The 45931-nt window shown below is 72.5% G+C and carries 39 protein-coding genes; 15 read left to right on the top strand and 24 right to left on the bottom strand.

The genetic code is table 11. The features are described from left to right. Positions 1 to 155: 155 nt before the first annotated feature. The 3 genes from EBO15_RS29410 to EBO15_RS29400 all read right to left on the bottom strand — a co-directional run bounded on the left by EBO15_RS29410 (position 156) and on the right by EBO15_RS29400 (position 3666). The gene (locus tag EBO15_RS29410) at positions 156 to 1364 is read right to left on the bottom strand and encodes an FAD-dependent oxidoreductase (protein WP_158628384.1); all 1209 of its coding nucleotides are present in this window, start codon (positions 1362 to 1364) and stop codon (positions 156 to 158) included. A 161-nt stretch (positions 1365 to 1525) separates the two neighbouring features. Then, entirely contained in the window at positions 1526 to 1924 is a 399-nt protein-coding gene (locus EBO15_RS29405; RefSeq protein WP_199744881.1) for a spore-associated protein A, read from the bottom strand. Positions 1925 to 2187: 263 nt separating this feature from the next. Beyond that, positions 2188 to 3666 (bottom strand): carotenoid oxygenase family protein, encoded by a 1479-nt coding sequence (locus EBO15_RS29400; RefSeq protein WP_122197714.1) that lies wholly within the window; start codon positions 3664 to 3666, stop codon positions 2188 to 2190. 53 nt (positions 3667 to 3719) lie between these two features. On the opposite strand from EBO15_RS29400, the gene EBO15_RS29395 reads away from it, so the two are divergent. From EBO15_RS29395 to EBO15_RS29380, 4 genes are all read left to right on the top strand, one after another. Continuing rightward, positions 3720 to 4433 carry a TetR-like C-terminal domain-containing protein gene (locus tag EBO15_RS29395; RefSeq protein ID WP_122197713.1) on the top strand — a complete coding sequence of 238 codons (714 nt, stop codon included), beginning with the start codon at positions 3720 to 3722 and terminating at the stop codon, positions 4431 to 4433. Positions 4434 to 4689: 256 nt separating this feature from the next. Next, positions 4690 to 7344, top strand: coding sequence for a PQQ-dependent sugar dehydrogenase (locus tag EBO15_RS29390; protein WP_158628383.1), 2655 nt, complete (start codon positions 4690 to 4692; stop codon positions 7342 to 7344). A gap of 10 nt (positions 7345 to 7354) precedes the next feature. Then, a complete protein-coding gene (locus EBO15_RS29385) occupies positions 7355 to 8185 on the top strand; it encodes a phosphotransferase family protein (RefSeq protein WP_158628382.1) in 831 nt (276 codons plus the stop codon). A 51-nt stretch (positions 8186 to 8236) separates the two neighbouring features. Further along, positions 8237 to 8473 carry a TFIIB-type zinc ribbon-containing protein gene (locus EBO15_RS29380; protein ID WP_122197710.1) on the top strand — a complete coding sequence of 79 codons (237 nt, stop codon included), beginning with the start codon at positions 8237 to 8239 and terminating at the stop codon, positions 8471 to 8473. Between the two features lie 134 nt (positions 8474 to 8607). Here EBO15_RS29380 and EBO15_RS29375 read toward each other — a convergent pair whose 3' ends face one another. From EBO15_RS29375 to EBO15_RS43770, 3 genes are all read right to left on the bottom strand, one after another. Further along, the gene (locus EBO15_RS29375; RefSeq protein ID WP_122197709.1) at positions 8608 to 11139 is read right to left on the bottom strand and encodes a polynucleotide kinase-phosphatase; all 2532 of its coding nucleotides are present in this window, start codon (positions 11137 to 11139) and stop codon (positions 8608 to 8610) included. Continuing rightward, positions 11139 to 12647, bottom strand: a complete 1509-nt coding sequence (locus EBO15_RS29370; protein WP_122197708.1) for a 3' terminal RNA ribose 2'-O-methyltransferase Hen1 — start codon at positions 12645 to 12647, stop codon at positions 11139 to 11141. Before EBO15_RS29370 ends, EBO15_RS29375 begins: the two co-directional genes overlap by 1 nt. A gap of 87 nt (positions 12648 to 12734) precedes the next feature. Further along, on the bottom strand, positions 12735 to 14018 hold the full coding sequence (locus EBO15_RS43770; RefSeq protein ID WP_147481701.1) for a DUF3152 domain-containing protein: 1284 nt from the start codon (positions 14016 to 14018) through the stop codon (positions 12735 to 12737). A 117-nt stretch (positions 14019 to 14135) separates the two neighbouring features. Between EBO15_RS43770 and EBO15_RS29355 the strand changes: the two genes are divergently transcribed. Continuing rightward, positions 14136 to 14984, top strand: coding sequence for a TIGR02452 family protein (locus EBO15_RS29355; RefSeq protein ID WP_122197719.1), 849 nt, complete (start codon positions 14136 to 14138; stop codon positions 14982 to 14984). A gap of 444 nt (positions 14985 to 15428) precedes the next feature. Next, on the top strand, positions 15429 to 17168 hold the full coding sequence (locus tag EBO15_RS29350; RefSeq protein ID WP_122197705.1) for an MFS transporter: 1740 nt from the start codon (positions 15429 to 15431) through the stop codon (positions 17166 to 17168). 94 nt (positions 17169 to 17262) lie between these two features. Here EBO15_RS29350 and EBO15_RS29345 read toward each other — a convergent pair whose 3' ends face one another. From EBO15_RS29345 to EBO15_RS29325, 4 genes are all read right to left on the bottom strand, one after another. Then, a complete protein-coding gene (locus EBO15_RS29345; protein ID WP_122197704.1) occupies positions 17263 to 18189 on the bottom strand; it encodes an LLM class F420-dependent oxidoreductase in 927 nt (308 codons plus the stop codon). Positions 18190 to 18360: 171 nt separating this feature from the next. Next, positions 18361 to 20871, bottom strand: a complete 2511-nt coding sequence (locus EBO15_RS29340) for a DUF11 domain-containing protein (RefSeq protein WP_147481700.1) — start codon at positions 20869 to 20871, stop codon at positions 18361 to 18363. A gap of 119 nt (positions 20872 to 20990) precedes the next feature. Then, positions 20991 to 21269: a LapA family protein gene (locus tag EBO15_RS29330; RefSeq protein ID WP_122197701.1), complete on the bottom strand. Its 279-nt coding sequence runs from the start codon at positions 21267 to 21269 to the stop codon at positions 20991 to 20993. 166 nt (positions 21270 to 21435) lie between these two features. Continuing rightward, on the bottom strand, positions 21436 to 21837 hold the full coding sequence (locus EBO15_RS29325) for a helix-turn-helix domain-containing protein (RefSeq protein WP_158628381.1): 402 nt from the start codon (positions 21835 to 21837) through the stop codon (positions 21436 to 21438). A 186-nt stretch (positions 21838 to 22023) separates the two neighbouring features. On the opposite strand from EBO15_RS29325, the gene EBO15_RS29320 reads away from it, so the two are divergent. Next, a complete protein-coding gene (locus EBO15_RS29320; protein WP_122197699.1) occupies positions 22024 to 22335 on the top strand; it encodes a hypothetical protein in 312 nt (103 codons plus the stop codon). 454 nt (positions 22336 to 22789) lie between these two features. On the opposite strand, the gene EBO15_RS29310 is transcribed toward EBO15_RS29320, so the two are convergent. Next, positions 22790 to 23245 (bottom strand): MarR family winged helix-turn-helix transcriptional regulator, encoded by a 456-nt coding sequence (locus EBO15_RS29310; RefSeq protein WP_122197697.1) that lies wholly within the window; start codon positions 23243 to 23245, stop codon positions 22790 to 22792. A 91-nt stretch (positions 23246 to 23336) separates the two neighbouring features. Here EBO15_RS29310 and EBO15_RS29305 point away from each other — a divergent pair, with 91 nt between their 5' ends. Further along, complete coding sequence (locus EBO15_RS29305; RefSeq protein ID WP_122197696.1) at positions 23337 to 23753, top strand: organic hydroperoxide resistance protein; 417 nt, start codon at positions 23337 to 23339, stop codon at positions 23751 to 23753. A gap of 15 nt (positions 23754 to 23768) precedes the next feature. On the opposite strand, the gene EBO15_RS29300 is transcribed toward EBO15_RS29305, so the two are convergent. After that, complete coding sequence (locus EBO15_RS29300) at positions 23769 to 24209, bottom strand: MarR family winged helix-turn-helix transcriptional regulator (protein WP_122197695.1); 441 nt, start codon at positions 24207 to 24209, stop codon at positions 23769 to 23771. Between the two features lie 83 nt (positions 24210 to 24292). Between EBO15_RS29300 and EBO15_RS29295 the strand changes: the two genes are divergently transcribed. Further along, positions 24293 to 24565: a hypothetical protein gene (locus tag EBO15_RS29295; protein ID WP_122197694.1), complete on the top strand. Its 273-nt coding sequence runs from the start codon at positions 24293 to 24295 to the stop codon at positions 24563 to 24565. Then, positions 24562 to 25686: a serine hydrolase domain-containing protein gene (locus EBO15_RS29290; protein WP_122197693.1), complete on the top strand. Its 1125-nt coding sequence runs from the start codon at positions 24562 to 24564 to the stop codon at positions 25684 to 25686. Before EBO15_RS29295 ends, EBO15_RS29290 begins: the two co-directional genes overlap by 4 nt. 81 nt (positions 25687 to 25767) lie before the next feature. Here the strand turns inward: EBO15_RS29290 and EBO15_RS29285 are convergent, their stop codons facing one another. The 3 genes from EBO15_RS29285 to EBO15_RS29275 form a co-directional block, all read right to left on the bottom strand. After that, the gene (locus EBO15_RS29285) at positions 25768 to 26685 is read right to left on the bottom strand and encodes an NADP-dependent oxidoreductase (protein WP_122197692.1); all 918 of its coding nucleotides are present in this window, start codon (positions 26683 to 26685) and stop codon (positions 25768 to 25770) included. Positions 26686 to 26770: 85 nt separating this feature from the next. Then, positions 26771 to 26983, bottom strand: a complete 213-nt coding sequence (locus EBO15_RS29280; RefSeq protein WP_147481698.1) for a hypothetical protein — start codon at positions 26981 to 26983, stop codon at positions 26771 to 26773. Between the two features lie 50 nt (positions 26984 to 27033). Then, positions 27034 to 28239 (bottom strand): helix-turn-helix domain-containing protein, encoded by a 1206-nt coding sequence (locus EBO15_RS29275; protein ID WP_158628380.1) that lies wholly within the window; start codon positions 28237 to 28239, stop codon positions 27034 to 27036. 61 nt (positions 28240 to 28300) lie between these two features. Between EBO15_RS29275 and EBO15_RS29270 the strand changes: the two genes are divergently transcribed. The 3 genes from EBO15_RS29270 (at position 28301) to EBO15_RS29260 (ending at position 29599) form a co-directional block, all read left to right on the top strand. Further along, a complete protein-coding gene (locus EBO15_RS29270; protein ID WP_147481697.1) occupies positions 28301 to 28774 on the top strand; it encodes a hypothetical protein in 474 nt (157 codons plus the stop codon). A gap of 48 nt (positions 28775 to 28822) precedes the next feature. Then, positions 28823 to 29014, top strand: coding sequence for a helix-turn-helix transcriptional regulator (locus EBO15_RS29265; RefSeq protein WP_122197688.1), 192 nt, complete (start codon positions 28823 to 28825; stop codon positions 29012 to 29014). Positions 29015 to 29155: 141 nt separating this feature from the next. Then, positions 29156 to 29599, top strand: a complete 444-nt coding sequence (locus EBO15_RS29260; protein WP_122197687.1) for a hypothetical protein — start codon at positions 29156 to 29158, stop codon at positions 29597 to 29599. On the opposite strand, the gene EBO15_RS29255 is transcribed toward EBO15_RS29260, so the two are convergent. Both EBO15_RS29255 and EBO15_RS29250 read right to left on the bottom strand, forming a co-directional pair. Continuing rightward, positions 29596 to 30954, bottom strand: a complete 1359-nt coding sequence (locus EBO15_RS29255) for a class I SAM-dependent RNA methyltransferase (protein ID WP_233616511.1) — start codon at positions 30952 to 30954, stop codon at positions 29596 to 29598. The two genes, EBO15_RS29260 and EBO15_RS29255, sit on opposite strands and share 4 nt — an antisense overlap. After that, entirely contained in the window at positions 30944 to 33013 is a 2070-nt protein-coding gene (locus tag EBO15_RS29250) for an APC family permease (protein ID WP_199744880.1), read from the bottom strand. Before EBO15_RS29250 ends, EBO15_RS29255 begins: the two co-directional genes overlap by 11 nt. Positions 33014 to 33180: 167 nt before the next feature. On the opposite strand from EBO15_RS29250, the gene EBO15_RS29245 reads away from it, so the two are divergent. Continuing rightward, a complete protein-coding gene (locus EBO15_RS29245) occupies positions 33181 to 33846 on the top strand; it encodes a potassium channel family protein (protein WP_122197684.1) in 666 nt (221 codons plus the stop codon). Next, positions 33846 to 34505: a potassium channel family protein gene (locus tag EBO15_RS29240; protein ID WP_122197683.1), complete on the top strand. Its 660-nt coding sequence runs from the start codon at positions 33846 to 33848 to the stop codon at positions 34503 to 34505. Before EBO15_RS29245 ends, EBO15_RS29240 begins: the two co-directional genes overlap by 1 nt. A 61-nt stretch (positions 34506 to 34566) precedes the next feature. On the opposite strand, the gene EBO15_RS29235 is transcribed toward EBO15_RS29240, so the two are convergent. From EBO15_RS29235 to EBO15_RS29205, 7 genes are all read right to left on the bottom strand, one after another. Beyond that, on the bottom strand, positions 34567 to 36057 hold the full coding sequence (locus EBO15_RS29235) for a hypothetical protein (protein WP_122197682.1): 1491 nt from the start codon (positions 36055 to 36057) through the stop codon (positions 34567 to 34569). Further along, positions 36057 to 38552: a serine/threonine-protein kinase gene (locus EBO15_RS29230; protein ID WP_233616510.1), complete on the bottom strand. Its 2496-nt coding sequence runs from the start codon at positions 38550 to 38552 to the stop codon at positions 36057 to 36059. The genes EBO15_RS29235 and EBO15_RS29230 overlap by 1 nt, the downstream gene beginning before the upstream one ends. A 68-nt stretch (positions 38553 to 38620) precedes the next feature. Continuing rightward, positions 38621 to 39505, bottom strand: a complete 885-nt coding sequence (locus EBO15_RS29225; RefSeq protein WP_122197681.1) for a DUF3159 domain-containing protein — start codon at positions 39503 to 39505, stop codon at positions 38621 to 38623. A 1-nt stretch (position 39506) separates the two neighbouring features. Continuing rightward, positions 39507 to 39917, bottom strand: coding sequence for an OB-fold nucleic acid binding domain-containing protein (locus tag EBO15_RS29220; RefSeq protein WP_122197680.1), 411 nt, complete (start codon positions 39915 to 39917; stop codon positions 39507 to 39509). Between the two features lie 72 nt (positions 39918 to 39989). Continuing rightward, on the bottom strand, positions 39990 to 42035 hold the full coding sequence (locus EBO15_RS29215) for an APC family permease (protein ID WP_233616509.1): 2046 nt from the start codon (positions 42033 to 42035) through the stop codon (positions 39990 to 39992). A gap of 131 nt (positions 42036 to 42166) precedes the next feature. Next, positions 42167 to 42841 carry a response regulator gene (locus EBO15_RS29210; protein WP_122197679.1) on the bottom strand — a complete coding sequence of 225 codons (675 nt, stop codon included), beginning with the start codon at positions 42839 to 42841 and terminating at the stop codon, positions 42167 to 42169. Next, entirely contained in the window at positions 42838 to 45513 is a 2676-nt protein-coding gene (locus tag EBO15_RS29205) for a sensor histidine kinase (protein WP_122197678.1), read from the bottom strand. The genes EBO15_RS29210 and EBO15_RS29205 overlap by 4 nt, the downstream gene beginning before the upstream one ends. Positions 45514 to 45931: the final 418 nt, after the last annotated feature.

The following is a 45931-nucleotide window of genomic DNA, read 5'->3' as shown; positions in this document are numbered from 1 at the left end:
AATCGAGCCTTTCTGACGCCATCAGGACATGCGGGCACGACGAATCGGATCCGCATGATCAGTGATGGTCGCGCACACCGGGCCGGCCACCGCTCAGCGGCGTCCTGCATCCCTCAAGGCGCGAGGAAGTACGTTACCCACTCGTTCCGTGGGCGTCAAGTCGCGGACGCGCGGACGACATGAAGGGCCGCCGGAGGACGGGCGACGGCCAGGGCGCTCAGCTCGTCGTGACGGCGGTGGCTGAGGCTGCGGAGCAGGGCTCCGAGGACGGTACTTCCGGTGTTCGCCGGGGCCAGGGACGTCAGGTTGAGCATGGGGAGGCTGTGGCCGAGGGCGGTCGGTCCGGTGAGGTGGATGGCGTTGGAGGCCAGGGTTCCGGCAAGGACGGCTCGGCGGCGTCGGGTTCGCTCGTAGGTGCGCAGGGCTCGGCTCGGGTCGGTCCGTCCGGTCACTGTCGCCAGCTCGGTCATCAGGACGGCGACGTCCTCCAGGCCCTGGTTCAGGCCGTGGGCCATGACGGGCGGCATGCCGTGTGCGGCGTCCCCGACGAGAGTGCAGGGGCCTCTCCCCCATGCGCGCGCGACGTGGTGGCGAGTGTGGGGGAAGAGTTCCAGGTCGGCGTCCGTCAGGGCGTCGAAGAGGTCCGGGATGGGGGCGGCGAAGCCTTCGTAGTGCCGGCGGAGTTCGGCGAGCGGGTGGGCCGGGACGGTTTCGCCGGGCGTCCAGGGGACGTCGAAGAAGAAGGCGAGCTGGCCGTCGCCCGCGCTCATGTAGCCGCACTCGCGGGTGCGGTCGAGCATCATCGTCGAGCGCGTCCCGAGGGTGAAGGGGGCGGGGACGAGGCCCTGCCAGGTCGCCATGCCGGTCGGGCGCGCGGGGGTGGCGTCGACCAGGTGCGCGCGCACGCGAGAGTGGACGCCGTCGGCGCCGATGAGGAGGTCGGCGGTGTGGCGGGTGCCGTCCGTGGTGGTGGCCGTGACCCCCTGGGGTGTGTGGGAGAGGCCGGCGAAGCTCGCGTTGTATTCGATCGGGATGCCAGACGCGAGCTGGCGCAGGAGGGCTCGGCGCGGGATGACGACGGCGGGTGCGCCGGCCTCGTGGGTGATTCCGGCGAGGTCGCAGTGCAGGACCGTCCTGCCTGTGGGTGTGCGGAGGTCGACCTCGGCGATGGGCTGTCCGGCGGTTTCGGGGTGGACGCCCAGGACGGACAGGACGGCGTTGCCGAACGGCCACACGGTGACGGCGCCGCCGCGCGTGCGGAGGGCGGGGGCCTGCTCCAGGACGGTGACCTCGTGGCCCGCGGCGAGGAGTCCGCGCGCGGTCGCGAGACCGGCGAGCCCGGCCCCGATGACAAGAGCGTGCACCGTTGCACCTCCGACGTTGGGTAGTACTACCTGTTGTAGTACAAGTGCGGGCGCACGAGAAGACCCAAATCGTGAAGGTGCGGGCATGCCCGAAGGCCCCGAGGGGGTGGTTCCGCCTCGGGGCCTTGGGTTTTCCCCTGGATGGTCCGGGGTCAGCGGGATCAGCCGCAGTGCGACCAGTCGCTGTACCAGTACTGGTAGTTCGTGCCGCCTCCCCAGATGACGCACTTGCCGGCGGCGTTGGCGTAGACCGGGCCGGCGTAGGTCGTGTAGTTGTCGCTCTCGTAGATCGGGGCGCTGCCCTGGACGTTCAGGTAGGCGCCGGTGCGCGTGGAGGATCCGACGTCCCGGGTCTTGATGGTGACGACGCAGTTCTTGCCCGAGCTCGAGCTGTACGACAGGTAGACGGTCGAGCCGTTCAGGGATTGGGAATCGACCACGGAGTATCCGGATCCGCAGATGGCGGACGCGGAGGCGGCCGAGGCCGGGGCGGCGGCGAGGGCGCCGAGGCCCGTGGTGGCGGCCGCGGCGGCCAGAGAGAGGACGGCGATGCGCTTCACGATCACTCCATTCCTGACACCGGCCCGCGCCGGCGTCGAAATGATCATGGTCCGCGCCCGTCGACCTGCGGGTGAACCGCAAATGATCTTGCTATGGCGGGCGGCCCGGCGCGGGGTGTCTGACGGACCGTCCGACCTCATGGGGCCGGTGGCTGTCATGCGCCTCCCCCGGCGCGGCGTGCTGCGGCGGGCGGGCCGGGGGCTGCTCGTTCGGGCGGTGGTCGTGGCGTGGGCGGTGGTCTCGTGAGGACGGCGGCCTTCCGTCAGGGGGTGGGCATCCAGTTGCCGTGGAAGCCGCTGGGGACGCGGGACGGGAGGTGGACGGCGCCGGTCTGCTCCAGGGTCGCGGCGTCCAGGAAGACGAGGTCGCTGCGGTCGGTGGCGGTGTCGAGGACGTAGCCCATGAGGACGCCGTCGTCCTCGTCGGAGGCGTCCGAGGACGGGACGAAGGAGAACTCGCTCGCGATCCGGCCCTGGCCGAGGTGGTGGACCTCGGTCTTGCGGTTCAGGAGGTCGTGCTTGAGGACGGCGTCCGGTTCGAAGACGGCGAGGTCGATGCGGTCTCCTTCGCCGAAGTCGGATCCGGCCATGTCGAGGCCCACGCCATAGCCGTAGCGGTAGGGGCGTCCTACGAGGCGTTCGTCGTGGCGGGGGAACTCCTGGGGACGGTCGTCCAGGCGGTCGGTGCCGACGCGGCCCGTGGTCTTGTCGAGGGTCCAGCGGTCGAGGCTGGGGGCGCCTTCGCCGGGGACGGTGGTCGTGGCGAACATGCGCGGGTGGCGGACGACGTCCAGGACGATCGTGTCGCCGTCCTCGTAGGCGTTGAGCGGGTGGAAGACGTAGCACGGGTCGATGTCGAACCAGCGGACGTCGGTGGCGTTGCCTTCGCGCGGGAGCAGGCCGACGCGCGCGGGGTAGTCGGGGTTCCAGGAGTACGGAAGGCCGGGGACGCCTCCGCGGCGTGAGCGGATGGCGGCCGCGACGACCGGTTCGGGCAGGGTGCGGCGGCCGACGACGCGGGACATCAGGGACGTCATGGGGCCGGCGAGGGCGCCCGGCATCCCGGCGGTGGCCAGGCGGAGGTCGAAGGTGACCGGCAGGTCGTACAGGACGACGTGGTTCTCGGTCAGGGAGAAGTCGTGCATCATCGGGCTGCCGCCGACGGGGATGTCCACGACCTTGCGGACGCGTCCGGACGCGCCGAGGACGGTGTAGCGGACCTTGTCGCCCCAGCCGAAGAAGTACGAGACGGCGTGCAGTTCGCCGGTGGCGGGGTCGCGGTGCGGGTGGGCGGTGTAGCCGCCGGGGAGGGTTCCGTCGAAGTCGCACGGGCCGACGGTCTCGAACTCGTCGGTGAGCTCGTAGGGGCGGCAGCCGGCCTCGACCAGCGCGAAGGTTCGTCCGGCGTGGGAGAGGACGTTGGTGTTGACGGCGTAGTCCATGCCCGCGTGCGCGCGTCCGGGGCGGGGCTGCTCTCCCATGCGGCGGGCCAGGTCGGCGTGCCGGACCCAGCGGTTGCGGTACCACTCGGCGCGTCCGTCGCGGAGGCGGACGCCGTGGACCATGCCGTCGCCGGTGAACAGGTGGTAGGTGGACGGGTCGGGGTCGGTGAACGGGTTGGGGCCGATGCGCGCGTAGCGGCCGTCGAGGTGGGCGGGGATCTCACCGGTGGTCTTCAGCTCGGTGACGGTCAGCTCCTCGCGCACGGGCGCGTACTGGCCGTCCAGGATTCCGTTCGTCATCGGGCCTTCCCTCCACTGCCAAATAACGCTGTTATTTGGGATATAACGCTGTTATGAGCGAGACGTCAACGGCATCGGCGAAATCGGCATCGGCGAAGGCCGCGCGGGCGGCGCCGGGGACGGCGCCGGGGACCGGGGCGGGCGCGGCGCCCGTGGTGCGGGCGCGGCTGCTGGAGGCGGCGGCGCGGCTGCTGGCCGAGGAGGGGCCGAAGGCGCTGACGGCCCGCCGGCTGGCGGCCGAGGTCGAGGCGTCCACGATGGTCGTGTACACGCACTTCGGCGGGATGCCGGACCTGGTGCGGGCGGTCGTGGACGAGGGGTTCGAGCGGCTGGCGGCGATGCTGGCGGAGGTCCCGCCGAGCGACGACCCGCTCGCCGACCTGGCGCGGCTGGCCGTCGCGTACCGGGCGAACGCGCTGGCCAACCCGCATCTCTACTCGGTGATGTTCGGGGGCGCCGTCCTCGGCGCGCTCTGCGAGGACGACGAGGAGATCCGGAGCGGGCGGTTCACGGAGGGCGCGGGCACGTTCGGAGTCCTGGTGGAGGCGACCGGACGGGCGATGTCGGCCGGGCGGCTGCCGGGGGTGGGCGACGCCGATCCCGCCGACGTGTCCGCGCAGCTCTGGAGCGCCCTGCACGGGTACGTGATGCTCGAACTGGGCGGGCACTTCACGCCCGCGGACGAGGAGACGGTCTTCCTTCCGCTGCTCAGGACCCTGGCGGTCGGGCTCGGTGCCGCCGTCCCCGGGATGGACGCCGGCGGCTGATCCGCGGGCGGGTGGCCGGGAGCGTCGCGCGGGGGCGAGGGGGCCGTTGACGGTTTTGCCCCTCTGGCCACGTTCGGTCCCGCTCTCCCCATGAATGCCGAATTCGTCCATCGTTCCCTGCAACAGCTGCGGATCATGCGGTTCCGCGCCGGGGAACGGGAGGGATGCGGCCGTGGGCGGACGGGCTGGGTCCGGGTGGGTGCGGCGTTCGGCTGCGTCGGCCGGGCGGCGGGCGGGGGTGCCGACACGGCGTCCGGTGGCGTTGCTGGTGGCGGTGGTGCTGGGGGCGGCGCTGCTGACCGGGGCGTCGTTGCCGGGGGCGGGGACGGCGCGGGCGGCGCTGCCGAGCGGGTTCCGGCAGCAGACCGTCCTGTCGGGACTGACGAACCCGACGGCTGTGCGGTTCGCGCCGGACGGGCGGGTGTTCGTGGCGGAGAAGAGCGGCATCGTGAAGATGTTCCAGTCGCTCACCGACCCGAACCCGGTCGTGTACGCGGACCTGCGGCAACAGGTGTTCAACGGGTGGGACCGCGGGCTGCTCGGGCTGGCGCTGCACCCGGACTTCCCCACGGATCCGCGCGTGTACGTGCTGTACACGTACAACGGCGAGTTGGGCGGGGGAAATCCGAGGTGGCCGTCCGCGAACGGTAGCGACGACCAGTGTCCGGACCCTCCGGGGGCGAACAAGGACGGATGTGTGGTCTCCGGCCGGATCTCGGTGCTGACACCTCCGGTCCAGTCGGCGGGGGCGCTCGCTCCGCGCGCGGCCACAGGACCGGTGACCGAGACGGTGCTGCTTGAGGACTGGTGCCAGCAGTTCCCGAGCCACTCGGTCGGGACGCTCCAGTTCGGGTCGGACGGCATGCTCTACGCGGGCGCGGGGGATGGCGCGTCCTACACGTACGCCGACTATGGGCAGACCAAGAACCCGTGTGGTGACCCGCCTGGGAAACCGGGCGAGAACCTGACGGCGCCCACGGCGGAAGGCGGTTCCCTGCGCGCGCAGGACCTGAACACACCGAACGACCCGACGACCTTGGACGGGTCCATCATCCGCATCGATCCGGACACGGGGAAGCCTGCGCCCGGGAATCCGGCGGCGGCCGGGGACGAGAACGCACGGCGGATCGTCGCGCACGGGTTCCGTAACCCGTTCCGGTTCACGATCCGCCCGGGGACGAACGAGGTGTGGGCGGGTGACGTCGGGCTGAGCACGTGGGAGGAGATCGACCGGTTCACTGCCACGGCCACGAAGGCCGCGAACTTCGGCTGGCCCTGCTATGAGGGGACGGGCCACAACGCCGGTTACGAGGCCATCGGGCTCACCGCATGCCAGAAGCTCTATGCGGGTGGTGCGTCCGCCGTGGTCGCGCCGTACTACATGTACAAGCACTCCGAGAAGGTCGTGCCCAACGAGGCATGTGGGACGGGCAGTTCCGCCATCAGCGGGACGGCGTTCTACACAGGGAGCGTGTACCCGCAGCGGTACAAGGGGGCGTTGTTCTTCGCCGACTACGCGCGCAAGTGCGTGTGGGCCATGCGGGCGGGCGCGAACGGGCTTCCGGACCCCAAGAGCATTGAGACGTTCGACGCGTCCCCTGGCACGATCGTCGATCTCGAGGCGGGGCCGGACGGTGACCTCTTCGGTGTGGACCTGCTCGGCGGACGCGTCGTCCGGTGGGTGTACGAGGGCGGCGACAACCCGCCGGTCGCCGCGATCAAGTCGGACGTGGTGAGCGGGAAGCTGCCGCTGACGGTGCGGTTCGACGCGTCGGCCTCGTCCGACGTGGACGGTGACCTGCCGCTCACCTACGACTGGGATCTCGACGGGGACGGGACGTTCGGCGACTCGCACGATGCGAAACCGTCGTTCGTCTACACGAAGGCGGGCACGTACAACGTCGGGTTGAGGGTGACCGACGCGCGCGGGGCGTCCGACACGGCGACGCTGCGGATCACGGCCGGGTCGACGCCGCCGGTCGCGAAGATCACCACGCCCGCGTCCGGGCTGACCTGGCAGGTCGGCGACCGGATCCGGTTCGCCGGGACGGCCACCGACGCGGAGGACGGGACGCTCGGCGGGAAGGCCCTGACCTGGCAGATCATCATGCATCACTGCCCGAGCACCTGCCATGTGCACGAGATCACCGCGCAGGGCGGGACGTCCGGGTCGTTCGTCGCGCCCGACCACGAGTATCCGTCGTGGATCGAGTTGCGGCTGACGGCGACCGACGCGTCGGGGCTGTCCGATACGCGGAGCGTGGAGCTGCATCCGAAGACGGCGAAGCTGACCCTGGCGAGCAGCCCCGCGGGCATTCCGCTGACGCAGGGGCAGCGGACCGGGAACGCGCCGCTCACCGGGACGGTCATCAAGGGTTCCGTGGTGTCGGTCGCGGCGCCGACGAAGACGCAGATCGTCGGAGGGCACGCGTACGAGTTCGCGGGCTGGTCCGACAAGGGCGGGTCCGCGCACAACGTCACGGTCGGGAAGGACATGAAGCTGACCGCGACGTACCGGCTGAAGGCCAACCTGGCGTTGAGGCGTCCGGCGACGGCGTCCAGTGTCGAGAAGTCCTGGTACCCGGCGCGGAGCGCGGTGGACGGCGACCGCAGGACGCGGTGGTCGAGCAAGCGGTCCGACCCGCAGTGGCTCCGCGTGGACCTGGGATCGGTGCGGCAGGTCGGGTCCGTGATCCTGCGGTGGGAGACGGCGTACGCCACGGCGTTCCAGATCCAGGTGTCCAAGGACGGGCGCACCTGGACGACCGTCCACGCGCGCACGAACGGGAACGGCGGCGCGGACTACGTGACCTTCACGCCCGTGCAGGCGCGGTACGTCCGGATGCTCGGGACGAAGCGGGCGACCGCGTACGGGTACTCACTGTGGGAGATGGAGGTCTTCAACAGGTGATACTTGCCTGGTGTCCGCGCAAGTCATCTATGACCGGAATGGTGTGCTCGTGGTCCGGGCCGGGGACGTGGTCGCCAAGGCGCACCGTCCCGGACGGGCCCTCGGGCCCGAGTTCGCCCGCCGCGTCGAGATCGCCGCGTCCCTGCCCGAGCTGTTCAACACGCCCCTGGGGCCGCCGCTCTCCGTGGAGGGGCGGACGGTCACGCTCGAGCGTTACGGAACGCCGGTCGATCCGCACGATCCGCCATGGGAGGACGCGGGGCGTCTTTTGGCGGCCCTGCATGCCGTCCCGGTGCCTGCGGATACGCCCTCGTTCGGACGTCCCGCGCGTGTGGCCCGTGCCGTCTCCCGGCTCGAGGACGGCGAGGCCGCGGACGCGGTGCGTCGGGCGTTCGCGAGCCTGCCCGCGTGGGTGCGCGGGGATGCGCCCGTTCCTGATGTGACGGACGAGCGTCTGCTGCACGGCGACTTTCACCTGGGCCAGCTCGTACGCGCAGGGGAAGGTGACGGCGCTTGGCGGTTCATCGATGTCGAGGACGTCGGACGCGGTGACCCGGTGTGGGATCTCGCACGTCTGGCCGCCTTGTACGCCACGGGGATCCTGGCCCCGGACGCCTGGGGGCGCTTCCTGCACGCGTACCGGGACGCGGGCGGCGTGGCCGTTCCCCCTGATGAGGGCTCGGAGTGGACGGTGCTGGACATGCCGTCCCGCGCGCTCGTGGTGCAGATCGCCGCGACGTCCCTGCGCCTGGTGGCCGAGCAGGGGCGCGATCTGGCTCCGGAGGAAACCGGGCTGGTGGGCGCGTGCGTCAGAATCGCAGAGCTGTCCGCTCTGCCCTAGATTTACCTGTTGATTGTGTTAGACGGCTGGACCGGAAGGACGACATAGGCGATGCACTGCCCCAAGTGTCACGGCTTCATGCACACGTACAACCGCAATGGCATCCAGATCGAGCAGTGCGCCAACTGCCGCGGCGTCTTTCTGGACTACGGCGAGCTGGAGGCCCTCACCCGCATGGAGGCCGGCTACCACGCCGCGCCGCCGCCGCACTGGGGGGGCCACCACGACTACCACCACGGGCACCATGGCCACCACGGCGGTCTGTTCCACGCGCTCTTCACGAGCTGATCGCCCGCTCGACCCGCACGGCACCTCACCCGCGCCGACACGAAACGGCCCGCACCGGAAGGCGCGGGCCGTTCCCGTTCACCCGGCCGCCGCGCCCGTCCCCGGCCGGGGACGGGCGCGGCTGAGCGCGCTTCTCAGAGCCTGGGGTCCACCGGCTCGGACTCGAGGGCCAGGACGGCGAACACGGCCTGGTGGACGCGCCACAGCGGCTCCCCGGCGGTCAGCCGGTCGAGGGCCGCGAGGCCGAGCGCGTGCTCGCGCATCGCGAGCGAACGCTTGCGTCCCAGGAATCGGGCGCGGAGCCGGTCCAGGTGGCCGGTGTAGTCGGGGCCGTAGATGATGCGCAGGTACTCGCGCCCGCGGACCTTCAGGCCCGGCTGCACCTTGCGGTCCGCCGGGAGCGGGCCGAGCGGCTTCACGACCATGCCCTCGCCGCCGTCCGCCGTGAGCCCCTCCCACCAGGACGTCGCGTCCGCCTCGGACGCGGGGTCGGCGAGGTCCACGACCCGCGTCGCGGTGGCCCGGACGAGACCGGACCCGTCGGCCGCGGCGAGACGGTCGGCCATGGCCATGTGCCACGCGTGGTCGCGGGTCGTCGCGAGCGTCTCCCCTTCGGCGGCCAGGACCTGGAACGGCGCGATCCGCAGGTCGCCGATACCGTCCACGTCCCAGCAGTAGCGCGCGAACGCGTCGCGGAAGCGGGCGGCGTTGACGGCGCGGTGCTCGGTGCGTTCGCGCAGGTCCGCGATGTCCAGTCCGCGCGCGTGCGCCTGGGCGAGGACCGCGGACGCGGCCGGGAGCGCGGCCCGCGCGGCGGCGGCGGTCGAGGCGTACTGCGTGCGGATCAGCTCCATCGCCTTCGCCGACCAGGGCAGCAGCTCACAGTCAAGGACGAGCCAGCCGGTGTTCAGTTCGTCCCAGAGGCCGGCGTTGCCGATCGCGTCGCGCAGGCGCGCGAGAACGGCGTCGGTGCGCGCCGCGTCCTTGAAGAACGACCGTCCGGTGCGGGTGTAGATCGCGCCGGTCGTGCCGTCGTCCATGCGGAACCGCTTCTCGGCGGTCTCCTCGTCGCGCGCGACCACGGCGATCGCGCGGGAGCCCATGTGCTTCTCCTCGCAGATCGCCTTGGTCAGCCCGAGGTCGCGGTACGCGGCGAACGCCTCCGCGGGGTGCTCGAGGTGGCCGGGCAGGGACGACGCGTCCGCGGGGGCCATCGTCGGCGGCAGGTACACGAGCCAGCGCGGGTCGACCGCGAACCGGCTCATCACCTCCAGCGCGGCCAGGGCGTTCTCCTCACGGACGGACACGCGGCCCATCAGCGTGGTCTCGACGCCGTGCGCGTCCATCACGTCCTCGATCTTCAGCAGATCGTGGTCGCGGGACTCGTCCTTCAGTGGACGCGCGGGCTCGTACCAGACCTCGTGCGCGGGCGTCTGGACGAGCTCCTTCTCCGGGTAGCGCAGCGCGGTCAGCTTGCCGCCGAACACGGCGCCGGTGTCCAGGCAGATGGTGTTGTTGAGCCACTCGGCGCTCGGGACGGGCGTGTGGCCGTAGACGACCATCGCCTTGCCCCGGTAGTCGCGCGCCCACGGGTAGCGGACGGGCAGCCCGTACTCGTCGGTCTCCCCGGTGGTGTCGCCGTAGAGCGCGAACGAGCGGACGCGTCCGGACGCACGCCCGTGGTACTCCTCCTTGAGACCAGCGTGCGCGACGACGAGCTTCCCGCCGTCCAGGACGTAGTGGCTGATCAGGCCGTCCATGAACGTGCGCGCGCGTTCGCGGAACTCGTCCGGTTCGCGCGCGAGCTGCTCCAGGGACTCGGCCAGGCCGTGCGCGACCTTGACCTTGCGGCCGTTGAGCGCGCGCACGAGCTTCTGCTCGTGGTTCCCCGACACGCACAGGGCCGTCCCGGCCTCGACCATGCCCATGACCAGGCGCAGCACTCCCGGCGTGTCCGGGCCGCGGTCGACGAGGTCGCCGACGAAGACGGCCGTGCGGCCCTCGGGGTGGCGGGCGCCGACGGGGCGCCCGTGGTCGTCGCGGTCGACGGCGTAGCCGAGGCCGGCGAGCAGGTCCTCCAGCTCCGCGCGGCAGCCGTGGACGTCGCCGACGAGGTCGAACGGGCCGGTCAGCTCGCGCTTGTCGTTCCACGCCTTCTCACGGACGACCGTGGCCGCGTCGATCTCCTCGACGCCGTTCAGGACGTACGAGCGCTTGAACTCGCGCGACTGGAGCGAGCGCAGGCCGCGCCGCAGTTCGCGCCGCTGCCGCGGGATCACGTGGTCCGGCAGGTCGCGTTCGGGGCGCTCCGCGTTGCGCGCGGCGGCGACGCCCTCCGGGACGTCCAGGACGATCGCCACCGACAGCACGTCGCATTCCTTGGCGATCTGGAGGAGCTGCTGACGCGGCCCCACCTGCACGTTCGTGGCGTCCACGACGGTCAGCAGGCCGCGCCGCAGCCGCGTCCGGACGATGTGGTGCAGCAGCGCGAACGCGTCGCCGGTGGCCGACTGGTCGTTCTCGTCGTCCGACACCATCGCGCGGCACCGGTCGGACGAGACGACCTGCGTGGGCGCGAAGTGGCGGCGGGCGAAGTGCGACTTGCCCGATCCGGACACGCCGACGAGCACGACCAGCCCCATCTCGGGCAGGCGGATCTCGGTCATCAGGCACTCTCCTTTCGGACTTCCTGCGCCTTGTCGGTTTCGCGGGTGAAGACAGCCATCTGGGTCGGTGCGCCCACCTCGGGGTCGTCGTCACCGACCGGGACGTACCGGACGCCGTAGCCGTTTCCGGCCGCCACCCGGGCGGCCCACGCCGCGAACTCGGCGCGGGTCCACTCGAAGCGGTGGTCGGGGTGCCGCATCGCGCCGTCCGCGAGGCCCTCGTAGCGGACGTTGTACTCGGCGTTCGGGGTCGTGACCACGACCGACGCCGGACGCGCCGCGCCGAACACGACGCCCTCGAGGGCGGCCAGCCGCGGCGGGTCGATGTGCTCGACGACCTCCATCAGGACGGCCGCGTCGTACCCCTCGAACCGGCGGTCGGCATAGGTCAGCGCGGACTGGAACACCCGCACGCGCGCGGGACGGCGCGGGTCGGACGGGTCGTCCGGCAGGCCGCGGCGGCGCACCATCTCGATCGCCCGGTACGACACGTCCACGCCGGTGACCTGCTCGAACGTCCGGTCGCGCTTGAGTCGCGCGAGCAGCTTGCCGGTGCCGCATCCGAGGTCGAGCACCGTGCGCGCGTCCTGTTCGCGCAGCGCGGCGAGGACGGCCTCCGCGCGCTGTTCCGCCAGCGACGCCTTCGGCTCCTGCCCCGGTCCCTTCGGGGTCTCCTCGGCCTGCGTGGCCTGCGTGGCCTGCGCGGCCTGCGCGGCCTCCGTCGTCGGTTCCTCTTCGAGGGACGGCTGGTCGAGGGCGTCCTCGGGGGCGTCGTCGGAGTCGGCGAGGCGGCCCAGGGCCGCGCGCACGAGCGGACGGCGGTTGGCGAGGTAGCGGCGGGTGATGCCGGAACGGTCCGGGTGCGCCGCGAGCCATCCCTCCCCCGCGCGGATGAGCTTGTCGACCTCGTCCGGGGCGATCCAGTAGTGCTTCGACTCGTCCAGTACGGGAAGCAGGACGTACAGCTGGTTGAGGGCGTCGGCGAGCCGGAGTTCACCGGTCAGGGTCAGGCTCACGTAACGCGAGTCGCCCCAGCCTGGGAATCCGGGGTCGAGTGGCACGGGAACGGCCTCGACGTGCCAGCCGAGCGGCGCGAAGTACCGTTCCGCGCGTTCGGGTCCGCCACGGCAGGGGAGCGCGGGCAGCGAGATCTCCAGCGGCAGCGGGACGTCCGGGAGCTCGGGGCGGGCGTCGCAGCGTCCGCGCATCGCGGTACGGAACACGCTCGCCATGGCGGACGCCAGCAGGGACGACGCCGCGTACGGACGGTCGTTCACATACTGGCCGAGAGCGAAATCGGGACTGTTCTTACCGCGCGTGCGCACCAGCTTGACCGGGTCGACCTCCAGCAGCAGCGCGGCGGTGCAGCGCGCCTCGTCCGCCTCGGGATAGAAGACGTGCGCGACGCCGGACGCCTGCTCGAAACCCTGCACCTTGCCGGGATGCTTGTGCAGGAGGAAACCCAGGTCGGTCGCGGGCGCGCGGGTGGTCGTGATCGTGAGTAGCACCGGCCCAGGATGCCCGAGACGTCCGGGGCCGACCACCGGATTTGCGGGTGCCCCGACTGGTCGGCGGCCCGGGTCAGGGCGGCTGGGTCAGGGGCTCTCCGGGCCCGTCACGAACTTGCCCCGGCGGTCGAAGGGCCAGGCGTTCGGACGGCATCCGCCGAGCCCGCCGAGCTGCTGCATCATCACCGGCGCGGGCCTGCCCGCCGCCGGGCAGGACGCGCGCTTGTAGCGCAGCATGCGCCCGACCTCGAAGTTCAGCATCTGCGCGCGGTACGAGCCGGTCTGCCCCTGGTAGTAGGTCGTGGTCAGCAGCCAGCGCCTGAGGTTCATCACGACCTCCTTGTCGGAGGCGCAGTTGCCGCGTCCGGCCGTCATGATCCCGGTCGGCGCGCACAGCTTGTCGGTGGTCTCCGGGGACGCGAGCCGGACGACGAAGTCGGCCTGCTGCCCCGTGCCGACGCGCCGGAACCCGTACTTGCCGCCGGCCGTCCAGCCGCGCGGGTCGGTGAGGATCCGGTCGACGAGGTGCGTGAACGCCGTGGTGCTCTGCCGCGTTCCCCCCTCGATCTCGACCGCGTAGCGGCGCACCTTGCCGTGCCCGGTGGTCAGGGTCTCGCCCGCAGCGCGCGTGAACTTGCCGGTTCCGTGCTCGGGGATGAACGGCCGGTGCGCCATCGGAACGGTGGGCGGATCGGGCGGGACGTCGGCCGGGTGCGCGCCCATCGTCGGGACGACCTGCGGTTCGAGCTGGGGTTTGGGCGGTTTGCCGCCGGACACCATGGTCGCGCCGACCATCGCGGTGATGCCGGTCCCCGCGATGAGGACGAGCGCGCCGATGCCGAGCACGTAGGTGATCGTGCGGCCGCGGTCGGCGCCGGCGAAGTCACGGTCCAGGTCGGTGGAGAGGCGCTCGTCCAGGACGGGGCTGCCGACGCGTCCGGTCGGGTCGAACAGTCCGCCCGGTGCGAAGGCGTCCGAGGACGGCTCGTCCCCGAAGAAGCCTTCGCCGGGCGGGTCCTCGTGCGCGTGGGCGGGAACGGGAGCGGCGGCCGGGGCAGGAGCGGGAGCGTGCTGCTGCTGCGGGGGCGGAGCCGAGTGGTACTGCGGTTGTTGTTGGTGCGGCGGCTGCTGCTGCTGTGGATGCTGAGGCTGCTGCTGTTGCGGATGCTGCTGTTGCGGTGGGGGCCCCGGCCGCTGAGGCTGGGGTGGGCCCGACTGCCGCGGATGCTGCGGGGCCTGCGGATGCTGCGGCTGGTGCTGCTGCTCGTCGTGCCGCGGACCATACGGCGACTGCTCGTAGGGCTGCTGGCCGTACGGGTTCTGCTGCGGGTACGGATCGCGCCGTCCCCGGCGGGGGCGAGGGGGCTCCATGACGGAGCAAGCATGCCAGATACCCGACCGGATTCGATCCTTTTGGCCTGATCGGCGGGTCGCCGGAAGACGATAATGGCTGGCAGGCCATGGTGCATGTCCGAAATCATCCATCCGATGAGCAGAGAACCGAGGCGGGCACAGGCCCGCCAGACCCTCGAGATCCTCGAACGCGGGGGCTACCGCGCGCCGTCCGGGCACGAGGTCGACCTGAGCGGCGCGTTGCGCGCGTCCGTGGACGGGACCGTCCTGCACCGCCCCGAGGAACTGGCCGCGATGCTGTCCCTCCTGCCGCCGGTCGCCGACGACGCACCGCGCACGCGCGTCGAGGTGACGACCGAGACGACACTGCAGGCGGCCCGCCGCCTGGGCGAAGGCGACGGCACGGAGGATCCGCTGGCGTTGAACTTCGCGTCCGCGAAGAACCCCGGCGGCGGGTTCCTCAACGGCGCGCACGCGCAGGAGGAAGGGCTCGCGCGCGCGTCCGGCCTGTACGCGTCACAGCGGGCGGCGCGGGAGTACTACGAGGTCCACCGTGAGCTACGCGATCCGCTGTACACGGACCACATGATCTACTCCCCGGGCGTGCCGGTGTTCCGGACCGACACCGGGGCGCTGCTGGACGAGCCGTACAGCGTCGCGTTCATCACCTCGCCCGCGCCCAACCGCGGCGCGACGCGCGACGACGACAAGCTCGCGGCCCTGCCCGGAGTGCTGCGGCAGCGCGCACTGAAGGTGCTCGCGGCGGCCGCCGCCCACGGCCACCGGCGGATCGTGCTCGGCGCGTGGGGCTGCGGCGTGTTCCGCAACGACCCGTCCGAGGTCGCCGAGGCGTTCGCGGCCGCGCTCCGTCCGGACGGCGGGCCGTTCGCGCGCCGCTTCGAGACGGTCGTCCTCGCCGTGTACGACACCGCGCCCGGCTCGCCGCGCCTCGCTCCGTTCGTGCGCGCCTTCGAGGGCTTCTAGCGCGGGAGGGGCCGCAAGAGACGCGAGAGGCGAGGGTTCGAGAGGGCGAGGGGGCGAGCGCGCGAGGGTTCGAGAGGGCAAGGGCTTCAAGGGCCGTCGGTGGTTCAGGAGCTGTCGGTTCCTGGGGTTCTGGCAGGTCGGGGGCTTCTTGACGGTTCGGTCGCCATGACGGAGCGCCGTCCGTCCCGCGGGTTCGCGGGCGGCGGCGCTTCGGCGTTTCCGGGGTCGGCGGGGCGGCCTGGTACGGCCGGGCGGGGTCGGCGACGAATTTCGAGATACATCTTGACTTGGCTCGAACGAGATATATCGTCTCTACAAGAGAGAGGTTATCCCGGCCGGGTCCGCCACTCCACGGTACGAACATCGTACTTGACACGAACACTGTTCTCCTGGAGAACGTTGTTTGTAGCCACGAACACTGTTCCTCTTCCTTCGGGAGCCCTGATGATCGACACCACCGGCGCGGCGCCCCCGGCGACCGAGCCCGCGTTGTTCCGCTGGCGCTGGGCGGCGCTCGCGGTGATCCTGCTCGGCGAGATCATGGACATGCTGGACTCGCTGGTCACCACCATCGCCGCACCCACCATCCGCGCCGACCTGGGCGGCTCGGCCGCCACCATCCAATGGCTCGCCGCCGGGTACACCCTGGCCATGGCGATCGGCCTGCTCACCGGCGGACGCCTCGGCGACCTCTACGGACGCAAGCGGATGTTCCTCATCGGCGCGGCCGGGTTCACGATCGGCTCGCTGCTGTGCGGGACCGCCGTCTCCCCCGGCATGCTCATCGGCGCGCGGCTGCTCCAGGGACTCGCGGGCGCCATGATGATCCCGCAGGGCCTCGGCATGATGCGCCGGATGTTCCCGCCCAAGGAGCTGACCAAGGCGTTCGGCGCGTTCGGGCCGGTCATGGGCCTGTCCTCGGTCGCCGGGCCGGTGCTCGCCGGGTGGCTGATCGACGCCGACTTCTTCGGCACCGGCTGGCGGATGATCTTCCTGATCAACCTGCCCCTCGGTCTCGGCGCCGTCGTCCTCGGCGCGGTCTTCCTGCCGCCCGGACGGGAGGACGGCCACGGATCCCGCCTCGACCTGGTCGGCGCGCTGCTCGCCGCGCTCGGCGCCGCCCTGATCGTCTACCCGCTCGTCCAGGGCCGTGAGCTGGACTGGCCCGCCTGGATGTTCGTGCTGATGGCCGCGTCCGGCGTGGTGTTCCTGCTGTTCGCCCGGCACGAGCTGCGGCGGCAGCGCCGCGGCGCCGACCCCCTGATCACACCGTCGGTGTTCGCCAAGCGCGGCTTCTCCGGCGGACTCGTCGTCGGGGTCGTCTTCTTCGCCGGAATGACCGGGTTCGCCCTGACGTACTCGCTCTACCTGCAGCTCGGTCTGGGGTTCTCGCCGCTGAAGGCGGGCCTGTCGCAGATCCCGTGGTCGGCCGGGACGGTGCTCGGGTTCCCGGTCGCGATGGCGATGCAGAAGCGCGGCCGGATGGCGCTCCAGCTCGGGGCGCTGGTCATGGCGTCCGGGGTGGCCGGGCTGGTGCTCACCCTCCAGGTCGCCGGGACCGGCGTCGGCCCCTGGCAGCTCGCGCCCTCGCTGGTCGTCGTCGGATTCGGCATGGGCCTGCTGATGGCGCCGTTCTTCGAGATCGTGCTCGCGTCGGTCGAACCGCACGAGACCGGCTCGGCGGGCGGGACGCTGTCGGCGGTGCAGCAGCTCGGCTCGGCGCTCGGCGCGGCCGTCCTCGGCACCGTGTTCTTCGGGCTGCTCGGCGGGCACGTCGCGACCTCGTCCGACCAGGACGCGCCGGCGTTGCGGGCGAGCCTCGCCGCCGTCGGGGTCGCGCCGTCCGGCCAGGAGCGGATCACCGCCGGGCTGCGCGCCTGCGGGCACGACCGCTCCACCGCGAAGGACCAGGCGAAGAATCCGGAGACGTGCGTCCGGCTGGAGTCCGACGTCCGGGCGGAGGCCGCCGCGCACCCGCGGTCGGCCGGGCGGATCGCCGCGATCGTCCGGTCGTCCGCGCTGCACTCGGCGAAGACCGGCTTCGGCGCGGCCATGAAGATCACGCTGTGGATCGTGGTCGGGCTACTCGGGCTGACCTTCCTGATCGCCTTCCTGCTCCCGCCGCGCGCCCGTCCCGAGGACGAGGCCGAACCGGCCGAGGAGACCGCGCCGGCGACCGCCTGACCCTTCGGGCACTCCCCCGGTGTTCCGCACGCGCGGCGTCCGCCGTGCGCGCGGAACACCGGGGGTTTGGTCGTGCTGACCGCCCGGCAGGCGGTCAGAGCTTGTTCAGGACCTCGAAGGCGATCAGCTCAAGGTGGTTGATGTCGGACAGGTCGAGAATCTGAAGGTAGAGGCACTCCGCACCGACATCGCCGAACTTCCCGATCTTCTCGAGAATCTCGGCGGGCGTCCCGCACAGGCCGTTCTCGCGCAGCTCGTCCACCTCGCGGCCGATCGCGGCGGCGCGGCGCCCGATCTCCGCCTCGTCCCGGCCGCAGCACACGACCTGGGCGGCCGAGTAGACCATCGGACGCGTCCGGCCACGCTCCTCGACGGCCTTGCGGACCCGGCCGAACGCGGCGGCGGTGTCGTCCACCTGGGCGAACGGCACGTTGTACTCGTCGGCGTGCTCCGCGGCGATGCGTGGCGTCCGCTTGGCCCCGAAACCGCCGATCAGGATCGGCGGGCCCTCCGGGCGCGCGGGCTTCGGCAGCGCGGGCGAGTCCTTGAGGGTGTAGTGCCGTCCCTCGAAGTCGAAGGTCTCGCCGTCCGGCGTCCGCCAGAGGCCGGTGAGGATCTGGAGCTGCTCCTCGAGCCGCTCGAACCGCTCGCCGAGGCTCGGGAACGGGATGCCGTACGCGGCGTGCTCCTCCTCGAACCAGCCGGTGCCGATGCCGAGGTCGACACGTCCGCCGCTCATCTGGTCCACCTGGGCGACCGAGATCGCCAGCGGCCCCGGGTACCGGAACGTCGCGGCGGTCATCAGCGTGCCGAGCCGGATCCGGCTCGTCTCCCGGGCCAGCGCCCCGAGCGTGATCCACGCGTCGGTCGGCCCGGGCAGGCCCGACACGTCCCCCATTTTCACGTAGTGGTCGGAACGGAAGAAGGCGTCGAACCCGAGGTCCTCCGCGGCCTTGGCCACGGCCAGCAATGTGTCGTAACTCGCCCCCTGCTGGGGCTCAGTGAAGATCCGAAGACGCATACCCACCATCCTCATACGTCTCGACCTCGTGCGCACGCGCGGGGGTGACCCTGCGCGCACACACCTATCCGAATCCGTATGTCACCGGGGAGCGCGAGGCCCGGACGGTGGGGCCGTCCGGGCCTCGGGTCCTGTGGATGCCGGTTCGGGTTCGGGCGTGTCGCGTCTCGGCTACTCGCTCGAACGGACGACGCGACGGCGGCGTCCGGCGTACATGAGGATCAGGCCGCCACCGAGAAGGACGAGCGACGCGTCCACGATGAGACCGCTCTCATCACCGGTGCGCGGCAGAAGGTGCAGGCCGCGCAGCGAACGAGGCACCTGCCAGTGGCCGTGGTGACCGACCGCCGGACGCAGGGTGAGCCGCCCGTGGCCGCCTTGGGCACCCTGGGGGTGCTGGACGCCCTGGAGGTGCTGGACCAGCTGGGCGTGCTCAGGACGGCCTCCTCCTGGACGTTCCTGCCCGGAGAGCTGGTGGCCCTGCTGGCCCTGCTGGCCTTGATGACCCTGCTGGCCCTGATGGCTCTGTTGGCTCTGTGCGGAGGGCTTTCCGCTCTGCTGCCCTTGCTGCGGGTGCGCGTTCGCTTGGGCCGGGAGCTTGACGACCTGCTGGGCGTGGGCGGTGCCTTGCCGGCCCTGTGTGCCTTGCGCGGTCATGCCTTGGCCCTGGCGTCCCGTCCCCGGAGCGCCCTGAGACTGCTGCCCGGTTGTGGGAGCACCATGAACCGGCACCACGGAGGCCGCCTGGCTCGACGAGGTTGCTCCATGGGTCTGCCTACCCGTCGAGGGAACGCCATGGGCCTGCTGGCCCGTCGAGGGAACGCCATGGGCCTGCTGGCCCGTCGAGGGAACGCCATGGGCCTGCTGGCCCGTCGCGGGAACGCCATGGGCCTGGCCGCCGGGCGCGGAGACGGTCTCGCCGTGTCGTCCTCCCGCAGGAACCCCGTGAGTCTGCTGACCCGACGCGTGGGCCGCGTGCGCCGGGCGTCCCTGGCCGGACGCCCCCTGACTGGACGCCCCTTGGCCGGAACGTCCTGTCGTCGGAGCGCCGAGGAGCGGAAGGATCGACCCGGGCGTCCCCTTCGCCTGCTGGCCGGACGCCGGCGCCGCGTGGGTCTGCTGTCCCGACGAGGAGGCGACGTGGACGGGGCGTCCCGCCGCCGAAGCCTTGTGCGCCGAACCTCGCGCTCCGGTCGTCGCCTCACGCAGGACCTGGGTCTTGACGGTCGCGCTGTTGTTGCCGAGGTTCAGCTCCGGCGTGGTCGTGGTGACGCGGACCGGCGCCTGCAGCCACTGCCCGGACTTGAGACCGCTCGGCTTGACCGAGGTCCGGATCTCCTTCTTCGCGCCGGACGCGAGCGTCCCGAGGTTGCACACGTACTCACGGGCAGCGCCCGGACCCCCCGAACCGCTCGTGCCCCCCGAGCTGCTCACGGGTCGAGAATTGCCCGCGGATCCGGTAGCGCCCACAGAGCCGGTGTTGCCCGCAGATCCGGTACCGCTTGTGGATGCGACGGTGCAGGTCGAGCCCTTCAGGGTGGCTCCGGCGGGAAGTTGCCCGGTGACCACGACATTCTGCGCGGACGCGGGTCCGGCGTTGCTCACCGTCGTCACGTACGGGATCGCCTGCCCGGGCCGCGTCGTCGCCGGTCCCTTCATGGCGACCGACGTGTCCGCGGTCTCGGCGACGCTCGTGACGGGGAACTGCTTGGACGCCGTCGCCGACCCCCACGACACGGTCGCCGTGCTCGCCACGCGCTCATGCGGCTTGGCCTTCACGGAGACCTTCGCGTTGAGGACGCCCGCGATCGTCTGCCCCGGCTTCAGCCGGCCGAGCGCACAGACCTCGCTGCCCCCGCCGACCCCGCTCCCGGACGATCCGGACACGCCGTTCGCGCCCGTACCGGACGCACCGCCGGAGGCTGAGGCGTACGAGCAGGTCTCGGAGCCGGGGACGTACTCCAGCGAGTTCGGCAGTGGCGCCTTCAAGGTCGCGGGCGCGGCCTGGGTCGAGCCGTTGTTGGTCACCGCGAACGGCCAGTTGTACGTGCGGCCGGGGACGAGCTGCGCGGTCGGGCCGGACGTCTGGATCACCAGTTTGGCGACCCTCTCCTGCTTGCCCGACTTGCCCGCACCCCCAGCCTTGCCGGACTTGGCGGACCCCGCACCCTTGCCGGACGTGCCGGGCTTGCCGCCCCCTGCATGATTGGCGGACGTCCCGGGCTTGGAAGATCCCGAGGACTTGGCGGACATATCGGACTTATCCGACTTCCCGGGCTTTCCCGCCCCCGCGCCCGCGCCCGCAGGCTTGGCCGACCCTGCGGACTTGCCGGACGTCCCCGCCACCTTGGCCGACCCTCCGGGTTTACCGGACGTCCCTGCACCGCCGCCAGGTCCAGGTCCAGGTCCACCGGACGATCGCGTCCCGCCCCGCGTCACGGACCCGCCGGAATGTCCGGGCCCCGGGCCGGGCCTGCCGCCCCGGTTCTCGTTCGAGTGCGCTTCCGGGTGGTGGTGCCGCGCCTTGTGGTGGCCGTGGTGCCTGCGCGCGCCCACGTTCACCGGTCCGTCGGCCTCCGCGGCCACCTGGTAGACGAGCACAGGGACGACGCCGAGCAGCGGGACCGCCGACAGCGCGGCGAGGCCGCGGGCGCCGATCCGCCCGGTTCCCTTCTGGATCATTCTTGCTCCCCCGTGACCTGGGCGGACGGCTACTTGATCAGCTCCGTTGTAACCCGGCCGGAAGGGAAGTCCTAGCGTTGTGTCCGCGTGTCGTTACATCAGGTGACGCCAAGGATCGGTCAACGCGCCGGGGATCCGTCCGGGCGTCCGTCGCCGTCGGACGGCGGAGTCGCGGGGGCAGCGTCGGGCCGTCCACCTGGGCTTTCGCCGGACGTCGCGGCGAGGCGGGCGGCCGCCGCCAGGACGCGGGTCTGGAGTTCGACCTCGAGGGCGATGCGGCGCTGCCCGGCGCGGATCTCGCGTCCCTGCCGGACGGCCGTCAGCGCGAGCACCAGTGAGAGGGCGCCGAGCAACCCGGCGCCGGTCGCGATCGCGAGGGCGAGCATCGCTTCGACCACTCCTCATCCGACGGGAGCGGGACCCCGGGGCGTGCCGGGATCGGCGACGCCCACCGGCCGTGCTGACCCGGTCCGGCTCCCTTAGTGTGCCTCCGAGTCAAGCCCGCAACAACCGGTCAGTACGAGAAAGTCTTGAATGCCGGATTCGGCCATGGAGCCTGGTGGGTCAGCGTCCGTCGGGCTCGCCGTAGAGGGCGCGGAGGAAGGCCAGCGCCATCCGGCGCTTGTCGCCGGCGCCGGCACGGAGGTCGGCGAAGTAGGCGTCCAGTTCGGCGAGTTCGCGGACGGCCTCGTCGCCGCGCCCCTCGCGCCGTTCGGCCTCGTCGGGCTCGCCGCCGTCCCCGACCAGGACGAGGTCACCGGACCGCCACCGCAGCGCCGCCTCGATCGCGCCGCGGGTGCGCGCCTGTGGCCAGCGTCCGCCGGCCTCGAGGTTGTAGACGGTCTTGACCGTGACGCCCGCGCTCTCGGCGAGTTGCTCCTGCGTGAGCCCGAGCGCTCCCCGCCGGGCCACCACGTACTTGGCGACCCGCTCCCGGTCGGGACCGTTTCCCATGCCCTCCAGCATGGCGGAAACAGTAAGGAACATCCAGCAATCAGAAGCGGAAAATTTCCCACCACAGAGTTTCCGGTTATTACCAGACATACCCTTGTCACCTTGCCGGAACATTCCTATGGTGAAAACCACGGGTCCGCGGGACGGACCTCCCCGGTCACCGGTGCGGCACCCGAGAACGACGAGAGGCTGAAGCCGTTGACCGAGGAAGGACCGCTCACCGTCGAACTGGCCCTGGCGGAACTGCGCCGTGGCACCGACGTCCGGATCACCGGGCTGGAGGGCAGGCTCGCACTGCTCCTCCAGCGCGACGATCTGCACGACCGTCGTGCCGACGACCTGTCCCGCCAGCTCCAGGACCTGGACGACCGGCTCAACGCGGCCGAACGCGAACAGGTCACCCGTGGCTCACTCGACACCCGCTTCCGTCACACCGTCGCCCTGCTGTCGCTGATCACCGCGGCGGCGGCCGTCCTGGCCACCGTCGTCACGGCCTTCCTGGCCCGCTGACCGACCACCCTCCCCCCGACCCCTCCGGTCGGCGCGGGTCCCCCGGGCCCCGCGGCCCGGTGCACCCCACCCCCGCGCCGACCGGAGGCACCACCTCCCCCGACCATCTCCCCACGAGGGGCCGGAGGGGCGACCTCCTTCACCGCCCCTCCGCCCCCTCCCCCGCAACGCATCCCCGCTCCGGGCGTCTCGCCGATATGGCCCGCCGACTCAGCTGCAAGGACGCCGTCAGAATCCTCGGCGGCAAGAGCCCATCGTCGAAACCCTCGAACGTCTTCCGGTCGAGTGGCGGCACGCGGCGTGCCAGAGCCTTGATCCGACGCTGTGAGCGCGGTTGCGCCATGTTCTGGGGCTCGTTCGCCGAGGTGGCCGAGGTCGTCGGGCGGGCGCCGGGGATCAGGTGCATCTGGCTCCTCCACAACCCTGAGAAGCTGCGGGCCTGGACGGCTCGTCCCTAGAGGGCGGCGTGGTCGAGGTTCGTGGTGACCGTGGTGAGGAGGGTTCGGAGGGTCTGGAACTCGTCCAGGGTCAGGCCCGCGGCCCTGGCCATGTGGAGCGGGATGCCGGCGGCCCTGGCGCGGAGGGCCTCGCCTTCCGGGGTGAGGGTGACGACGACGGAGCGTTCGTCCTCCTCGCTGCGGCGGCGGTGGACGAGGCCGGCGGTCTCCAGGCGCTTGAGCAGGGGCGACAGGGTGCCGGAGTCCAGGCGGAGGCGGTCGCCGATCTCCTTGACGGGGAGCTCGCCGTGTTCCCAGAGGGTGAGCATGACGAGGTACTGGGGGTAGGTGAGGCCGAGGTCCTTCAGGACGGTGCGGTAGACGCCGGTGAACGCGCGGGACGCGGCGTGCAGGGAGAAGCAGAGCTGGCGGTCCAGGCGGAGGAGGTCGTCGGCACGCGTCTCGGTCGTCATGTGACCAGAATATCTCTCGGACAACTAGATTGTGCACAACTGAATTGTGTACATTCGAATGCGAACGGATCTTCCGAGAAGGAGTCACCTCATGGACGCGCTGTACACCGCCGTCGCCACCGCCAACGGACGGGACGGGCGGGCCGTCAGTTCGGACGGCCGGCTCGACCTGGCGCTCGCCTTCCCGCCCGCGCTGGGCGGGGACGGGAAGGGCACCAACCCCGAGCAGCTGTTCGCGGCCGGTTACGCGGCCTGTTTCGCGAGCGCGATGGGCGCCGTGGCGCGGGCGATGAAGCTGGACGTCAAGGACGTCTCGGTCACGGCCGAGGTGGGCATCGGCAAGGACGCGTCGGACGGCGGCTTCGCGATCGGCGTCGTCATGCGCGTGGAACTGCCCGAGCACCTCGAGGGCGAGGTGGGCGAGAAGCTCGTCGAGGCGACGCACGCGGCCTGCCCGTACTCGAAGGCGACGCGCGGGAACATCCCGTTCGAGATCGTCATCGAGTGACCACGGAGACGGCCGTCACCGCGCCTCGACGAGGAGGCAGAGGATGCGCTTGAAGTCGGCGTACGCGTCGGGGCCGAAGGTCTCGGCGTGGCGGGCCTCGATGGCGGCGAGGATGGCGTCCGAGTCGCGCATCTGGGCGAGGCCGCGGTCGGTCGGGACGACGAGCTTGGCGCGGCGGTCGGACGGGTCGGGGCGGCGTTCGGCGTAGCCGAGGGCCTCGAGTTCGTCGACGAGCTTGCCGATGACCTGTTTGTGCTGGCCGGAGCGTTGCGCGAGGTCGGTGGCGCGGGTGCCGTCCTCGTCCAGGTGGGCGAGGATGGCGCCGTGCTGGGGGCGCAGGTCACCGTAGCCCTGGTCCGCGAGGACGCCGAAGAGTTCGCGCTGGATCCCGAAGAGCAGGCGGGCCGTGAGGATGCCCAGGTCCGGGTCCGCGCGCTTGCGCTCACCGCGCCACATGGTCACCTCCGATTATTGTCACCTCTATTGACTATACCTGGAGGTGACTATACCTTCCCGTCTCGCAGAAGGAGGCGAGAACGGTGATCGAACTGACCCGTTTCACGGCGCACGACAGGAAGCGGCTGCTCGCGGCCCGTCCGGCGATGCTGGCGGACTTCGAGGCGGACCGCGCGGGGTACCTCGGCGCGCGGCTGGTGGAGCTGCCCGGCGGCGAGTGGCTGGACATCGTCGAGTGGCGGAGTGCCGAGGACTTCCGGATCTCGCGGGAGAAGGGTCCGAACCGTCCGGGCATCGCGGAGTTCTTCGCGGCCATCGACGGCCTGGTGAGCGACGAGCAGGGAGAGCTCCGATGAGGGACGTGCACGGGCTCGCCGCGGACGGGTTCGACGGGGTCCGCGCGGCGTTCGCGGCGGCGGTGAACGGGCCGGACGGCGATCCGGACGCCCAGCTGGCCGTGTTCCAGGATGGCCGGAAGGTGGTGGACCTCTGGGCCGCGCCGGACGGCGAGAACGCGGTCACGGCGCTGTACTCGACGGCGAAGGGCGCGGCGCACCTGGTCGTGGCGATGCTCGTCCAGGACGGGACGCTCAAGCTGGACCAGCCGGTCTCCGAGATCTGGCCCGAGTTCAGCGGCTTCGGCAAGGAGCGCCTGACCCTGCGCGGCCTGCTCGCCCACCGGTCCGGTCTGATCGGCGTGGACGGCGGGTTCACGGACGAGGAGCTGGCGGACGACCGGCGGCTCGCCGCGCGGCTGGCCGGGCAGCGTCCGTTCTGGGAGCCCGGGACGGCGTACGGCTACCACGCGTTCGTGATCGCGGCCCTGACCGGCGAGGTCGTCGTGCGCGCCACGGGACGGACGATCCGCGAGCACTACGAGGAGCGGATCCGCGGGCCGCGCGGACTGGACTTCTTCTTCGGACTTCCCGAATCGGAAGAGTCCCGGTACATCCCGGTTCTTCCGCCGGCGAAGCCCATCGGGCGCGTCCCCGCCGACACCCTGACCGGCGTCGCGTTCAACGCGGCCGCGCCGCAGGTGGACGACCACGGCGAGTTCCTCGTCCGGTTCGCCAACAGCCGGTACACGCGGGCGCTCGGCCCGGGGTCGGCGGGCGGGGTCGGCAGCGCGCGCGGCGTCGCGGCCATGTACGCGGCCGCGATCGGCGACGGCACGACGCCGGGGCTGCTCACCGCCGACACGATCGTCGAGTTCACGAGGCCCCAGGACCCGGGGACCGACCTGGTCACGGGCGAGACGAACCACTTCGCGCTCGGGTTCGAGGTGCAGTCCCACCGGTACCCGGAGCTCGGGGCGGCCTCGTTCGGGCATTCCGGGGCGACCGGAACCCAGTCGTTCGCCGACCCGGCGTCCGGGATCGCCTTCAGCTACGTCCGGCGGCGGTTCGCGGTCGGCGGCGGTGGCGGGGCGCGGGAGAACGCCGGTCTGGTCACGGCCGTCATGGACGCCGCCCGCTAGGCACGAACATGGCGGGCGTCGCGAACGGCGGGCCGTTCCACCGGCCCGCCGCCCCCGGCTCCGCCCCCGCCTTTGGTGGGGTCAGTCCATGAGCAGGACGACCTTGCCGCGGCCGTGGCCGGTCTCGACCTGCCGGTGCGCGTCGGCGGCGCGCGTCCACGAGTGGGCGCCCTTGATGTTCAGGGTCAGGCGCCCGTCCTCGTAGAGGCGGGCGACCTCGGCGACCCGCGCCATCGAGCGCTTGGAGAACGTGGTCACGCGGATGCCGAGTTCCTCGGCGCGGCCGTGCTCGACCAGCGTGAGGATCCGGTCACGGTCCTTGACCAGGTCGAGCGAGACCTCCAGCGCGTGGCCGCCCGCGCCGTCCAGGGCGGCGTCGACTCCGTCCGGTGCGGCGGCCCGGACGCGGTCGGCGAGGCCGTCGCCGTACGTCACCGGGACGGCGCCGAGCGAGCGCAGGTAGTCGTGGTTCTCCTCGCGGGCCGTCCCGATCACGCGGGCTCCCGCGATCACCGCGAGCTGGACGGCGACCGCGCCGACGCCCCCCGCGGCCGCGTGGATCAGGAGGGTGTCGCCCTCCCCCACGCGCAGGTCGTCGAGCGCGATGTGCGGGGTCATGACGGCGGCGGGGAACGCCCCGGCGACCTCCCACGGCATCCCGGCGGGCTTGCGCACGGCGTTCGCGACGGGCACGACGACGAACTCGGCGTAGGAGCCCAGGATGGAGTTGCCCATCACCTCGTCACCGGCCGCGAACTCCGTCACGCCGTCCCCCGCCTGGTCGACCACGCCGGCCCACTCGTTGCCCGGGACGCGCGGGTACGGCGGCGCGTCCAGGTAGCCGGGCGTCCAGCCCTCCCGGACGGCGAGGTCGAACGGCTGCACCCCGGCCGCCCGCACCCGGACCCGGATCTCCCCCGGCCCGGCCTCCGGCGCCGGCACGTCCAGCATGGTGAGAACGTCCGGTCCGCCCGGCTGACTGAATCCCGCGACGCGCATGATGGCCTCCTCAACTCTCAGGTGACGATCACGCTAGGACCTCAACCAAAGTCGAGGTCAAGCCGCGGGACGGGGCGCCGTCCGGTCAGCCGCCGCCGAACCCCAGCTCGCGCAGCTGCCGCCGCAGCCCTTCGGGGGTGTCGTCCTCCGCGACGGACGGCCCCTCCTGGATGAGCTCTCCGGGCTCCGGCCCCCGCGTCGCCCACCAGCGCCCCGTGTCCCGCGCCTGGATGATCGTCCACCCGGGGAACTCCCGCAGCAGCGCCGCCCGGGCCTCCTCCTGCTTCTCACCGCTCATACCGACGCACGGTAGGCGCGCGGACACGCCAGGGATTCACCCGTGTGAACTCAGTGCGCCACGCCCATGCGCGCCGCGAGTCCGCGCAGCTCACGGCCGCCGGCGTCGACGGTGGCGCGGGTGAGCATGGTGGCCACGCTCTCGCGGACGGCGGACGAGTTGCGGATCTTGTGCGGCGCGAGGGTCTCGGCCCGCAGCAGCCAGCGCTGCGCCTCGCGCATCGTCGCGCGCTCGCGGGCGAGGCCGCGGCCGACGTCGGCGAGGAAGGTGGCATGCCGTCCCGGGCGCGCGGCGATCCTGTCCTCGTCCACCTCCCGCGCGAGGTCGAGCAGGACGCCGCCGCCCTCGCCGCGCTCGGTCGCGAGGCCGACCCGCCAGACGGCGACGTTGGCGGACGAGAACGCGCCCCAGTTCCGGCCCGGTTCGTCCGGCACGCGCGACGCGAGCGCGGACGCCTCGTCGAGCCAGTGCGCGGCCACGTCGAACCGGTGCGCGAGGGTCGCCGACAGCGCCGCCGCGAGGGTCAGCATGCCGAGGACCTGAAGGCCCAGCGGGTCTCCGGCGTGGGGCTCCAGCCGGTCCGCCGCCCGCTCGGCCATGGTCAGCCGGAACTCGCGCGAGCCGGTGGGAAGAGTGTGGACGCGCAGGGAGTCGGCCTTGCCCTGGTCGACCGCGTCGTCCAGCACCCCGGCCACCTCGGCCGCACGCAGCGCGGCGATGTGGGCGAGGTCGGCGTAGCCGAGGTCCTTGCTGGTGAACGTGGCCGCCTGGAACGCGTCCACCAGCGAGGCGAGCGCCTCCCGGCTCACGTGCTCGTCGGCCGCGCACGCGTGGACGTGCAGCTCGTCGATGAGCACGGGCAGCCGCACCGCGACCTCCGAGTGCCGGTACTCGCTGCGGTCGATGCGTCCCACCTCCGCGGTCAGGTCGGGCAGCGGACGCGCCCGCTCGGCGACCGGGGCGGTGAGGGTGTTCGCCGTGAGGGCGATCCGGAGCGCCGGGATCAGGGCGTGCGGGCCCGCCTGCACGGGATCCGCCGTCAGGTGCGGGCCCCCGGCGAGCTCGGCCTCCGACACCCGCAGCGCCGCCGCGAGCGCCGCGATGTGCGAGCGCCGGTCGACCGCCCGCACGCCGCGTTCGGCCATGGACAGGAAGGACTTGGACAGGCCCGCCTGGCCCGCCAGCTGGTCCAGGGTCATCCCGCGCCAGCGCCGCAACCTGCGCAGACGCGTCCCGATCGTCTCCTCGTCGTGCATCACACCTCCCGACGGCTCCTTCTCAGCGTAGGGTCGCGGCGCCCATCGCGTGGAGGATGTCGTGGCGAGCGTGGTGACGGAGGACGGGTTCCTCGCTCCACTGACCGAGCGGGCCGCCGGGCTCATGGTGGGCGGTTTCCCCCTTCTGTCCGGTGGTGACTACTGGCTCGGATACGTGGAGGGGGCGCGGGCGGGCCTCCTCACGGCGGGGATGACGGAGAAGGCCGCCGAGCACTGGCTGGGCGTCCTGATGTACCGGGAGTGGCTCGGCCGGGACGACTCCGAGGCGCTCGCGAAGAAGACCGGGCCGAAGGTCACCTGGTTCGGCTCGGAGGACGGCGCCCCGTCCTGCCGGATGTTCGACCTGGTCGGGGGCAGCGCGATCGCGCGGCGGAACCGGGCCGACACCGCGCGGCTGGAGGAGCTCGGGTTCGGCGTCCTGGAGTTCGAGGGGCTCGACCACATCGGCGGGCTCGCCGACATGGACGCCGTGGGCCCCCGCCTGAACGCCGCGCTGGCCGCCGCCGGCTGGTGATGTAAAGGACACTTGACACCGTCGCCCTGTCAAGCCTACTTTCCCTATGTGCGGAACGACGTGCGTGAGCTGCGGACGGGCAAAGGATTGTCGCAGGCCGGGCTCGGACGCGAACTCGGGGTGTCGCGGCAGACGGTGAACGCGATCGAGCAGGGACGGTACGACCCGTCCCTGCCACTCGCCATCGCCATCGCCCGGTACTTCGGGACGACGGTGGAGGAGGTCTTTCATGTCGACTGAGCGCGGGCGATTCGGCGGCGGACCGCGCCACCGGGCGCGGATTCCCTCGCGGGCCACAAGCGGACCTTGGGCCTCAGCGGGTCACCGGCTTACCGTTGTGGCGAGACCGAACGGGGGTTCGCCATGCGTCCACGCCTCGCCATGGGTTCACGGGTCGGCACGGGTTCACGGGTCGCCACGGGTTCACGGGTCGTCATCGGCTCACGCCGCCTGCCCGCCCTCTTCCTCGGCGTCCTGTGCCTGGTCGCGACGTCGGCCGCCGACTGCAAGGCGACCGGCGACTCCGGTGGCGGCGGACGCTGCGGCGGCGGGAACTGCACGATCACGCTCAACCGCTCCGAGACCCACAAGATCGGGAGCCATCGGGCGACCGCCACCGTCGCCACCGCCGTCGCGTGCCTCAGCCTCACCCACCTGATCGCCACGCACGTCGTGTGCGAGGCGGGCGGCGAGACCTTCCAGCGGCGGTTCACCAAGACCGCCGCGACCGCCGACGCGGACGGCCAGTGCCTCCAGGTGCGGTTCGACGCCCCGAAGAAGCGGCACTGGCGTCCGGTCAGCGCGTCCCAGACACCCTGCGGCTAGCCGCGGACCAGGGTGGCCAGGCACTCCACGTGCTGGGTCATCGGGAAGGCGTCGAAGGCGCGGAAGGACTCGAGGGTCCAGCCGCGCTCGGAGAAGTAGCCGAGGTCGCGGGCCAGGGTGGCCGGGTCGCAGGACACGTAGGCGATCTTGCGTCCGGTGAGGGCGGCGACGCGGTCGACGACCTCGCGGCCGGCGCCCTGGCGCGGCGGGTCGAGGACGACGACGTCGGCGCCGCGCATGCGCGAGCCGCCGCGGTGGCCGCCGGTCGCGCGCTTGTTCTGCGTCCGGCCGGACGAGTCGTCGGAGCGGCCGAACTCCAGGTCGGCGATGACCTCCTCGACCGGGCCGCGCTCGAACGAGACCTGCGGCAGGTCGCGCAGGTTGAACTTGGCGTCCCGGACGGCCTGGCCGTCCGACTCGACGCCGACGACCAGCCCGCCGCGGCCGACCCGCTCGCCGAGGAACGCGCTGAACAGGCCGACGCCGCAGTACAGGTCGAGGGCGATCTCGCCGGGCTTGGGCTCCAGGGCGTCGATCACGGCGGCGGCGAGGGTCTGCGCCGCGCCCGGGTGCACCTGCCAGAAGCCGGACCCGGAGACCTGGAACATCCGGCCCTGGACCTCTTCGCGGACGTACGGGGGCGTGGTGCCCGCCTCGGGCTTGCCGCGCATGAGCCGCACCGGGACCTCCAGGCGCGGGATGCGCATGCGGCGCGGGTGCGGGCCGCGGACCGACACCAGCCGGTCGCCGGTCGCCGCGGACGTGATGCCCTCGACGCTGTTGACGCCCTGCCAGCGCTTGGTCTCGATGCCCATGATCTCGACGCCCGGGTGCGCGATCAGGCACTCGTCGATCGGCTCGATGTCGTGCGAGCGGTGCCGGCGCAGGCCGGGCACGCCGTTCTCGACCGCGAACTGGACGCGGGTGCGCCAGCCGAGGCCGGGCGGGGGCGTCATGTCCTCGCCCGCGAACGGGTACGGGACCTCCTCGACCGTGACGGTGCGGGTGATCCCGGCGACGCGGGCGAGCTGCTCCTCGACGACCGCGGCCTTCAGGCGGCGCTGGGCGGGCAGCGACGCGTGCTGCCAGTCGCAGCCGCCGCAGCGGCCCGGTCCGGCGAACGGGCAGGGCGGCTCGACGCGGTCGTCGGACGCGGTGATGATCTCCACCGCGTCCGCGCGCAGGAACCGCTTGGTCGCCTCGGTGATCCGGGCCCGGACCCGCTCGCCGGGAAGCGCGTGCCGGACGAAGACCACGCGGCCCTCGTGCCGGGCCACGCAGAAGCCGCCGTTGGCGACGTTGCCGACCTCCAGTTCGAGGAGGTCGCCTTCGTGGGGTCCGAGATCAGCTGTCACGTTCCGAAACGATACCGCCACCAGTGGACGCCTCATCCCGCTGCCCGTCCTCCGAGCCGTTCCCGCCCGAGCCGGTCGGCATCCGGTAGGACGACCCGAACCCGGGCTCGCCGCGTCCCTTCAGCCGGTCGGACGACTGGAGCTGCCAGGCGACGCTGGTGACCATGACGCCCGGCTGGAACAGCAGCCGCCCCTTGAGCCGCAGCGCGCTCTGGTTGTGCAGCAGGTGCTCCCACCAGTGGCCCACGACGTACTCGGGGATGAACACGGTCACCACGTCCCGGGGGGACCGGCGGCGGACGCTCTTGACGTAGTCCAGGACGGGCCGGGTGATCTCCCGGTAGGGCGAGTCGAGGATCTTGAGCGGGACGGGCACGTCCAGCGCGTCCCACTCCTCCTGGAGCCGGTGCGCCTCGTCGCCGTCCACGGCGACGGTGACCGCCTCCAGCGTGGACGGACGCGTCGCCCGCGCGTACGCCAGGGCCCGCAGCGTCGGCTTGTGGATCTTGGAGACCAGGACGATCGCGTGGTTGCGGGCGGGCAGCGCCACGTCCTCGCCGGTCGGCTCCAGCTCGGCGGCGACCCGGTCGTAGTGCTTGCGGATCGCCTTCATCAGCAGGAACAGCACCGGCATCGCGATGCAGACGATGTACGCGCCGAGCATGAACTTGGTGACCAGCACGACGACCAGGACGACCCCGGTGAGCGTCGCGCCGAACGCGTTGATCGCCCGGGACGTCCGCATGCGGCGGCGGTCGGCGGGGTCCTTCACCGTGCGCAGCAGGCGGTTCCAGTGCCGGACCATGCCGACCTGGCTGACGGTGAACGACACGAACACGCCGACCGTGTACAGCGGGATCAGCTTGCTCACCGACGCGTCGTAGGCGTAGATCAGCAGGCCCGCCATGGTGGCGAGGATGATGATGCCGTTGGAGAACGCCAGCCGGTCGCCGCGGGTGTGGAACTGGCGCGGCAGGTAGCGGTTCTGCGCGAGCACCGAGCCGAGCACCGGGAAGCCGTTGAAGGCGGTGTTGGCGGCCAGGAACAGGATCAGCGCGGTCATCGTGGTGACCAGCGCGAAGCCCGGGGTGAAGTTGGAGAACACGGTGTGCGCGACCTGGGCGATCACCGGGTCGGCGTCGTGGACGACCTTGCCGGTGGCCGGGTCGATCAGCTGGCTGCCCTGGCTGGGCTCGGCGAACTTGGCCTTGGTGTAGAAGGCGAACGCGGTGACGCCGCCGAACATCGTCATCGCGACCAGGCCGAGCATCAGCAGGGTCTTGGCGGCGTTCTCGCCCTTGGGCTTGCGGAACGCCGGGACGCCGTTGGAGATCGCCTCCACGCCCGTCAGCGCCGCGCAGCCGGACGAGAAGGCCCGCAGCAGCAGGAAGATCAGCGCGGCGCCGCCGATCCCGGCCTCCTTGCCGATGATCTTGTAGTCGGCGGTCTCCGCCTTCAGGTCCGTGCCGAGGCCGAGCCGGATCATCCCGTAGAGCAGCATCGAGATGATCGAGAACATGAACAGGTAGGTCGGGATCGCGAACGCGACGCCCGCCTCCTTCAGCCCGCGCAGGTTCGCGATCGTCACCAGGACCACGATGGCGATCGCGACCAGCACCTCGTGCGGCTGGAGGAACTTCAGCAGCGCGCCGAGGTTCTCCACCCCGGACGACACCGACACCGCCACCGTCAGGACGTAGTCGACCAGCAGCGCGCTGGCCACGACCACGCCCCAGTTGTCTCCCAGGTTGGTCGTCGCGACCTCGAAGTCGCCGCCGCCGCTCTGGTACGCCCGGACGTTCTGGCGGTAGGACGCGACCACGGTGAGTAGAATCACCACCACGGCCGCCGCCACCCACGGGGTGTACTGGTACATCGCCAGCCCGCCGACGCCCAGCGCGAGCAGGATCTCCTGCGGCGCGTAGGCCACCGACGACAGGGCGTCGCTGGCGAACACGGGCAGCGCGATCCGTTTGGGGAGGAGCTGCTCGTGCTGCTGAGCGCTGCGCAGGGCGCGTCCCAGCAGCAGGCGCTTCACGAGGTCCGGAGCCTTCGACACGAGAGCAGACTCTAGCCTGCCCCCTTTACGACTTCTCAACACGCCCGGGGCGGCCGCCCACAACGGTGGTGTGACGTGGGGTTGGGTAGTAAGCGCCGAAACGGCTGTGTAGTTTTGCAGCCCGGCAAGGATCATCCGAAACCTCGGGCTCCGGAGAAGGAACGGCCGTGCATATCGTGATCATGGGGTGCGGGCGGGTCGGATCGACCCTCGCCCACATCCTGGAGGACAAAGGCCACTCGGTGGCCATCATCGACCAGAACCCCGAGGCGTTCCGGAGGCTGCGCGGCGGGTTCCGCGGCCGTCGCGTCACCGGCGTCGGCTTCGACCGGGACACCCTGACCGAGGCGGGCATCGACCAGGCGTCCGCGTTCGTCGCGGTGTCCAGCGGCGACAACTCCAACATCCTGTCCGCGCGGGTCGCGCGCGAGACGTTCGGCGTGGACAACGTCGTCGCGCGGATCTACGACCCGCGCCGGGCCGAGGTGTACCAGCGCCTGGGCATCCCGACCGTCGCGACCGTCCGGTGGACGGCCGACCAGATCCTGCGCCGGCTGCTGCCGGAGGGCGCCGAGCCGCTGTGGCGCGACCCGACCGGCACCGTCGTCCTCGCCGAGCTGGACGCGGGCACGACCTGGGTCGGTGAGAAGGTCGCCACGCTGGAGAGCGCCGCGGGCACCCGCGTGGCGTTCCTCACCCGGATGGGCGAGGCGCTGGTCCCGGAGGCCGACACCGTCATCCAGGACGGCGACATCGTGCACGCGATCACCCGCGCCGAGGACCTGGAACGGATCAACGCCGCGGTCGCGGTGCGCAGCGAGGAGGAGCACTGATGCGGGTCGCCATCGCCGGGGCCGGCGCCGTCGGCCGGTCCATCGCGCAGGAGCTCCTCGAGAACGGGCACGAGGTCCTGCTGATCGACAAGAACCCGCGCGCGATCAAGGTCGAGACGGTGCCGCGCGCCGAGTGGCTGCTCGCCGACGCGTGCGAGATCGCCGCCCTCGACGACGCGGCGCTCGAGCGCTGCCAGGTCGTGGTCGCCTCGTCCGGTGACGACAAGGTCAACCTGGTGGTGTCGCTGCTCGCCAAGACCGAGTACGGCGTCCCCCGGGTCGTCGCGCGGATCAACCACCCGAAGAACGAGTGGCTGTTCAACGAGTCGTGGGGCGTGGACGTGGCGGTGTCCACCCCGCGCCTGCTGTCGGCCCTCGTCGAGGAGGCCGTCAGCGTCGGCGACCTGGTCCGGCTGATGACGTTCCGGCAGGGCGAGGCGAACCTGGTCGAGCTCACCCTGCCCGAGGACGCGCCGCTCGGCGGCGAGCGGGTCGGGTCGGTCGCCTGGCCGCGCGACACCGCGCTCGTCGCGATCCTGCGCGAGGGCCGGGTGCTCGTCCCGACCCCGGACGACACCCTGGAGCCCGGCGACGAGCTGATGTTCGTCGCGTCCCAGGACGTCGAGGACGAGCTGGCCGAGCTGCTCAGCGCCAACTGACGCACGCCCCGCGACCCCGCCGCGCCCTCCCCGGCACGGCGGGGTCTCCGCATTCCCGGGGCTAGCGGTACTCGGCGAGGCGGGGGCGGAGACCGGCCAGGACGAGGCCGATGATCACGAGCGCGGCGGCCGGCGGGACGACCGTCCAGCCGGACAGGACGTCCGCGCCGCTTCGGATGTTCGCCGTGAACTGGTCCTGGTTGACGGCGATGACCCGGGCCATCGCCTGGTCGAAGCGGGTGAACGAGCCGTTGGAGTCGTCGGCGGACGGCGAGGTGTCGAACGTCACCGCGGCCTGGACCTGCCGCTTGTCCATCAGCCCCCGCAGCCGGACGTCGTTGGCCTGGTAGGCCTGCCAGGCCAGGAGCGCCTCCTCGGCCGCGGTCCGCTCGCCGGGGAACGTGATGTTGCGGAACTCGTCCCCGAGCAGCCCGGTGAACGGGACGTCCTTCTCGTTCTGCCGGTACTTGATGACGACCTGCTGGAGCACCGCCTGGTAGGTGTCCGGGAGGGAGGCGGCGGTCGGGAGGCCGACGAGTTGGCCCGCCTTGTCGTAGAAGGCGTTCTGGTAGTCGCTCCAGCGTTCCCGGTCGACGATGTAGCGGGACTCGTCGGCGTTGGCGTCCCAGCCGATCGCGCGGGCCCGGGTGAGGGCGATCACCGAGTCGAAGGCGTCCCTCTTGGCGACCCGCAGGTGGTCCGCGGACGATCCGAGCACCGTCGACGCGGTGATCGTCCCGCCGAGGACGCACGCGGTGGCCAGGAGCAGGGCCGGGTTGAGGATCCGGTGGGTGCGGCGGGCCAGGGTGACCTGGAGCAGGAGCAGCGCGGCGAGCGTGACGAGACCGAGCACCAGGACGGCGTCCGAGCCCGTCCTGAGCGCGCGGTACCGGCTCTGGTAGGTACCTCCGACGCGGTCGGCGTTGGCGGCGCGGAGCTCCTCGGCCGCGGGCAGGAGCACCTGCTTCATCTCGTCGGTCGCCTGCCGGTACAGGGTGATCGCGGCGGCCGGGGGCGCGGCGGCGGGGTGCGGGCGCTGGCCGTCCAGCAGGAGCGCCTGCCCGGCGAGCGCCTGGTAGCGGCCGAAACCGTCCAGCGCCCGGCGCACGGCGCGCGCGGCGCTCTGGTCGCCGCCCGCGAGCGCCGCCGCCTGCTGGAGGTCCTGGTCGGCCTGCCGCCGCCGCTGCTCGAAGGTGCCCAGCGCCTGCTGCCGGCCGATGCCGAGGTTCTGCGCGCTCCCGACCAGCAGGACGTTCGCGAGCTGGGCGTCCATGTCGTTCAGCGCCAGGTAGAGGTCGGACGACGCGAGGACCTGCGGCCCCGCCTGGTGCCCGATCTCCTTGAAGCCCGCCTTCCCGCCGGACGCCCGGGTGGCGGCCAGCGCCGCGACCAGGACCGTCAGCAGCACGACCAGGACGGCCAGGAAGCGGAACCGGTCGTGGGTGAACCAGCCGCGCGGGTCGATCCGCAGGTGGCCGGACGGAGCGGTCCGGACGGGCAGGCGTATGCCGTCCTCGTCGGCGGGCAGCAGCTCGGCAGGGATGGGGGCCATCAGAACGCCGTCCTCGGTCGGATGGTGTTGGCGCGGTCCACGAAGCCGCGGCGGCGGCTCGGCAGGGTGGAGATCCGGGCGAGATCGCGGTAGACGCCCTCCAGCGCCCCGCGCAGCGCCCTCTCCTCGTACGGGACTCCGAGGACCGTCCGTCCCGGCGGCGCGGCGCCGTTCCGGTCCAGCTCGGCGACCAGGGCCTCCAGCAGGAGGGCGACCACGCGGCCGCCGCGCTCCTCGGGCAGGTCCAGCGCCGCCACCCGGTCGGCGGCGGCCAGCAGGTCCTCGCGGTCCGCGCGCCAGCGGGACGCCGGGGCGTCCGGGGCCCAGCCCCGGATCGTCACGACGACGGCGGCGACCTGCGCGTCCAGGTGCCGCCCGGACACGGCGGGCACCTCGCCGAGCACCTCGACGGCGGCCCGGTCCTCCCCCGTCGCGACCAGCGCCCGGGCCAGGCCGAACGCCGCGTTCTCGTAGGAGCGGTCGGTACGCCAGACCGCCCGGTGGAAGTGGACGGCCCCGTCGGTGTCGCCGACCGCCTCGGCCGCGAACGCCAGCGCCAGCTTCGCCGCCGCCTCACCGGGCAGCAGGTCGTAGACGCGGCCGAACTCGCCCGCCGCGGCGGCGCCGTCGCCCTCGGCCAGCGCGGCCACGCCCCAGAACCAGTGCGCCCGCCAGTCCCCCTCGTCCAGAGCCATGATCATCTCCCGCGCACGGTCCTCGTAACGCAGGTCGATCATGGCTCTGACCAGCCGCAACGTCTCCTCGATCGAGCGGGCGCCCTTCTTCTCCAGCGCCCGGACGACCTGCTCGGGCGCGGACGCGGCGAGCGCCGCGACGTTCCGCGCGCCGGGATCGGCCGTGTCCACCAGCGGCACCGGCAGCGCCGAGACGGCCTCCCGGAACGTCGGCGGACGGCCGAGCCGCGCCCCCACCACCCGCGTCTCCGGCCCGAACAACGTGGACGCGGCGGGCCGCTGCCGCCCGTCCCCCGCGGCCAGCGTCTCCCGCAGCACCCCGGTGAGCTGCTCGGTCATCTCCTGCGCCGACCAGAACCGCTCGTCCGGGTCGGGGTGGGCGGCGCGCCGCAGCAGCCGGTCGAACGACGGGTTCCCGGCGAGGACCGGCACCTTCGCCGCGTCCGGGAGGCCGGCCCGGTGCGTGCTCGTGTAGCCGGTGAACTCGAAGCTCATCACGGCCATCGCCCGCGCGACCGTGTACAGGTCCGACGCGACCGACGGGCCCTCGTCGGCGATCTCGGGGGCCTGGTAGCCGAGCGTGCCGTAGACCGCGCCCTCCTCGTCGTCCAGCCGCCGGACGCCGCCGAGGTCGACCAGCTTCAGCTGCTCCTCGGTCTGGATCGCGTTGTCGGGCTTGAAGTCGCAGTAGACCAGGCCCTTCTCGTGCAGGTGGCCGAGGGCGCGCAGCACCTCCAGGCCGTAGGCCATGACCTGCGCGGGGGTCAGCGGGTCCCCGGCGGAGCGGCGCTCCAGGACGAGCTCCTTGAGCGACCGCCCGCCGACGTACTCCATGACGATGTAGCCCGCGTCGCCGTGCTGGACGAAGTTGTAGATCTTGACGACGTTCGGGTGCTCGACCTCGGCGAGGAACCGGCGCTCGGCGAGCGCCGCCTCCATCGCGTCCGGGTCGCCGGTGTCGAGCAGGCCCTTCAGGACGACCCAGCGGTCCGAGACGTTGCGGTCCTTGGCCAGGTAGATCCAGCCGAGGCCGCCGTGCGCGAGGCAGCCCAGCACCTCGTACTGGCCGCCGACCAGGTCCCCCTGGCGGAGTTTCGGGGTGAACGAGAAGTGCGTGCCGCACTTGGGGCAGTACCCCTCCGACCGGCCGGGCCTGCCCTCCCGTCCCCGGCCGACCGGGGCGTCGCACTGCCCGCAGCGGCGCTTGTGCTCGGGGACGTCCGGGTTCGACATGATCGCGGTGGCCGGATCGCGCTCGGGCACCGCGGGCATCTCGACCAGGCCCGCGCCCAGTTGGCCGCGCCGGGACGCCCCGGACGACCCCCTGCTCCCCCGCGAGCCGCGCGACCCGCGCGAGCCCCGGGATCCTCGGGAGCCCTGCGTCCCGTGCGCGGGACGCGATCCGGAGGTGCCGGGCCCGGCGCGCCCGGCGGCCGTCCCGGACTTCCCGGTCCCGGTTCCGTTTCCGTTTCCCTTGCCACCGCCGTCGCCGTTCGCCCGGCGGGAGGCGACGCGTCCGCTCAGCGTGCGGGCGAGCACCTCGTCCGGGACGGGTGTGGACGGGCCGAGCACACCGACCGCGCCGCCGGATCCGCCCCCGGCCCCGGCTCGTCCGCCCGCGCTTCCGTTTCCGCTGGTCGCGAGTGCCCCCGCGGTCGCCGCGGACGTCTCGCCCGGCGGGGACCCGCACACATCGCAGTAGCCGTCCTCGATACCCCCGGAACACCCGGGGCGCAGGCACCGCATCTTCGCGCCGTCACCGACCTCGACTCCACCGGAGCCCCCTGGCCCCAGGATCATTCAAGATCGTAGGTCGACAAATGCGGGTACACCCGCGGTTTTTACGCGTTTCTGACGGCAGGATCCGGTCAGCCCTCGGACGGTTCGACGGCCGCTTTCCCCGTCGCGGGTCCGGCGGACGCGCCCGCGGTCTGGAGCGGCGTGCTGGTGCGCATCAGCATGAGCAGCGCCAGGCCCAGGGCCGCCACGTACGCGGGCCAGCCGAGCACGACCTTCGCCACGCCGAGCGCGACGACCTGGTCGGCCAGGTAGAGCGGGATCTGGAAGGCCAGCTTCAGCACCCCGGGCAGCATGAGCAGCCAGGACAGCCGCGTGCACACCCGCACCATGGCCGGGTCCTTGCGCCAGCCGAACGGGTCCTCGGGGTTCGCCGCGCCGATCATGAAGCCGACGAACGGCCAGCGGGTCACGATCGACAGCAGCATGACCAGGCTGACGCCGCCGGAGTAGAGCATGCCGGGCAGGAAGGCGTCCTGCGCCTTGCCCGAGCGCAGCGCGAAGAACGCCGCGATCACGATGCCGACCAGGCTGTTGAGGACGAACTGCGGCGTGGACCGCTGGACGATCCGGGCCGCGAGCAGCACCAGCGCCGAGCCGCCGCCGACGTACAGCGACAGCCGCAGGTCGTGGGTGACGATCCAGCCGACGGTGAACGCGATCGTGGGCACCGCGCCCTCGAGCACGCCGCGCCGCCCGCCGAACACCTTGGTCAGCTGGGCGCGGATGACGTCCTCGACCGTCAGGAGCCCCCCGCCGTCGGGCTTCCCGCCCTCGGCCGCCGTGGCCGCGTCGGCGGCTGTCGCCTGGGACGCGGACCCGGACGCGGGCGCGGTGGGGTCGGTGGCGGTGGGGTCGGTCACGTCGGGCTGGACGGCTCCAGCGGTGGCCGTGCCGGGGGACTGAGCCGTGCCGGGGGCCTGGGCGTCGCCGGAGGCGGTGTCGCCGGCCGCCATGTCACGCGCCCCGCAGTTCGTAGCGGGGGTTGAACATCACCTTGCGGCCGTCCTGGAGGCTGACCAGCCCCTCGGCGCGCAGGCGCCGGCCGGGGTCGATTCCGGCGATCTTGCGCCGGCCCAGCCAGACCAGGTTGACAACGTCGGTGCCGTCGTAGAGCTCGGCCTCCAGGGCCGGGGCTCCGCCTCGGGGTCGCAAAGTCACGGTCCGTAGCGTACCGGCCACGCAGGCGCGCTGCCGGGCCGCGCACGCGGTGATGGGGGTCGCGCCCTCCTCGCCGGTGGACCGCTGGAGCTCCTCGGCCTCCAGCTCCTCCTTGCTCGACGCCATGCGCCGCAGGAACCGCCGCAGGCCACCGGGCCGTGCCCCGCCTCCGGCGGTGGAGGTCGTACCGGCCGCTCGCTCGTCCATGATTCGAAGCCTAAGGCATGCGGTCGACGAAAGAACCGGTGCAGGACCGCCGATACGGCACCGTCACCGCCATCACCCCCCGGACCCGGACGACACGGTCCCCCGCCCGGCGTCGGGGAGGACGGGCCGTCCGCCGCCGGGCTCAGTGGGCCTCTCCGGTTCAGGAGGCGTCTCGGGCTCGGGGGGCGCCTCGGGTTCGGTCCGCGCGGAGCCGAGCTGCCACGGGACGCTGATGACCATGACCCCGGGCCGGAACAGCAGCCGGGCCTTCAGCCGCAGCGCGCTCTGGTTGTGGAGCAGCTGCTCCCACCAGCGGCCGACGACGTACTCGGGGATGAAGATCGCCACGACGTCGCGCGGGGACCGGCGGCGCAGCCGCGCGACGTGGTCCAGGACGGGCCCGGTGATGTCCCGGTACGGGGAGTCCAGGACGACCAGCGGGACGGGGATGTCGCGCGCGGCCCATTCGGCGCGCAGGGTCTCCACCTCGGCGTCGGAGGTCTTGACGGTCACGGCGGTCAGCGTGGACGGCCGGGACGCGCGGGCGAACGCCAGCGCCCGCAGGGCCGGGGTGTGCAGCCGGGAGACCAGGACGACGGCGTGGATCCGGCTGGGCAGCGCGACGGCGTCGTCCCCGGGGGTGAGCTCGACCGCGACCCGCTCGTAGTGCCGGTGGATGGCCTTCATCATCCAGAAGACCAGGGGCATCGCGATCACCACGATCCAGGCGCCGTGGGTGAACTTGGTGACGAGCACCACCACCAGGACGAGGCCGGTGAGGAGCGCGCCGAACGCGTTGATCACGCGGGCGCGGCGGATCCGCCCGCGGCGGGCGGGCGGGCAGGCGCGCAGTTCGGTCGTCCAGTGCCGGACCATGCCCGCCTGGGACAGGGTGAACGAGACGAACACGCCGATGATGTACAGCTGGATGAGCCGGGTGGTGCTGGCGTCGAAGGCCCAGATCAGCAGCCCGGCGAGCAGCGCGAGGATGACGACGCCGTTGCTGAAGACGAGCCGGTCGCCGCGCCGGGAGAACTGCCGGGGCAGGAAACCGTCCGCGCCGAGGATGGACCCGAGGATCGGGAAGCCGTTGAACGCGGTGTTCGCGGCCAGCACCAGGATCGCCGCGGTGAACCCGGCGACCAGGAAGAACAGGATCGTGTGGTCGCCGCCGGAGACGGCCGCCGCGACCTGCGTGATCACCGTCTTCTGCTCGTACCCGGCGGGCGCGCCGATCAGCCGGGACGGGTCGTCGGTGATGTGCACCTTGCTGATCATGGCGAGCAGCGAGATCCCGGCGAGCATGACGATGGTGAGGACGCCCATGATCGCCAGCGTCGCGGAGGCGTTCCTGCTCTTCGGCCGCTTGAAGTTCGGGACGCCGTTGGAGACCGCCTCGACCCCGGTGAGCGCGGTGCAGCCCTGGGAGAAGGCGCGCAGGACGAGCGCGATCGCCAGCAGTCCGGTCGTGTGCTGCTCGGCGTGGAGGCCGTAGTGCGCGGACTCGGCGTGCAGGCTCCCGCCGAACGCCACCCGCAGCCCGCCCCAGAGGATCATGAGGTAGACGACCACGACGAAGCCGTAGGTCGGGATCGCGAAGACCGTCCCGGACTCCTTGACGCCGCGCAGGTTCATCACCGCGAGGACGGCGAGCAGCGCCAGCGAGATCGGCACCGCGTACGGGACGAGCGCCGGGAACGCCGAGGTCACGTTGGCGACGCCCGCAGCGACCGACACCGCGACGGTCAGCACGTAGTCGACCAGCAGGGCGCTGGCGGCGGCGAGCGACGCCGTCTCGCCGAGGTTGGCGCGGCTCACCGCGTACGCGCCGCCGCCCCCGGGGTAGGCGTGGCAGGTCTGCCGGTACGACAGGACGACCACGGCGAGCAGGACGATGACCGCGAGCGCCACCCAGGGCGCGAGGCGCAGCAGCGCGACGCCGCCGAGCCCGAGCCCGAGCAGGATCTCCTCGGTGGCGTACGCGTTGGACGACAGGGCGTCGCTGCAGAAGACCGGCAGCGCGAGCTTCTTCGGCAGCAGCGTGTCACCGAGTTGTTCGGTACGCAGCGGGCGTCCGACGAGGAGGCGCTTCGGCGTCCTGAGCAGGGGGATTCGCACACAGAGGGCTTAACCCGCAAAACACCCTATTCAGGACGCGCTAACGCCGTCTTGACGCCGCAGGGAGTCGTCTTAACGCGTTCTTAGCGCACGTCCGAAACCCCGCCCGGCCCGGCGGCGGGGCGGCCCGGTCAGGCCTCGAAGCGGTAGCCGATGCCGGGGGCGGTGATCAGATGCCGCGGATGGGACGGGTCGTCCTCGAGCTTGCGGCGCAGCTGGGCCATGTAGACGCGCAGGTAGTTGGTCTCCTTCGCGTACGACGGGCCCCACACCTCCTGGAGGAGCTGCTGCTGGCTGACGAGCCGTCCGGCGTTGCGGACCAGCAGCTCCAGGATGTGCCACTCGGTCGGGGTGAGCCGGACGTCCCCGCCGTTCCGCTCCACCCGCTTGGCGGCCAGGTCCACGCTGAACGCGTCGGTCCGGACGACCGCGGCCTCCTCGACCGGCGACGAGCGGCGGACGGCCGCGCGCAGCCGGGCCAGCAGCTCGGCCATCCCGAACGGCTTGGTGACGTAGTCGTCGGCCCCGGCGTCCAGGGCCTCGACCTTGTCGTCGGACTCCTGCCGGGCGGACAGCACGATGATCGGCACGGTCAGCCAGCCGCGCAGCCCCCGGATCACCTCGGTGCCGTCCATGTCGGGCAGGCCGAGGTCGAGCAGGATCACGTCCGGGTGGCGGCGCGCGGCGAGGTCGAGCGCGGTCCGGCCGTCCGGCGCCGCGTCCACCTCGTAGCCGCGCGCCTTCAGGTTGATCCGCAGCGCGCGCACGATCTGCGGCTCGTCGTCCACGACGAGAACGCGTGTCACGTCCTGTCCTCTCGCTCGTCCCGGCTCCGCCCGTCGGCGGTCCGCTCGTCTCGTCCGCCCGGGTCCCCACCCTGCTCGGCGCCCTGCTCCACGTCCTGCTCGGCGCTGTGCTCCACAGCGTGTTCCTCGCGGACGCCCGGCGGGGCGGACGGGGGGCCGCCCGGGGCGAGGGGCAGGCCGAAGACCATGGTGAGGCCGCCGCCGGGGGTGTCCTCGGGGGTGAGGGTGCCGTCCATCGCGGCGACGAAGCCGCGCGCGACGGCGAGGCCGAGCCCGACGCCGTTGCCCTTCGGCGCGTCCCCGAGCCGCTGGAACGGCGCGAACATCCGCTCCTTCACGGCGCTCGGGACGCCGGGACCGCGGTCGACGACGCGCAGCTCCACCCGGCCCGGCTCGCGGCCGAAGCGCAGCTCCCCCGCCGTGACCAGGACGGGCTCGGCGCTGTGCCGGACGGCGTTCTCGACCACGTTGGCGAGGGCCCGCTCCAGCAGCCCCGCGTCGGCGGCGACCGGCGGCAGCGTCTCCGGAACGTCGATGCGCACCCGGTCCTCCGGCACGTTCAGCAGGGCGCGCGGGAGCACCTCGTCCAGCGCGACCGGGCGGATCAGCGGGGTCACGACGCCGGTCTGGAGGCGGCTCATGTCCAGCAGGTTGCCGATCAGGCCGTCCAGCCGGTCGGCGGACTCCTCCACCGACGCGAGCAGCTCGGCCTCGTCGTCCGGATCCCACTGGACGTCGGTGGCGCGCAGGCTGCTGACCCCGGCCTTGATCGACGCGAGCGGCGTCCGCAGGTCGTGCGAGACCGCCGCGAGCAGCGCCGTGCGGATCTTGTCGCCCTCCTCCAGCCGCCGCGCGCGGGCCGCCTCCTCGGCCATCCGCCGCCACGCGAGGACGGCCCCGGCCTGCGACGCGAACGCCGACAGGACGCGCCGGTCGGACGCGGGCAGCACCCGCCCGGACAGCGCGAGGACCGTCTCGGCGCCCGGCTCGCCGCCGACCTCGGCGGTCGCCTCGGCGTCGTCGGGGTCGGCGGCCGGGCCGGAGCCGACCGCGCCGCGCGTCCGCCAGCCCTCGCCGCTGTGCTCCAGCAGGGCGACCGCGCGGACCCCGAACGTCTCGCGGACGCGGTCCAGCAGCGCGGGCAGGGCGTTCTCGCCGCGCAGCACCGAGGTCGCGAGCAGGCTCAGCGTCTCGGCCTCCGCGCCGCTGCGCGCGGCCTGCCGGGTGCGGCGGGCGGCGAGGTCCACGACCGACGACACCGCGACCGCGACCGCCACGAACACCAGCAGGCCGAGCGCGTTGCGCGGCTCGGCGATGGTCAGGGTGTGCAGCGGCGGCGTGAAGTACCAGTTCACGGCCAGGAACCCGAGGACGGCCGCGAGGATCGCGGGCCACAGCCCCCCGGCCAGCGCGACCAGGACGGTCAGCGCCAGGAACAGCATCAGGTCGGTGGTGAGGCCCGGCCGGTCCCCGGCGTCCAGGACGGCGATCAGGGCGGGCGGCCCGAGCAGCGCCATCACCCATCCGGCGACACGGCGGCGGACGCTGAGCGGGCTCCCCGCGAGGCTGACCAGCCCGCGGCCCTTCCCGACGTGCTCGTGCGTGACCAGGTGGACGTCGATCTCGGACGACTCGCGCGCGACCGTCGCGCCGACGCCCGGCCCGAGCACGAACTGCCAGCCCCGGCGGCGGCTCGACCCGAGCACGAGCTGCGTCGCGTTCACGCCCCGGGTGAACTCCAGCAGCGCCTTGGCCGGGTCGTCGCCGAGGACCTGGTGGTAGCTGCCGCCGAGGCCCTCCACCAGCGCGCGCTGCCGGGTCAGGTCCCGGGCCGACCCGCCGGACGCCAGCCCGTCCGCGCGGGACACGTGGACGGCGAGCAGGTCGGCGCGCCCGGCGCGGGCGGCGATCCGCGCGGCGCGCCGGATCAGCGTGTCGCCCTCCGGGCCGCCGGTCAGGCCGACCACGATCCGCTCGCGGGCCTCCCAGGGCTCGGTGATGCCGTGCTGGTCGCGGTAGCGCTCGAGCGCCTCGTCCACCTTGTCGGCCAGCCACAGCAGGGCCAGCTCGCGCAGCGCGGTCAGGTTGCCGGGGCGGAAGTAGTTGGCGAGCGCCGCGTCGATCTTCTCGGGCGCGTACACGTTGCCGTGCGCCATCCGGCGGCGCAGCGCCTCGGGCGTCATGTCGATCAGCTCGACCTGGGCGGCGCGGCGCACCACCTCGTCCGGGACGGTCTCGCGCTGCCGCGCGCCGGTGATCCGCTCGACGACGTCGTTCATCGACTCCAGGTGCTGGATGTTCACCGTGGAGATCACGTCGATCCCGGCGTCCAGGATCTCCTCGACGTCCCGCCAGCGCTTGGCGTTGCGGGAGCCGGGCACGTTGGTGTGGGCGAGCTCGTCCACCAGGACGACCTCGGGCCGGCGGGCCACGACCGCGTCGACGTCGAGCTCGGTGAAGTCACTCCCGCGATAGGCCAGGGTCCGGCGCGGGACGACCTCCAGGTCGCCGATCTGCTCGGCGGTGCGGGCGCGGCCGTGCGTCTCCACGTAGCCGACGACCACGTCGGAGCCGCGCGAGGCGCGGCGGCGGGCCTCGCCGAGCATCGCGTACGTCTTGCCGACTCCGGGCGCCGCACCGAGGTAGATGCGGAGCTCGCCCCGCGTCCCCATGGCTGCCTCCCCTTGGCGGAATCTACCAAAGAGGTGTCCGGCGCTCTGATTCGGCCGGGATGTGCCGCGGTGCGTGCGACCTGCGGCTCGGCGGGGTCCGGGCGGGTCGGGGGCCGTCCGTCCGGGCCCGGCCCGGCCTGGGCGGGCCCGGACGGGCCCGCCCAGGCCGTCGTCATCAGATCGAGACATGGCACTTTGGCCGCCCTGGGCGTCCCGATTCCGATCAGCGTCTATTTTGCCGAGGGTCATCACCGTGAGTGAGTGCATGATCACCCGAAACGCCCTCTCCGTCCCGAGGTCACCATGCCGCACCATGCCCCGATCACCCGTCACACCACCCGTCGCACCGCCGGCCGCACCGCCCGCCCGGCCGCCCGCCTGGCCGGCGCCGCCGCGCTCCCCGCGCTCGCCCTGTGCG

Source organism: Actinomadura harenae (genome assembly GCF_003696215.1).
Classification (GTDB): Bacteria; Actinomycetota; Actinomycetes; order Streptosporangiales; family Streptosporangiaceae; genus Spirillospora; species Spirillospora harenae.
The sequence above is the reverse complement of the archived record's forward strand: the minus strand, read 5'-3'. Positions and strand labels throughout refer to the sequence as shown.

Coding starts and splice junctions, on each gene's coding strand:
- EBO15_RS29380 (WP_122197710.1), top strand. CDS start 8,237: ATGCACTGCCCCAAGTGTCACGGCTTCATGCACACGTACAACCGCAAT.
- EBO15_RS29225 (WP_122197681.1), bottom strand. CDS start 39,505: ATGGCGGCCGGCGACACCGCCTCCGGCGACGCCCAGGCCCCCGGCACG.
- EBO15_RS29355 (WP_122197719.1), top strand. CDS start 14,136: ATGAGCAGAGAACCGAGGCGGGCACAGGCCCGCCAGACCCTCGAGATC.
- EBO15_RS29205 (WP_122197678.1), bottom strand. CDS start 45,513: ATGGGGACGCGGGGCGAGCTCCGCATCTACCTCGGTGCGGCGCCCGGA.
- EBO15_RS29280 (WP_147481698.1), bottom strand. CDS start 26,983: ATGAGCGGTGAGAAGCAGGAGGAGGCCCGGGCGGCGCTGCTGCGGGAG.
- EBO15_RS29275 (WP_158628380.1), bottom strand. CDS start 28,239: ATGCACGACGAGGAGACGATCGGGACGCGTCTGCGCAGGTTGCGGCGC.
- EBO15_RS29285 (WP_122197692.1), bottom strand. CDS start 26,685: ATGCGCGTCGCGGGATTCAGTCAGCCGGGCGGACCGGACGTTCTCACC.
- EBO15_RS29220 (WP_122197680.1), bottom strand. CDS start 39,917: ATGGACGAGCGAGCGGCCGGTACGACCTCCACCGCCGGAGGCGGGGCA.
- EBO15_RS29260 (WP_122197687.1), top strand. CDS start 29,156: ATGGGTTCACGGGTCGGCACGGGTTCACGGGTCGCCACGGGTTCACGG.
- EBO15_RS29290 (WP_122197693.1), top strand. CDS start 24,562: ATGAGGGACGTGCACGGGCTCGCCGCGGACGGGTTCGACGGGGTCCGC.
- EBO15_RS29305 (WP_122197696.1), top strand. CDS start 23,337: ATGGACGCGCTGTACACCGCCGTCGCCACCGCCAACGGACGGGACGGG.
- EBO15_RS29345 (WP_122197704.1), bottom strand. CDS start 18,189: ATGCGTCTTCGGATCTTCACTGAGCCCCAGCAGGGGGCGAGTTACGAC.
- EBO15_RS29235 (WP_122197682.1), bottom strand. CDS start 36,057: ATGGCCCCCATCCCTGCCGAGCTGCTGCCCGCCGACGAGGACGGCATA.
- EBO15_RS29325 (WP_158628381.1), bottom strand. CDS start 21,837: ATGCTGGAGGGCATGGGAAACGGTCCCGACCGGGAGCGGGTCGCCAAG.
- EBO15_RS29340 (WP_147481700.1), bottom strand. CDS start 20,871: ATGATCCAGAAGGGAACCGGGCGGATCGGCGCCCGCGGCCTCGCCGCG.
- EBO15_RS29310 (WP_122197697.1), bottom strand. CDS start 23,245: ATGACGACCGAGACGCGTGCCGACGACCTCCTCCGCCTGGACCGCCAG.
- EBO15_RS29400 (WP_122197714.1), bottom strand. CDS start 3,666: ATGACGAACGGAATCCTGGACGGCCAGTACGCGCCCGTGCGCGAGGAG.
- EBO15_RS29395 (WP_122197713.1), top strand. CDS start 3,720: ATGAGCGAGACGTCAACGGCATCGGCGAAATCGGCATCGGCGAAGGCC.
- EBO15_RS29300 (WP_122197695.1), bottom strand. CDS start 24,209: ATGTGGCGCGGTGAGCGCAAGCGCGCGGACCCGGACCTGGGCATCCTC.
- EBO15_RS29240 (WP_122197683.1), top strand. CDS start 33,846: ATGCGGGTCGCCATCGCCGGGGCCGGCGCCGTCGGCCGGTCCATCGCG.
- EBO15_RS29375 (WP_122197709.1), bottom strand. CDS start 11,139: ATGACCGAGATCCGCCTGCCCGAGATGGGGCTGGTCGTGCTCGTCGGC.
- EBO15_RS43770 (WP_147481701.1), bottom strand. CDS start 14,018: ATGGAGCCCCCTCGCCCCCGCCGGGGACGGCGCGATCCGTACCCGCAG.
- EBO15_RS29230 (WP_233616510.1), bottom strand. CDS start 38,552: ATGATCCTGGGGCCAGGGGGCTCCGGTGGAGTCGAGGTCGGTGACGGC.
- EBO15_RS29350 (WP_122197705.1), top strand. CDS start 15,429: ATGATCGACACCACCGGCGCGGCGCCCCCGGCGACCGAGCCCGCGTTG.